The organism is Streptomyces sp. NPDC046335, from assembly GCF_055587985.1.
In genome coordinates this window covers 228159-284061 of record NZ_JBVJFF010000012.1, presented here as the reverse complement: position 1 = coordinate 284061, position 55903 = coordinate 228159, and the positions used below count along the sequence as shown (strand labels likewise).

The window sequence follows — 55903 nt, the reverse complement described above, 5'->3', positions numbered from 1 at the left end:
GCGCGAGGAGCGAGACATAGGGGGAGCCGAGCGCGGCGGCCGCGGCGCCCGCGTCCAGGACGTACGAGCCGAGCCGTACTCCGACCCTGCGCTGGTCGTCCCGCTCCCCGGCCAGGGAGAACACGCCGTAGGGAAGGTTGTGCGGCCCGAAGGGGTCGCCCTCGGGCAGGCCGAAGGGGTCTCCCTCGGGCAGGTCGGAGGAGTCGCCTGGGAGGGAGCCGGAGGAGTTGCCGGCGGCCGGGTCGAGCGGGGTCTGCTCGGACATGCGTACCTGCCTCACTTTCGTTAAGGGGTGTGCCACACGTTACGTGTGAGGCCCCCTGTTTCGGCAGTGCCTAAAGAGTTCGTAATGTCCGAATAGGTCTTGTCGGACTGTTCAATTCCGGGACTACCGTCCTGTGGGGGACGCGGGCAGCGTGGTCCGGGTCGGTCGCGGCATACGCGTGGGGGGACTCGTGGCCAGGATGAGCAGCAGTGTGCCGTTCACGCCGGACCGGAACGTTCCGGGTCTTGTGGTCAAGTTCGGTGACTACCCCCTGCACCACGGCGGAGTGGGCGCGATCCGCACCCTGGGGCGGCTCGGCGTACCGATGTACGCGATCACGGAGGACCGCTGGACGCCCGCCGCCGCCTCCCGGCATCTGACGCGCGCCTTCCCCTGGCCGACCACGGGCACTGAAGAGCCGGAACGCCTCGTGGCGGGGCTGCTGCGGGTCGGGCGGCGGATCGGCGTGCCGACCGTCCTCATCCCCACCGACGAGGAAGCCGCCGTCCTCATCGCCGAGCACCAGGACGAGCTCTCCGGGGAGCGGACCGGGTTCGGCGGTTTCCTCTTCCCGCGCGGGCAAGCGGAACTGCCCCGGCGGCTCGCCAGCAAGCAGGGTCTGCACGAGCTGTGCGTGCGGCACGGCGTCGCCTCGCCCGGCGCGGCCTTCCCCGAGAACGCGGCGGACATAACGGAGTTCGCGGCCACGGCGTGCTTCCCCGTGGTGGCCAAAAACCGCGAGGCGTTCACTCGGCGGAGGAGCCCGGCGGTGCATGGCACCACGCGCATAGAGACGCCCCGGGAGCTGCTCGCGCTCGCCGCGGGGTGGGGTGAGCGGCCGGGCGTGATCCTCCAGGAGTACCTGCCCCGGGAGCAGGCCGAGGACTGGATCGTGCACGCGTACTTCGGCCCGGACTCCTCGCCACGCGCGCTGTTCACCGGCGTCAAGGTCCGCTCCTGGCCGCCGCACGCGGGCATGACGGCGAACGCGTACGTCGTCGACAACCCGGAACTCGCGGACGTCGTCGCACGTTTTATCCAGCAGATCGGCTACACCGGAATCATCGACCTCGACCTGCGCTTCGACCGGCGCGACGGTCAGTACAAACTGCTCGACTTCAACCCCCGGATGGGCGCCCAGTTCCGCCTCTTCGAGAGTGAGGCGGGGGTCGACGTCGTCCGCGCGATGCACCTCGATCTGACAGGGCGCGCCGTCCCTGCCGGAGAACAGCGCGCGGGTCACCGCTATGTCGTGGAGAACATCGACCTGCCCGCTCTCCTCGCCTACCGCCGCAGCGGGTACACGACGCCGCACGTCCCCGCCCGCGCGAGCGGCACGGAACTGGCGTGGCTCGCGAGGGACGACCTGAAGCCGTTCCTCACGATGCTCGCGTGGTTCGTGCGGCCAGGGATGAGGCATCTGTACCAGCTCTGGCGCGGCCGGCGGCACGGCAGCGCCAGAGGCATCACCAGCACCACCGCGAAGTAGGCCCGTGGCCTCGCACAGGAGAGGGCATGGCGTGACGTCCTGGGGAGGGACTTCGTGATCGAACCAGTAGCAGTCATCGGAGCCGGGCCTTACGGCCTGTCCACCGCCGCCCATCTGCGGGCGCGCGGCATCCCGGTGCGGGTGTTCGGCGAGCCGATGGTGAGCTGGCGCAGGCACATGCCCCAGGGGATGCTGCTGAAATCGACCCCCGTGGCGTCGAACATCGACGCGCCGCAGCCCGGTCACGACCTCGTCGACTACTGCGACGCGGCGGGCATACGACGACTGGTCACGGACGAGGACATCGTCCCCATCGAGACGTTCGTCGCGTACGGGGACTGGTTCCGGAGGCGGCTCGTGCCGGACGTGGAGCAGGTGCGCGTCGTCTCCGTCGAGCGGCGCGGGCAGGGTGGCGCGGCCGGCTTCGACCTGAAGCTGGACTCCGGGGAGCAGCTCGCGGCCCGCGCGGTCGTCGTCGCCACCGGCCTGTCCGGCCTCTCGCGGCTGCCCCGCGAGCTGGCCGAAGCGGTCCCTGAAGGGGCCGACCCCTCGGCCGCGGTGTCGCACAGCTCACAGCACCACGACCTGTCCCGCTTCGCCGGGCGCGACGTCATCGTGGTGGGCGCCGGGCAGTCCGCTCTGGAGACGGCCGTGCTCGCCGCGGAGGCCGGGGCGCGGGTGCGGGTGGTGGCGCGCGGCAAGGGCTCGGTGGCCTTCGGCGAACCGCCGTGGCGGCAGCCGAAGTTCCGCCCGGCGTCACCGTTCGGCCGGGCCTGGTCCCTTTACGCGATCACCTACCAAGCCGATCCGTACCGCCATCTGCCGCCCCTCGCGCGGCACTTCCTGGTCCGGCGCGTCCTCGGTCCGCTCGGCGCGTGGTGGCTCCGGGAGCGATACGAGGGCGTGGTCACGACGCGTGAGGTGACCCGCGTCATGCGCTCCCGGGTGCGCGAGGGGCAGCCCGTCCTGACGGTCGAGACGCTGGGCGGCCGCGTGGAGGAGCTCGCCGCCGACCACGTCATCGCCGCCACGGGCTACCGCGTCGACCTCGCCGCGATGGACTTCCTCGGCCACGGCCTCCGTGCCCACTTCGCCGCGAGCCGCGGCACCCCGAAGCTGGGCACCGGTTATGCGTCGTCCATACCCGGCCTGTACTTCACCGGCATGCTGGGCGGGTCGTCGTACGGGCCGGTGATGCGGTTCGTGTGCGGCACGGAGTTCGCGTCGCCGCGGCTGGCGGGGCACTTGGCGGCGGCGTACGGGTGAGGTGCTGAACTCCGGGGCGGCGCGGGGGTGGTGAGCGGTTCGGGGCGCCCGCGCCGCGGGTTGGTGGCCGAGCGCGCGACCGGTGTACGCCTCGTGCGGGGACTGGGAAGTGGCCTGGCGTACGCCCTTGCGGGGACTGGGAAGTGGCCCGGTGTATGCCCCGTGCGGGGACTGGAAAGTGGCTCTGTGTGCGCCCCGTGCACGGAGCACGGTGCTCCACGTTCTGGTGAACCGCTGCCGGCCCCGTCGCACCCCACTCCGTACCGGCCTTGTCAAGCCGCTTCCGGTGTGGCTCAGGATCCGTATTCTCTGGATCATGTCCGCTGCCCTCGCATATGCACTCATCGCCACTGACCTGGACGGGACGCTGCTGCGCGGCGACGACACGGTCTCGGAACGGTCGCGGCGGGCGTTGGCCGCCGTGGGCGGGGCGGGTGCGCGGCATCTCGTCGTGACGGGGCGGCCCGCGCCCAGAGTGCGGCCTCTCTTCGACGACCTGGGGTATGACGGCCTCGCCGTCTGCGGGCAGGGGGCGCAGCTCTACGACGCCGGGGCGCACCGCATGGAGTGGTCGGTGACCCTCGACCGCGGGCTCGCCGAGGTCGCGCTCGGCAAGATCGAGGCGGAGGTCGGGCAGGTCGCCGCGGCCGTGGACCAGGACGGCGTGGACGGCCTCACGCTCATCGAGCCGGGGTACGAGATGCCGCACCCCACGCTCCCCGCGGTGCGCGTGCCCTGCCGTGACGTGCTCTGGGAGGCGCCCATCAGCAAGGTGCTGCTGCGCCATCCCCGCCTTGCCGACGACGAGTTGGCGGCGGTGGCGCGGGACGCGGTGGAATCACTCGCGACGGTGACGATGTCCGGGCCCGGCACGGTGGAGCTCCAGCCGTGCGGGGTGACCAAGGCGACCGGTCTCGCGCTGGCCGCCGAACGGCTCGGCCTGACGGCAGCGGACACGATCGCCTTCGGCGACATGCCCAACGACATCCCCATGTTCCTGTGGGCGGCGCACGGCGTCGCCATGGCCAACGCCCACGCGGAACTCCAGGCGGTGGCAGACGAGTTGGCCCCGTCCAATGAGGACGACGGGATCGCGGTGGTCCTGGAGCGGCTGCTGGCCAGGCCCTGACCTCGGACCTGGCCAGGCCCTGACCCCGCCCTGACCTCGCCCGGAACCACCACCCCCTACCCCGCGGTGCGCGCGATCCGTCGCTCCCATGTCCGGTGGAAGACGACCTCCGCGCCCTCCCGGCAGATCACCTCGTTCCACGTGAGGAAGTCCGACGCCTCGCACCTGATCTCCGAGTGCGTCTCGATCGTCGTGTCCCAGGCGAGTTCGGGGCGGTGCAGGCGGATCGTCCAGTCCGAGCGGGTGCGGGCCGTGAGGGGGTCCGACTCGTTGATCGTGTACGACTCCTGTGCCTCCTCGGTGAATTCGAGGCCGTCGGGGTACACGCGCGTGCCGCCGTAGCGCGGGTCGACGGAGAGGTTCCACTCGCCCTTGGCGACATCGCGTACGACCAGGCGTTCGGGGCGCTCCTCGTCGAGCGTGGCGGGGGAGACCACGCCGAGCGGTTCCGACTGCTCAGGGGCCTCGAAGGTGATCGACGGGTCCAGGTCGCCGGTGCGGACCGGGAGTTCGAGGGAGCTGCCCGCCGGGTCGAGCGTGAAGCCCGCCGCGGAGTCCGGCTGCGGCCAGATCCAGGGCCAGTACGCGGAGGAGACCGCCAGGCGGATGCGGTGGCCGGGCGGGAAGGTGTGGCCGATGCCGTTGAGTTCGAAGGTCACGTCCTCCGTGGCGCCGGGCGGCCAGGGCTCCGCGCGGTCCCTGCCGTGGCGGGCGGAGAGGTTCAGCACACCCCGGGTGACCAGCGTGGACGAGCCGTCGGGCGCGACGTCGCAGAGGCGGGCGACCGCCTGCCCCGACGGCACGTCCATCCGCAGCCGCAGCGTCACCCTGGGCCGCCCGAGGACTCGTACCTCCGCGGGGACCTCGAACTCGAAGCACGCCGACTTCGCGTCCTCGTCGCGCTGGTCCGGCGGCAGGTCGGCGTCATTGCCGAAGGGGAAGAAACGCCCCGCGTCCAGGCCCGTGTGCTGGGGCGAGGCGACGATCTGCGGGGCGCCCTGGAGTGCGTACGCGGTGGGGATGACGTTCGGGGAAGGCCAGGCGGGGTCGCCGGCCCAGCCGCCGGGCAGCTCCGGGTAGACCGTCGCCGGGGGGTGGGATCCGCTGATCCAGGAGCGGAGCTTCGGCTCGGCCATGACGCCGGTGTCCTGGCCCTTCAGGTGGTGGTCCCACCAGCGCAGGGTCTCCTGGAGGAAGCCGATCGCCGGGCCCGGCGGCAGGCCGCGGTCCGGGTACTGGTGCGACCACGGGCCGATGAGCCCGCGCACCTGGTCGTCGGGGAGGTGCTCGACGAGCCGCAGGACCGTGTCCCGGTAAGGGTCGTGCCAGCCGCCGACGGCGAGGACCGCGGCGCCGATGGCGGAGTAGTCCTCGCAGACGCTGCCGTGGCGCCAGTAGTCGTCGCGGGTCTGGTGGTCGAGCCAGGTGTGGATGAAGGGCTCCACGGCCTCCAGCCGCGTCAGCCACATGTCGCGCCAGGCGTCGCCCACGTAGTGGGGGTCCGGCGGGCGCGAGACGAAGGCGAGCATCGTCGCCGCCCATGCGTGCATGTCCACCGCGAGGACGGAACCACCCATGTAGTGCACGTCGTTGTCATAGCGGTCGTCCGCGGAGCAGACCGTGACGATCGCCTTGAGCGGCTCGGGGGCCAGGGCCGCGATCTGGAGGGAGTTGAAGCCGCCCCAGGAGATGCCGAACATGCCGACCTTGCCCGTCGACCAGTCCTGCGCGGCCAGCCAGTTCACCACCTCGACGCCGTCGGCGAGTTCCTGCGCGGAGTACTCGTCGGTGGGCAGGCCCTCGCTGTTGCCGTGGCCGCGGACGTCGACGCGTACGGAGGCGTAGCCGTGGCCCGCGTACCAGGGGTGGCGCTGCCAGTCGCGCGGCGCCGTCCAGTCGCTGAGCCGGTAGGGGAGGTATTCGAGGAGCACGGGGACGGGCTCGTCGGTGACCGGGCGCCACACGCGCGCGTAGAGCTTGGTCCCGTCGGCGAGGGGTACGCGGATGTCCTGGTGGGTCGTCTCGTAGGGGAACTCGGAGCGGATGTTCAGGTGCGTCATGGGAGGAACCTCGGTGGACGGGACGTCCTGGACGGACGGGGTGGGGGGAGCGTCCTCAGCGGACGGAGACAGCCGACGGAACAGGGGGCCGGACAAGGCCGGACAGAGGGCCGGACCGGGGGCCGGACCGGGGGCCGGAAAAGGGAGGGGCCGCTAGTGGACGGGACGCATCGTGCGGCGCAGCCACGGCGCGAGCGCGATCACGGCTATGCCCGCGGCCACGGCTATGCCGCCGTTCACGCCGAAGTAGGCGGGGTCGGAGACCTTTCCGTACACCTTCACGACCTGCGCCTGGATGCCGTTGGCGAGCGCGAGGGAGAGGAACCACAGGGCCATCGTCTGGCTGGCGAACGCCTTCGGCGCGAGCTTCGTGGTCGCGGACATGCCCGACGTCTCCAGGAGGACGTCACCGAGCCCGAGCAGCAGGTACGAGCCGACGATCCACCAGGCGGCCATCTTGTACGAGTCGCCGCCGTGCCCCGCGGTCGGCAGGACCATCAGCAGGAACGAGAGGCCGCCGAGGATCACACCGAAGGCGATCTTGTTGGAGGCGTGCGGCTGGCGCGTGCCCATCCGCGCCCAGACGGTGGCGACCACCGGGGCGAGCGCCACCTCGAAGGCGCCGAGCGCGGAGGCGTACCAGCTCGCGGGGAAGTGATAGCCGAGGATCTCGGTCCTCGCGTTGGTCGAGGCGAGCAGCATCATCGTCGAGTACGCCTGGAAGAGGATGAAGTTGAAGACGACCGACGCGAGGAAGAGCACGACGTACGGGCGCAGGCGGCGCCGCTCCTCGCCGGTGACCCGCGGGCTGCGGAACATGACCGCGAAGTAGACGACCGGGGCGATCACCGAGATGAGGGTGAGCAGGTCGACGAAGCCGTCCATGGTCAGCCGGCCGGTGGCGGCGAGGAACCCGGCGAGGGCCGCGACGGCGACGACGCCGGCGGCGATCAGCAGGATCGCCCGCCGCATCGCGGCCGGTTCGAGGGCGTACTCCGCCGAGGCCTTGCGCCCCGCGAGATGGCGCCGGCCGAGCACGTACTGGATCAGGCCGAACGTCATGCCGACCGCCGCCGCGGAGAAGCCCCAGTGCCAGCCCCTGTGGTCGCCGAGCCAGCCGGTGATCAGCGGGCCCGCGAAGGCGCCCACGTTGATCGCCATGTAGTAGAGCGCGAAGCCGGCGTCACGCCGCTCGTCCTCGGTGCGGTAGAGCTTGCCGACCATCGAAGCCACGTTCGGCTTCAGGAGCCCGGTGCCCGCGCTGATCAGGCCGAGGCCCGCCCATGTCATGCCCGCGGCCGGCACGGCCATCGCGTAGTGGCCGCAGGCGATGAGCACGCCGCCCCACAGCACCGCGCGGTACGAGCCGAGGATGCGGTCGGCGAGCCAGCCGCCCGCCACGGAGACGAGATAGACGAGCGTTCCGTACGCCGCCGAGACCGACGCGGCGGTGGCGGGGGCCATGCCCATGCCGTCGTGGGCGACGGAGTCGGCGAAGTAGAGCACCAGGATGGCCTGCATGCCGAGGAACGAGAAGCGCTCCCAGACCTCGAGGCCGGAGAGGGTGAGCAGGCCGCGCGGCTGCCCGAAGAAGGCACGGTCGTCGCCCGGCGGCGGCTCCGCCGTCGGCTCCGCGGGCGGTTCGTGCTCGGCCGTGGTACGGGACAAAGCGGATGCTCCCGGTCGTTGTACACCTATGGGTGCGGGTTGGTCCTGTCGGTCGTATGGGCTGATCAGCAACATACCGGTGCCGATCGGGGGGCGCCCGGCCCGGTTCACCGTAAGGCGGAGAGGGCCTGTGCGGGCTCAAGGGACCAGGTTGTGGGCAGGGTGGTGACGGACGACGAGCGGGCAGGTGCTCGCCGTGATCGAAACGCGACCGGATACGCTGACTTGAGTGATGGCAGCGACACATCGACAAACCGTGTCATCGACCGAGTTTTAATGATCGACCGAGTTCGCCATGTGATCGTCAGCAGACAGGAGAACCTCTCGTGACCGTCGTCGGGCCTTTCGGGCTGAGCGTGCGGGACCAGGCTCTCGAAGCCGATGTCCAGGCAGGGTTGGCGGCTGTCGAGGAGGGCCTCCTGGAGGCCACCAAGAGCGAGGTCCCTTTCATCACCGAGGCTGCCCAGCACCTCGTGCGCGCGGGGGGCAAGCGTTTCCGCCCCCTGCTCGTGATGCTGGCCTCGCAGTTCGGCGACCCCTACGCACCGGGCCTCGTGCCGTCCGCCGTGGTCGTGGAGCTGACGCACCTCGCGACGCTCTACCACGACGACGTGATGGACGAGGCGGACGTGCGCCGCGGCGTCGACAGCGCCAACCAGCGCTGGAACAACTCCGTGGCCGTGCTGACCGGCGACTTCCTCTTCGCCCGCGCCTCGTACATCCTGGCCGACCTCGGCCCGGAGGCCGTCCGCATCCAGGCGGAGGCGTTCGAACGGCTCGTCACCGGCCAGATCCTGGAGACGGCCGGCCCGCCCGAGGGCCGCGACCCGGTCGACCACTACCTCGACGTGCTCGGCGGCAAGACCGGCTCGCTGGTCGCGGTGGCCTGCCGGTTCGGCGCGATGATGTCCGGTGCCGACGAGACCGTCGTGGACGTCCTGACGCAGTACGGCGAGCGGCTCGGCGTGGCCTTCCAGCTCGCCGACGACGTGCTCGACATCGCCTCCGACTCCCACGAGTCCGGCAAGACCCCGGGCACGGACCTGCGCGAGGGCATCCCGACGCTGCCGGTCCTGCGGCTGCGCGAGCGCGTCGAGCGGCTCGGCCTGCCCGAGGACATCGCCCTGAGCGAGCTGCTCGCCTCCGACCTCACCGACGACGCCCGCCATGCCGAGGCCCTCATCAGACTGCGGGAGCACCCCGCTCTTGAGCAGGCCCGCAGGGACACGGTGCGCTACGCGGAGGAGGCGCGGGCCGCGCTGGCACCGCTGCCCGCCTGCGACGCCAAGACCTCCCTGGTGGAGCTCTGCGACCTGGTCGTGCACCGGGCCGGCTGAGGCCCGACCCCGAGAGTGACCTGAGAGCGGCGGCGTCAACCCCTACGGGACGGGTGAGGCGCCGCCGCTGTGTGTCATACCAGAGCAGTACGTGGAGTTGGCCCCGGGGTCTGACGCTTCTGCTCGGCCGATTTGGTCGACTGGACTGCGACAAGGACCACCACTCCTGACCAATTCGGGTGAGAATGGCGGCGCGGGGTGGACGAAGGCACGTACGCACGTACAGGGAAGGCCGCCGCCGACCACGGAGGTAGGGCACACAATGGCACCGTACGAATCGGCACAGGACACCAGTGAGACCGGGGAACTGCGCGCCGGCCGCCGCAAGGCGGCTCGGTACGTGGTCCCGGTCGCGGTGGCGGGGGTGGCGGCGGCGACCATCGGGCTCGTCCCGGCGCTCGCCACCTCGGGCGACCCGGATCTGCCCGACATCACCGCTCAGGAACTCATCGAGAAGGTGGCGGCCTCGGAGACGCAGCAGCTCTCCGGCAACGTGAAGATCAGCACAGATCTGGGCCTGCCGTCGCTGGGCGGCATGGCGGGCGGCTTCGCCGGTGGCGGCGGAGGCGCGGACCGGGGCGAGGACGGCGAGGGCTCGGCCGCCGACCCCAAGGGCAAGCTGATGGAGCTCGCGTCCGGTACGCACACGCTGCGCGTGGCGGCCGACGGCCCCGACAAGCAGAAGGTGTCCGTCCTCGGCGACGCCGCCGAGTACAGCCTGATCCACAACGGCGACGAGATGTGGGCGTACGACAGCGCGTCGAACGAGGCGTATCACGCGAAGGGCTCCCAGGCCCGGGACGGCAAGGCGCACAAGGGCGAGGGGAAGCGGGACGGAAAGGCCCCTGAGGGTCTTCCCTCGACCCCCAAGGAGTTCGCCGACCAGGCGCTGAAGGCCGTCGACGACACCACGTCCGTCAAGGTCGACGGCACCGCGCAGGTCGCGGGCCGCGACGCGTACCGACTGGTCATCAAGCCGAAGCAGTCGGGGTCGACGGTCGGTCAGATCACGGTCGCGGTGGACGCCAAGACGGGTACGCCGCTCAAGTTCACCCTGACCCCGGCCTCCGGTGGCGCGGCCGTCGTCGACGCGGGCTTCACGAAGGTCGACTTCGGCAAGCCGTCCGCTTCCACGTTCGACTTCACGCCGCCCAAGGGCGCGAAGGTCACCGAGGCCGACGACGAGGCGAAGAGCCGCGAAGCCAAGGACGGGGCCAAGGGCGGCGAGGAGTTCAAGGAGCAGGACCTCAACGACCTGAAGGTCATCGGCGAGGGCTGGAGCTCCATAGCCGAGCTGAAGCTGCCGGGCGGCCAGGGCATGCCGACGGCCGGGTCGGGCGATGTCCCGCCGGACGCGCAGAAGCTGCTCGACTCCCTCGGCGACCGGGTCGACGGCAAGTTCGGCTCCGGCACGGTCTTCTCGACCCGGCTGATCAACGCCCTCGTCACCGACGAAGGCAAGGTCTATGTGGGTGCGGTCACGAAGGACGCGCTGGTCAAGGCGGCGAACCGCTAGGGACGCAGCCTGAGCGGCGGGTCAGCGGTGCCGGTCCTCCCGGCGCACACGGCCCGCCGCTCGGGCGGCCACGCGTACGGATGCGGTCCGGACGGCCCGGGGGCCCGGGCGACAGGAGGAAGCGGTGCCAGGCACCATCGGGGGACCCGCGACGCCGCGGGACGCGGAAGCGGACCATGGCGGCGGCGGAGCCCCCGCGGGCTCCGGCCGCCTCGTGATCGAGACGCACGCCCTCACCAAGCGCTACGGCAGGCATCCGGCCGTCGACCGGCTCGACCTCAGCGTCCCCGAGGGCAGCGTCTTCGGCTTCCTCGGCCCCAACGGCTCGGGCAAGACCACCACCATCCGCATGCTGATGGGCCTGATCGCCCCGACCTCCGGCACCGCCCGGGTCCTCGGAAGCCCCATGCCGCGCGCCACGCGGACCGTGCTCCCGCACGTCGGTGCGTTGATCGAGGGCCCTGCCCTGTACGGCTTCCTGTCGGGCCGCGACAACCTCCTGCGGTACGACTCCGCCGATCCGGCAGCCGATCCCCGTACCCGCCGAAGGCGCGCCGAGGCCGCTCTCGACCGGGTGGGTCTGACCGCCGCCGCCGGCAAGAAGGCGAAGGCGTACTCGCTCGGGATGAAGCAGCGGCTCGGCCTCGCGGCGGCGCTGCTCCAGCCCCGGCGGCTCCTCGTCCTCGACGAGCCGACGAACGGCCTCGACCCCCAGGGCATGCGGGAGATCCGCACGCTGGTGCGGGAACTGGCGGCGGAGGGCACGACCGTCTTCCTCTCCTCGCACCTCCTCGATGAGATCGAGCAGGTCTGCACGCACGTGGCCGTGATGACGCGGGGCCGCCTCATCACGCAGGGCCCCGTGGCCGACCTCGCGGCGGGCGCGCGCGGCAGGCTGGTCGTGACGACACCGGACGCGGGCGAGGCGGCGCGCGTCCTGAAGGAGCGGGGCGTGGCGGATCTCGTCGTGACGGAGGAGCGCGTGAGCGGCGAACCGCCGGGCAAGGACCCGGCGGGCGAGGACACGGACCTGGCCGACCTGAACGCCGCGCTGGTCGAAGCGGGGGTGCGCGTCCGGGGCTTCGGCCTTGAACGTGCCTCCCTGGAGGACGCGTTCGTGGCGCTGACGGGGGAGGGGTTCGATGTCGCGGGATGAGCCGGCGGGCATGCCCGAGCAAATGAGGGCGGACGACGGCCCTGGTCAGCCGGGGGCTGTGGCGGCGGGTGCTTCCGGGCGGGCGGGGGCTGCGTCGGCGGGCGGCCCGGGGCTGTCGGGAGCTGCGTCGGCGGGTGTCTCCGGGCTGTCGGGGGCTGCGTCGGCGGATGGCCCCGGGGAGTCGGGGGCTGTGGCGGCGGGTGCCTCGGGGCAGCCGGGGGCTGTGTCGCCGGGTGGCCCCGGGCGGGCGGGGGCCGTGGTTGTGGGGGGTGCGCGGGGGGTGCGTGCGCTCTGGACGCTCGGGCTGTTCCGCAGCGAGCTGACGATCACCTTCCGCCGCTGGCGGACGCTCGCGCTGCTCGGCGTGCTGGCCGCCGTGCCGATCCTGGTCGGCGTCGCCGTGAAGATCGAGACGAGCGACGGCTCGACGATCGGCGGGGGCGGCGAAGGGGGCGGCCCCGCCTTCATCGCGCAGATCACCAACAACGGCCTGTTCCTGGTCTTCACCGCGCTCGCGGCGACGCTGCCGATCTTCCTGCCCATGGCCGTCGGGGTGGTCGCGGGCGACGCCATCGCGGGCGAGGCGAACGCGGGGACGCTGCGCTACCTCCTCGTCGCGCCCGCGGGCCGCACCCGGCTGCTGTTCGCCAAGTATGCGACCACGCTGACGTTCTGCCTGGTCGCGACGCTGGTCGTCGCCGTGTCCGCGCTGGCGACCGGCGCGATCCTCTTCCCGCTCGGTGAGGTCACCACGATCTCCGGCACGCGCATGAGCTTCGGCGATGGGCTGCTGCGGGCCCTGCTCATCGCGCTCGTCGTCGCCGCGTCACTGGTCGGCGTCGCGGCGCTCGGCCTGTTCGTGTCGACGCTGACCAGCAGCGGGATCGCGGCGATGGCGACGACCGTGGGGCTGCTGATCACGGTTCAGATCCTCGACCAGATACCGCAGCTGCACGGCCTGCACCCGTACTTCTTCTCGCACTACTGGCTGTCCTTCGCGGACCTGATGCGCGAGCCGGTCTACTGGGACGACCTCGTCAAGAACCTGCAGATGCAGGGGCTGTACGCGGCCGTCTTCGGCTCGGCGGCGTGGGCGCGGTTCGGCGCGAAGGACATCATGGCCTGACGCCGGCCGCCGTCGGCTCAGTCCTTGTCGTACGGGAAGCGCGCCACCTGCGGCTCCTGGGCGAAGAACGTCTTGGCGCGGAGCAGAGCCTGCTCGTCGGCGAGTACGTTGCCGGGCTGGCTGCCGTTGCCGAGCAGGACGCCGCCGAAGCGCATCGGGAAGAACGCGGCGGTGTTCCGCAGCGTGCCGATGAGCGGCTCGGCGACCTCCTCCTCGCGGTGCGCGAGCGCGGTGACGCCCCACAGGGTGCGGCCCTTGAGGCTCTCCTTGAAGTCGACCTCCGGAACCTCCAGCCAGGCGTCCCAGAAGTCGAGGTAGCGCTTGGTGGTGGCGGAGACGGAGTACCAGTACAGCGGCGAGGCGATGACGATGTCGGTGGCTTCGAGGGTGGCGTCGAGCAGCAGCGCCTCGTTGCCGCTGGTGGGCCGGGGGCGTGCGCGGGGCCCGATGCCGTCGTGCCGCAGGTCCTCGAAGTCGGGCAGCGGCAGGTCGGCCAGGTGCAGCCAGCGCTGCTCCACGTCGGCGGGAAGCTGTTCGGCGGCCTTGCGGGCCAGGGTCTCGGTGTTGCCCCCGGTGCGGGCGCTGCCGAGGACGAAGAGGAACGTGCGGCTCATGGAAAATCCCCCTGGATATGGCTCTACGGCTCTATGGCTCTGCGGCTCTGCTCCATCAGTTCCTTGCATGCGCACTATATGCACGTGCAAGGAATTGCGTCCAGGGGTGCGGGCTTCAGGGGCGTACGTGGATGACCCAGCCGGGGGCGTACGTGGCGGGCACCGTGTGGCGGGGCCAGTCGTGGGCCCAGCGCGGGGGCGCCGCGCCGCGCAGGACGAGGGCGGCGGGGTGGCGCGGGTCGGCCAGGCCGCCGGGCGCGCAGCCGGCGGTGTGGGCGACGGGGATGACGGACGTGTTGCCGGCCAGCACGCAGGGCTCGGTCACGCCGCCGACGCCGTGCTGGTGCAGGGCCTCGGCGATGCGCTGCCAGTCGCCGCGGGCGCCGGCCTGGATGCGGGCGTTGCCGTGGGCGAGGGCGGCCTGTACGGCGAGGTGCCCGGCAAGGGCGAGCGCGAGCCCGGCGGCGGCAACCCTCCGAAGCCGTGCCCCGCGAACGAGGTCGACCACGGCGAGCAGCCCGAGGGCGGCGGCGGGAGCGAGCAGGGCGTGGGTGGGGAGAAGGAAGCGGGGCGCAGCGTAGGGAACGAGCAGAAGATAGGGCAGCGCGACGACGAGACCACCGACCACGCCAAGCCAACAACCGGCCAACTCCCACCCGCGCCGATCACCCGGCGGCGCGTCCCCTTGGCGGTGGCCGGCACTCGGTGGCGGTGCATCCTCCCGGCTGTGCCGAAGGCGTGACAGTGGTGCATCCCCCTGGTGGTGGCGAGCACCCGGCGTTGGCGTGGCCCCCCGGCCGTGGCCGAGCCTTGGCGTGCGGGGGGTGCTGCGGTGGAGGTTCCATAGGCCTATCCCGACCAGGAGCGGCAGCAGGAGCCACCACTCCGCTGCTACGAGTCGGATGCCGTCGTTGTTGCACGGGCGGCAGAGCAGTGGCCCGTCCATCACGGTGAAGTGGTGCGCGGCGGACAGCAGCGGACGCAGGTCCCCCTGCACCTCGCTGGCCTCGGCGAGCCGTTCACGGACGCCGCCGAAGCGTACGTACGCCTCGATGGCCCAGGGCAGCGTGCCCCCCGCGAGCCCGCCGAGCACGGCCAGGACGCGCCCCCGCCCCCGCCAGGCGGGCACGATCAGCGCGGCGAGCAGAAGCGGCAGGCCGAGGGCGAAGCCGTCGTTGGGGCGCATGAGCGTGGCGAGCGCGAGCCAGCCCGCGACCCCGGCGTACGTGACGGACGACTGCCGCCGCCACAGGAAAAGACCGACCGCCCCGACGCCCCCCATGGCGGTGTAGTGGTTGGGCATGGCGCCGTTCGCGTAGAACGACGTGATCCACAGCCCGCCGTACAGCGCGGCGGCGACGCCGACGGCCGAGCCTCGCCGCAACACCCGTAGCCACGGCAGGAACGCCAGGTAGAGGGCGGCACTGGAGAGCAGGAGCAGCCACACCCGGAGCAGCACGACGGAGTCGCTCCAGGAAGCCACGGGCGCGACCAGCAAGGGCACACCACGGGTACGGGGCGCGCTGAAGTCCGTGCCCGGCCCGTACGGGGAGAACCGGCTGACGTAGACGAGCTCGTCCCACCCGAGAGGCAGGGTGAGCGGCACGAGGGCGAGGGACAGCAGGGCGTAGAGGGCGCAGGCGGCGAGGAGGAGGTGGTGCGGGCGGGGCATTCGGCGGGGGCCGGACGCCGCCTCGTGTAAGCGCTCCTCGGCCACGGGCCTGCCGGTCACGGCCATGCGGGGGCCTCCTACGCGACGGAACGGGCGTCAACGGCGTACGCCCCAGCTTGCCACCGCATGCCCCGCGCCCCCAGTGGAGAGCCTGCTACCCCCAGCGGAGAGCCGGCTAGTGGACGCAGAACTCGTTCCCCTCCGGGTCCGTCATGATCACCCATTCGCCGCCCTGCTCCTTGACGTGCCGCGCCACGGTGGCGCCCAGGAGTTCGATGCGGGTCACCTCGTCGTCGCGCCGCCCCGGCGCCGAGTGGACGTCCAGGTGGAGGCGGTTCTTGCCGGACTTGGGCTCGGGGACGCGCTGGAAGAGGATGCGGCGGCCCAGGCCGGTGCCGCTCTCCGGCTCGTGCGGGTCCTCAGGGTGCCGCACCGCGGCGAGGTCGCGCCACGCGCGGCGGTCGCCGAGCCGGACGGTGACCGCCTCCGGCACCGCGCCGAAGCCGAGGAGGCGGTCGACCAGGGCGCTGTGGTCCTCCATCTCGTAGCCCAACACCTCGCCCCAGAACGCGGCTTGGGCGTGCGGATCGGTGGCGTCGATGACGAGCTTCCAGTGCAGAGTGGTCATGTAACCAGTTATAGCGGTTACCTCATGGCAGGGATAGGTGCAAAACGCTGGGCGTCTCTGCACGACTCGGCCCCCGCGGAGCTGAGCTGCGCCCTCAGGCCGCGGGCTCCGGCTCGCCCTTCGTGGGGGCTGCCGGCTCGGCGGCAGCGGCCTTCCGGGCGGCGGCCAGACGGGTGGCGTTGCGCCGCGCCGTCCGCAGCGCGTCCCACGTGAGCAGGGAGAGCGCCAGCCATACGAGCCCGAAGCCCGCCCAGCGCTCGGGCGGCATGGCCTCGTGGAAGTAGAGGATGCCGAGGAGGAACTGGAAGACCGGGGCGAGGTACTGAAGCAGCCCCAGCGTCGAGAGCGGCACCCGTATCGCCGCGGCCCCGAAGCAGACCATCGGGGCGGCGGTCACCACACCCGTGGCCGCGAGCAGCGCCCCGTGCCCGAGGCCCTCCGTGCCGAACGTGGCGTCGCCCTGCGCGCCGAGCCACACCAGATAGCCGAGCGCGGGCAGGAACTGCACGGCGGTCTCGGCGGCGAGCGACTCCAGGCCCCCGAGGTTGACCTTCTTCTTGACCAGGCCGTACGTGGCGAAGGAGAAGGCGAGGCAGAGCGAGATCCACGGCGGCTGCCCGTAGCCGAAGGCGAGCACGAGGACCGCCGCGAGGCCGACGGCGACCGCCGTCCACTGCACGGGGCGCAGCCGTTCGCCGAGGAGCAGGACGCCCATGGCGATGGTGACCAGGGGGTTGATGAAGTAGCCGAGCGAGGCCTCGACGACGTGGCCGGAGTTCACGGCCCAGATGTAGACGCCCCAGTTGACGGTGATGACCGCCGCGGCGATCGTCACCAGGCCCAGCCTGCGCGGCTGCCGCACGAGTTCGCGGGCCCAGCCCCATCGCCGTACGAAGAGCAGCGCGACGCCCACCAGGACGAGCGACCACGCCATGCGGTGCGCGAGGATCTCCCCGGCCCCGGCGGGCTTGAGGAGCGGCCAGAAGAGGGGGACCAGGCCCCACATCCCATAGGCCGCGAAGCCGTTCAGGAGCCCTGCGCGCTGCTCGCGCCTCGACGCTTCGGCTGCTCCGCTGTCCACGGCCCCTCCTCGCTGCACGACAGCCCCACGCTGCCGGTACGAAGGTAGCGCCGAGGGGCCCCGCCTGTCATGTCCGTATGAGGGAGACGCTCATGACATCACCCCGGCCCGAAACCCCTGGCCCCTAGCCCCTGGCCTTAGCCGCGCAGGGCCGCGGCCACCGCGTCCGCGATGGGGGTGGTGGGCCGGCCGATCAGCCGGGAGAGGTCACCGCTCGTCCCCGCGAGGCGCCCCCGCCCTATGGCCGCGTCGACGTCGACGAGTATCGCGGCCAGCGGCTCCGGCAGCCCGGCCCCGGTGAGCACCGCGAGGTGCTCATCGGCGGAGACGTCCGCGTACGAGATCTCCTTGCCGCTGAGCCGCGCGACCTCCGCGGCGTACTCCCGCAGGCTCCACGCGACGTCGCCGCTCAGCTCGTAGGCCTTGCCCTCGTGGCCCTCGCCGGTCAGGACGGTGACGGCCGCCGCGGCGTAGTCGGCGCGCGAGGCGGAGGCGATGCGGCCCTCGCCGGCGGAGCCGACGACGGCGCCGTGCGCGAGGACGGGCGCGAGGTTCTCGGTGTAGTTCTCGTGGTACCAGCCGTTCCGCAGGAACGTGTACGGCAGCCCCGACTCCAGGATCAGCTCCTCGGTCGCCTTGTGCTCGGCCGCCAGGTCGAAGTCGGCGTCGGGGCCGCCGAGGATCCCCGTGTAGGCGAGCAGCGCCACGCCGGCGTCGCGCGCGGCGCCGATCACCGCGCGGTGCTGCGGCACCCGCTGCCCGACCTCGCTGCCGGAGATCAGCAGGACCCGGTCGCCCGCCGCGAAGACGCCGCTCAGCGTCTCGGGGGCGTTGTAGTCGGCGATCCGCAGCTCGACGCCGCGCTCGGCGAGGCCGGCGGCCCTGTCCTTGTCGCGGACGGCGGCGACGACCTCCGCCGCGGGCACGCCGGCGGCGAGGAGGCCCTCGATGACGAGGCGGCCGAGGTGTCCGGTGGCTCCGGTGACGACGATGCTCATGTCTGAATGCTCCTGTTACGCGGTTGAAGTTCCGTATGACACTCACCCTAGGCTTGGCACTAACTATTGGAAAGTACCCACTTTGAAGTAAGGTACTGGCATGGCAGTAAGTGAAGGGGTAGTAAGCACCTCGAATCCGCAGGCGATGAAACTTCAGGCGATGCGCGACGGCGAGGCCATGTGTCCGCACCGGCTCGTCCTGGAGCACGTCACGAGCCGCTGGGGCGTGCTCGCGCTCATCGCCCTGGAGGAGCGCTCGTACCGCTTCAGCGAGCTGCGCCGCGCCATCGGCCGCGTCAGCGAGAAGATGCTGACCCAGACGTTGCAGACCCTGGAGCGCGACGGCCTGGTGCACCGCGACGCCAAGCCGGTCATCCCGCCCCGCGTCGACTACTCCCTCACGGAGCTGGGCCGCGAGGCCGCCGAGCAGGTCAGGGCCCTCGCGGCCTGGACGGAGCGGCGCATGGCCGACGTACAGAAGGCACGCACGGCATACGACGAGGCCCGGTCCTGAGAGATCAGGAACGGGCCTCGGCCGCGGGACGAACGGCGCCGGGCTAGCCGACGACCGTCCATGTGTCGCCGCCCGCGAGCAGCGCGGCGAGGTCGCCCTTGCCGTTCTGCTCGATGGCGGTGTCGAGCTGGTCGGCCATGAGCGTGTCGTAGACCGGGCGTTCGGTGTTGCGGAAGACGCCGATCGGGGTGTGGTGCAGGGTGTCCGGGTCGGCCAGGCGGGAGAGGGCGAACGCGGTCGTCGGCGACGTGGAGTGCGCGTCGTGGACGAGGATGTCGCGCTCGTTCTCCGGTGTGACCGCGACGACCTTCAGGTCGCCGGTGGCCGGATCGCGTACGACACCCTTGGAGGCGTCGGTGCCGAAGCGGATGGGCTGTCCGTGCTCCAGGCGGATGACCGCTTCCTCGGCCTGCTGCTTGTCCTTCAGGACCTCGAAGGCGCCGTCGTTGAAGATGTTGCAGTTCTGGTAGATCTCCACCAGGGCCGTGCCGGGGTGCTCGGCGGCCTCCCGCAGCACGCTGGTGAGGTGCTTGCGGTCGGAGTCGACCGTGCGCGCCACGAAGGAGGCCTCCGCGCCGATGGCGAGGGATACGGGGTTGAAGGGGGCGTCCAGGGAGCCCATCGGGGTCGACTTGGTGATCTTGCCGACCTCGGAGGTGGGGCTGTACTGGCCCTTGGTGAGGCCGTAGATCCGGTTGTTGAACAGCAGGATCTTCAGGTTCACGTTGCGGCGCAGGGCGTGGATGAGGTGGTTGCCGCCGATGGACAGCGCGTCGCCGTCCCCGGTGACCACCCACACGGACAGGTCGCGACGCGAGGAGGCCAGGCCGGTGGCGATGGCCGGGGCGCGGCCGTGGATGGAGTGCATCCCGTAGGTGTTCATGTAGTACGGGAAGCGGGAGGAGCAGCCGATGCCCGAGACGAAGACGATGTTCTCCTTCGCCAGGCCGAGTTCGGGCATGAAGCCCTGCACGGCCGCCAGCACGGCGTAGTCACCGCAGCCGGGGCACCAACGCACCTCCTGGTCGGACTTGAAGTCCTTCATGGACTGCTTGGCCTCGGCCTTGGGCACCAGGGAAAGCGCTTCGATCGTGCTCCCGGTGCCTTCCGACTCGGCCGTCTTCGTGTCAGCCATCGATGGCCTCCTTCAAAGCGGTGGCGAGCTGCTCGGCCTTGAACGGCATTCCGTTGACCTGGTTGTACGAGACCGCGTCCACCAGGTATTTCGCCCTGATGAGGGTGGCGAGCTGGCCGAGGTTCATCTCGGGGACCACCACCTTGTCGTAGCCCTTCAGGACCTCGCCGAGATTGGCGGGGAAGGGGTTGAGGTGGCGCAGATGGGCCTGGGCGATGGGCTGCCCGGCCGCGCGCAGCCTGCGCACCGCCGCCGTGATCGGTCCGTACGTGGAGCCCCAGCCCAGGACCAGGGTGGTGGCTTTGCCGTCCATGTCGTCGACTTCGAGGTCGGGTACCCGGATGCCGTCGACCTTGGCCTGGCGGGTGCGGACCATGAAGTCGTGGTTGGCCGGGTCGTAGGAGATGTTGCCCGTGCCGTTCTGCTTCTCGATGCCGCCGATGCGGTGTTCCAGGCCCGGCGTGCCCGGGATCGCCCAGGGGCGGGCCAGGGTCTGCGGATCACGCTTGTAGGGCCAGAAGACCTCGGTGCCGTCGTCCTCGGTGTGGTTGGTGCCGGAGGCGAACTGCACCCGCAGGTCGGGCAGTTCGTCGACCTCGGGGATGCGCCAGGGCTCGGAGCCGTTGGCCAGGTAGCCGTCGGAGAGCAGGAAGACCGGGGTGCGGTAGGTGACCGCGATGCGGGCCGCCTCCAGCGCCGCGTCGAAGCAGTCCGCCGGGGTCCTGGGCGCCACGATCGGCACCGGCGCCTCGCCGTTGCGCCCGTACATCGCCTGGAGCAGGTCGGCCTGCTCGGTCTTGGTCGGCAGGCCGGTGGAGGGGCCGCCGCGCTGGATGTCCACGACCAGCAGCGGCAGTTCCAGGGAGACCGCGAGGCCGATGGTCTCCGACTTCAGCGCCACACCAGGACCGGACGTCGTCGTCACCGCCAGCGAGCCGCCGAAGGCCGCGCCCAGCGCCGCGCCGATCCCGGCGATCTCGTCCTCGGCCTGGAAGGTGCGCACGCCGAAGTTCTTGTGCTTGGACAGCTCGTGCAGGATGTCCGAGGCCGGCGTGATCGGATACGAGCCCAGATACAGCGGCAGATCCGCCTGCCGGCCCGCCGCGATCAGCCCGTAGGACAGCGCCAGGTTCCCGGAGATGTTGCGGTAGGTGCCGGTGGGGAAGGCCGCCGTGGCCGGGGCGACCTCGTAGGAGACCGCGAAGTCCTCGGTGGTCTCGCCGAAGTTCCAGCCCGCGTGGAAGGCGGCGATGTTCGCCTCGGCGATCGCCGGCTTCTTGGCGAACTTGGTCCGCAGGAAGCGTTCCGTGCCCTCGGTCGGCCGGTGGTACATCCACGACAGCAGGCCGAGGGCGAACATGTTCTTGGACCGGCCCGCGTCCTTGCGCGGGAGGTCGAAGTCCTTCAGCGCCTCCACCGTCAGCGTGGTCAGCGGCACCGGGTGCACGCTGTAGCCGTCCAGGGAGCCGTCCTCCAGCGGCGAGGTGTCATAGCCGACCTTCTGCATCGCCCGCTTGGAGAACTCGTCCGTGTTCACGATGATCTCCGCGCCGCGCGGCACGTCGCCGATGTTCGCCTTCAGCGCCGCCGGGTTCATCGCCACCAGCACGTTCGGCGCGTCGCCCGGCGTGAGGATGTCGTGGTCGGCGAAGTGCAGCTGGAAGGAGGACACGCCCGGCAGGGTTCCGGCGGGCGCCCTGATCTCGGCCGGGAAGTTGGGCAGCGTCGACAGGTCGTTTCCGAACGACGCCGTCTCCGAAGTGAACCGGTCGCCCGTGAGCTGCATGCCGTCACCGGAGTCACCCGCGAAACGGATGATCACCCGGTCCAGACGCCGCACATCTTTCTCGGGCGACTTGCGTTGCCCCCCGACGACTGCCGCGTCGGCCTGCTCCGCTTGGCTACTGACCTGGCTGGTCACTGAACTGGACCTCCCTCGAGGCGGCTGAACGAGAGCGCCGGGACGCCCGGCGTTCCCAGGGCCCACCCTACGTCGGTAAGGGGGGCCTTCCTCGGGTAGCTCGCATGATGGACGCCTTTTTGAGACGCCTTCTCGCGCTGATTTGCCATGTTCTGCCTCGCCCCCCGGCCCTTCATAGATGACGCTCCCCGCTCATCCTCTGGTTCTAGGACTGACTGTGGCTCGTACGGCTGATCGGTGCTCCGTGTGATCGTGCGGTGGTTCTGAGTGATGCTTCTGGGTCAGTAGTTACCCGCCAGATTGTCCGCCGTCACGAGTTGAGGTAGGTGAGAACGGCGAGCACGCGTCGGTGATCCCCGTCACTCTGGGACAGGCCGAGCTTCAGGAAGATGTTGCTGACGTGCTTCTCCACGGCTCCGTCGCTCACCACGAGCTGCCGGGCGACCGCGGAGTTCGTCCGTCCCTCGGCCATCAGCCCGAGTACCTCGCGCTCACGCGGTGTGAGCCCCGCGAGAACGTCCTGCTTCCGGCTGCGGCCGAGGAGCTGCGCCACGACCTCGGGGTCGAGCGCCGTGCCGCCCTCGGCCACCCGCACCACCGCGTCGACGAACTCCCGCACCTCCGCGACGCGGTCCTTGAGCAGATAGCCCACGCCCCGGCTCGACCCGGCGAGCAGTTCGGTGGCGTACTGCTCCTCGACGTACTGCGAGAGGACAAGCACCCCGAGGTCGGGATGCACGGAACGCAGATACACCGCGGCCCGCACCCCTTCGTCGGTGTGCGTCGGCGGCATCCTCACGTCGGCCACGACCACGTCCGGCAGGGCGTTCCGCGCCGCGAGGTCGGTGATCGTCTTGATCAGGGCCTCCGCGTCACCCACGCCGGCGACCACGTCGTGCCCGCGGTCGGTCAGCAACCGGGTCAGGCCCTCCCTGAGCAGCACTGAATCCTCGGCGATGACCACCCGCACTGTGTCCTCCACTGTTCTCGGCCCCCCGACCGCTCGGCTGCCGGGGCCCCGTCCGACGTCCGTCACGTCGGTCCGTACACCCGGCCACCCCAGTATCGCGCGATCCGCGGCTGCTCACCGGCTCTGTCACCAGACTGGGCACGTCCATGGCACACCGCGCCGCCCCGGTCCGGGGGCGGAACGGGGCGGTGCGGGGCCGAAGACGGGGCTGCCGGGCAACTTGTGCCGGGCGCTTGTGAGTTGTGGCGTGGCGTCCGGCGGCTGAAGCGTGGCGCCCGGCGGCTCAGGCGTGGCGCCAGGGGAGTTCGGCCGTGACCGAGGTCGGGCCGCCCTGCGGTGAGTCCACCACGAGGATTCCGTCGACCGCGTCGAGCCGCTCCGCGAGCCCCGCGAGCCCGGAGCCCGCCGAGACGTCGGCGCCGCCCGCGCCGTTGTCGATGACCTGGAGCATCAGCCGGTCGTCCGACCGCCACACGTCGACCGAACCCTGCGTCGCCCGGCTGTGCTTGCTGACGTTCTGGAGCAGCTCGGAGACCGTGAAGTACGCGATGCCCTCGATGGCGGCCGCAGGGCGCGTCGCCAGGTCGACCTCCACCTGGACCGGCACCGTGCAGCGGGCGGCGAGCGCGGACAGCGCCGCGTCGAGGCCGCGGTCGGTGAGGACGGCGGGGTGGATGCCGCGGGCCAGGTCGCGCAGCTCCTGGAGGGCGACCTTCACTTCGCCGTGCGCCTCGTCCACCATGCGGGCGGCGGCTTCCGGGTCCTCGGTCAGCTTCTCCTTGGCGAGGCCCAGGTCCATGGCGAGGGCGACCAGGCGGGCCTGCGCGCCGTCGTGCAGATCGCGCTCGATGCGGCGCAGGTCGGCCGCCGCGGTGTCCACGACGACGCCGCGGTCCGACTCCAGTTCGACGACGCGGGTCGCGAGGCGCGAGGGGCCGAGCAGCCCGACGACCGCCACGCGGTCCACGGTCGTCAGGGCCCGCAGGATCCAGGGGGTGGCCAGCGTGACGAGCAGGCCGGTCGCCGCGGTGACGCCGATCTCGAAGGGGTTGTCGAGGTAGATGCTGTGGTTGTCGTCACCGTAGAGCTGGATGCCGCCCTGACCCCCGTACAGCGGGAAGAGCCAGAACCACAGCGGATACGTGAGCATCATCCAGCCGTAGCTCCAGAAGACCGCCGCCACGACGAACGAGAAGATCGACCACGGCATGAGCAGCAGCGAGTAGAGCACGTGCCGCCAGGACGCGCCGCTCTTGAGGACGGCCCCGATGACCGAGAACGCGCCGCGCGTCCGGGGGCGCAGCGGCTCCGGCGCCGCGATGTCCAGGTCGAGCAGCGCCCTCGCCCTCGTCCGCTCCAGAGCGCCGATCCCGCGGCATCCCGCCAGCGCGGCGGCGAGCACCGGGATGCCGATGAAGGTGATCAGCAGGCCGGCGCCCAGGGAGAGCATCGTGACCGCGAAGACGAAGGCCGTGATGCCGATCGGCAGGCTCAGCAGGGTGTAGCCGAACTCCTTCCAGGCGCGGGCCTCGATCGGCGCGCGCAGCCCGGCGGGCAGGCGGTGCCTCTTCGCGACGCCGCCTCCGTGGAAGCCGGACCGCTCCATGTCGGACCGCTCCGTGCCGGGCCGCTCCATGTACGTGTACCCCTGTCCGTGGTCCATGGCCATCGCTGCCATCCGTTTCTGCTAGAGCTGCCCGTTGCCGTTGCCGTTGCCGTTGCCGTTGCCGTTGCCGTTGCCGTTGCCGTCGCCGTTGCGGTGCATTTGCCGTGCTTACAGAGTCGCTTGGCGCGGCGGACGCGACCATGGAGTGCGTCGGCGTCTTGGAGCGGGGGTTTTCCCTACCCCGTGGCACCCGGCCGGGACCATCACGGGAACCGTCACGGGCTTCGCTTCAGGTCACGCGAGGCGTACGCCCGTAGCCGTGTTCGTGGCGCGGTCCCGCCACGGCAGTTCCGCGGTGATCGTCGTGGGACCGCCCGGCGGCGAGTCGATGATGAAGAGCCCGTCGACGGCGCCGAGCCGGTCTGCGAGCCCCGCCATGCCCGAGCCGCCGTCGAGCCGCGCGCCCCCCTTGCCGTCGTCCCACACCTGGATCAGCAGGCGGTCCTCGGCACGCCACACCTCGACGCTCGCCTGCCGCGCCCCGCTGTGCTTGCTGACGTTCTGGAGCAGCTCGGAGACCGTGAAGTACGCGCTGCCCTCGATGGCCGCCGCCGGGCGCGCCGGCAGGTCGGCGGTGACCCTCACCGGCACCGTGCAGCGGGCGGCGAGGGAGGAGAGCGCGGCGTTCAGACCGCGGTCGGTGAGGACGGCGGGGTGGATGCCGCGGGCCAGGTCGCGCAGTTCCTGGAGGGCGACCTTCACCTCGCCGTGCGCCTCGTCCACCATGCGGGCGGCGGCTTCCGGGTCCTCGGTCAGCTTCTCCTTGGCGAGGCCGAGCCCCATGGCGAGGGCGACCAGGCGGGCCTGCGCGCCGTCGTGCAGATCGCGCTCGATGCGGCGCAGGTCGGCCGCCGCGGTGTCCACGACGACGCCCCGGTCGGACTCCAGTTCGGCGATGCGCCGTTCCAACTCGTCGGAGGGGCAGAGGAGTGCGCGCACCAGCACCCGGTCCACGTTGGTCAGGCCGCGCACCACGAAGGGCAGCACCGGCCAGAGCACGAAGAGGCCGATGACCGTGACGACGAAGGTGAAGATGCCCCAGGGCAGCCGGAGGAACGCGTACAGCATGGCGCGCCAGCCCACCGGGTCCTTCAGGCTCGACCACAGCCAGCCGGGGAAGCCGCTCCTGCCGATGCCCGGCATCGGGCTCGGCTCCTCCACCCGTACCCCGAGCAGCTTCCTGGCCCGCGCCCGCTCGAACATGCCGAAGCGGCGCGCGCCGAGCAGCCCGAGCGCGAGCAGCGGCAGGCCGACGACCGTCACCGTCAGGCCCGCGCCCAGCGCGACGACGGGCACCGCGTAGGCGAAGCCGACGATTCCCACCGGCAGGTTCGTCAGGAGCTGGGAGATCTCCTTCCAGGTGTGCCGGTCGTACGCGAGCCGCGCGGGGGGCGGTCGGTCGTCGTGCGTGGGCGTGGCGCGTGCGGTCATAAGCGCCAGAGTGCACGGCCCGCCGCCGTAATGCCATGAGGTGCTCCGCCCGGACGCCCGGGGGATAACCCCACCCCCGGCCCGGCGCATACGTGCCGCCAAGTGATGACCGATGCGTGACGCTCTGCTTACGGAGCCTTTAGCAGGCCCTAGACTCCCGTGCGTACAGATCGTCGAACGGGATCAGGTCAGGGCGGTCGGCGAGTGGACGCGCACGGCATCGGACAAGGGCGGTCGGCGAGTGGACGCGATCGGCATCAAGGGCGGTCAGGGAGTGAGGGGCTGACGTGCACGTGACGAACGCCGCGGCGAGCTACCACCAGACGAGCGCCGCGACGGGCTACGACAAGACGAGCGTCGCGGCGGGCTACGACCCGATGAACGTCGCGACGGGCTATGACCCGATGAACGTCTCGGCGGCCTACGACCGGACGAGCGTCGCGGCGGCCTACGACCAGATCAACGTCTCGGCGAGCTACTACCAGTCGTACTCCGTCGTCGGGCTGCTCGCCCTCGTGGGCGTGCTGTTCGTCGCCGTCGCCTTCGGCGCGGGGCGGCTGCTCCGCCCGGTGGTACCGACCCCGGAGAAGCTCCTGACGTACGAGTGCGGCGTCGACCCCGTCGGCGAGGGCTGGGCCCACACCCAGGTCCGCTACTACGTCTACGCCTTCCTCTACGTGATCTTCGCCGTCGACTCGATCTTCCTCTTCCCCTGGGCGACGGTCTTCGCCGCGCCCGGCTACGGCGCGACGACGCTCGTGGAAATGTTCATCTTCCTCGGCTTCCTCGCCGTGGGCCTGCTGTACGCATACAAGAAGGGCGTCCTGACGTGGACGTGACCCCTGATCCCTCCGCACCTGTGGACCTTCCGGAGCCGAAGCGGCTGGGGGTGCTCTCCCGCCTCGCCCCCGAGCCGATGAAGGTGGTCCTCAACTGGGGCCGCCGCTACTCCCTCTGGGTCTTCAACTTCGGCCTCGCCTGCTGCGCCATCGAGTTCATCGCCGCCTCCATGGCGCGCCACGACTTCATCCGGCTCGGCGTGATCCCGTTCGCGCCGGGGCCGCGCCAGGCCGACCTGATGGTCGTCTCCGGCACCGTCACGGACAAGATGGCGCCCGCGGTGAAGCGCCTGTACGAGCAGATGCCCGAGCCGAAGTACGTCATCTCCTTCGGCGCCTGCTCCAACTGCGGCGGCCCCTACTGGGACTCCTACTCCGTCACCAAGGGCGTCGACCAGATCATCCCGGTCGACGTCTACGTCCCCGGCTGCCCGCCCCGCCCCGAAGCGCTGCTCCAGGGCATCCTCAAGCTCCAGGAGAAGATCGCGAACGAGTCGCTCGGGGAGCGGTACGGGAACGGTGGCCGCCCTTCCGCGGCGGCACTGCGGAGCGGCCTGGTCCAGGGACCACCGGCTCCGGCTCCGGCCCCGGCGGCTCCGGGCGCGGCTTCCGGCCCGGCGGCGGCTTCCGGCTCGGCGGCTCCGGCGGCCGAGGTCTCCCCGGCTCCGAAGACGGGGGAGGGCGACCGGTGACCGGCTGGCTGCCGAGCCCCGTCGAGGAGCTCTTCGGTACGGAGGCCACGGCCGAGGAGTCGTACGACGTCCTGACCGTCGACGTGCCCCCGGCACAGTGGCTCACCGCCCTCGATACCGCCCGCACCACGCTGGCCTGCACGTACTTCGACTGGCTGAGCGCGGTCGACGAGCCGGGCGCGGGCTTTCGGATCTGCGCCCACGTCGTGGCGCTCTCTCCGGTACGACGTCTCCTGCTCCGTACGACGGTCGCGCACGAGGCCCCGCTGCTCCCCTCCGCGGTCGACGTCTACGCGGGCGCCGCGTGGCACGAGCGGGAGACCCACGAGATGTTCGGCGTGACGTTCGAGGGCCACCCGGGTCTGACCCCGCTGCTGCTCCCGGAGAGCTTTGAGGGCCACCCGCTGCGCAAGGACTTCGTACTCGCCGCACGCGTGGCCAAGGCCTGGCCGGGCGCCAAGGAGCCGGGCGAGTCCGAACACGGCGGCCCCAAGCGCCGCCAGATGCTGCCCCCCGGCGTACCCGACCCCAACGAGTGGGGCCCCCTCAAGGGCCAGCTCCCACCGGCTCCGGCGCGTCCGGCGCGGGGGGCGGGGCGCGCGGGCGCGGCGGGGCGTGCGGGCACGGCTGCCGGTGGCGAACGTCCCGTGCGGCGGAGCCGAAGCGTGAGCCAGGGCTCTGCCAGCCAGGCCGCGCCGACGCCACCGGCCGATGACGCCGCAGTGACCCCCGGCGAGCCGGAGGCCCCGACCCGCCCCCCGAGGCGTTCACGCAGCGTGAGCCAGGGCTCGGCTTCCCAACGGCCACAGGCCGGAGGCCCGACTCCGGGCGAGGCCGCGGCTTCGCCGGAGGCTGCGGCTGGGGCTTCGCCGGAACCGGTGGCTTCGCCGGAGGCGGCTGCTCCGGCTGAGGCTGTGGCTCCACCCGAGGCTGCGGCTTCGCCGGAAGCCGTGGCTCCGGCTGAGGCGAAGCCCGCCGCCCCGCGCAGCTCCGACGCCCCCTGGCACCACGCCCGCCCGGCGTTCGACGCCTCGGAGCAGCCGAAGCCGGAACGGCCCGAAGCCACCGGCGAGCCCCAAGCCACCGACCCGCCCCAAGCCACCGACCCGCCCGAAGCCGCCGCGGAGCCCGAGCCCACGACGGAGCCCGAGTCGACGACGGAGCCCGAGCCCGCCCCGAAGCCCGAGCCCACGACGAACCCCGCAGACGCCCGAAACGCCCGAGACACCCGGGACACCCGAGACGCCGGAGGCACCGAGTGAACGACGCCCTCGACGTCGCCCTGCGCCTCGTCATCGTCTTCGCGGTGTTCCTCGTCCTGCCCCTCGTCGTCGGCCAGACCGAGCACAAGGTGATGGCCCATATGCAGGGCCGCCTCGGACCCATGCACGCGGGCGGCTTCCACGGCTGGGCCCAACTCGTCGCGGACGGAGTCAAGTTCGCCCAGAAGGAAGACGTCGTCCCGGCGGCGGCGGACCGCCGCATCTTCCAGCTGGCCCCCGCGATCGCCCTCCTGCCCTACCTCCTCGTACTGATCGCGATCCCGATCGGCCCCGGCGAGGGCGCGGTCGGCGAAGTCGTCGACGCGGGGATCTTCTTCGTGCTCGCGGTCATGGGCATCGGCGTACTCGGCTCGCTCATGGCGGGCTGGGCCAGCGCCAACAAGTTCTCCCTCCTCGGCGGCCTCCGCACCGCCGCTCAGCTCCTCGCCTACGAACTCCCGATGCTGCTCGCCGCCGCCTCGGTCGCGATGGCGGCGGGCACGGTCTCCCTGCCCGGCATCGTCGACGCCTTCGAGTGGTGGTGGCTGCCCTGGCAGATCGTCGGCGCCCTCGTCTTCTTCGTCGCGGGCCTCGCCGAACTCCAGCGCCCGCCCTTCGACATGCCGGTCGCCGACTCCGAGATCATCTTCGGTGCCTACACCGAGTACACCGGGCTCCGCTTCGCCCTCTTCCTCCTCGCCGAGTACGCCGGGATCGTCGTCCTGTGCGGTCTGACCACCGTCCTGTTCCTGGGCGGCTGGCACGGCCCGTGGGGTGACGAAGGGCTCGGCTGGGTCTGGACCCTGCTCAAGACGGCCGTCCTCGCCTTCGTCGTGATCTGGCTGCGCGTGTCCTACCCCCGTCTCCGCGAGGACCAGCTCCAGAAGCTCGCCTGGACCATGCTCATTCCCCTCGCCCTCGCGCAGATCGCGCTCACCGGCATCGTGAAGGTGGCGATCAACTGATGCCCCCGATCCCAGGGTCAGGCCTCGCCAAGGGCCTCGCCGTCACCCTCCGCACGATGACGAAGAAGACCGTCACCGAGCAGTACCCCGAGGCCCAGCCCGAACTCCCGCCCCGCACCCGTGGCGTCATCGGCCTCTTCGAGGAGAACTGCACGGTCTGCATGCTGTGCGCCCGCGAATGCCCCGACTGGTGCATCTACATCGACTCCCACAAGGAGACGGTGCCGCCCGCCGCCCCCGGCGGACGCGAGCGCAGCCGCAACGTCCTCGACCGCTTCGCCATCGACTTCGCCCTCTGCATGTACTGCGGCATCTGCATCGAGGTCTGCCCCTTCGACGCCCTCTTCTGGTCGCCGGAGTTCGAGTACGCCGAGACCGACATCCACGAACTCACCCACGAGCGCGACAAGCTCCGCGAGTGGATGTGGACGGTCCCTGAGCCGCCGGCCCTCGACCCCGGCGCCGAGGACCCGAAGGAACTCGCCGCCGCCCGCAAGACCGCCGAAAAGCTGGCAGCCACCGAGACAGCACCGCAGCCCGAGACGGCACCGCAGCCCGAGCCCAAGCCGCAGCCCGAGCCCAAGCCCCAGTCCGAGCCGCAGGAAGGGGAGTCGTGAGCTCCGCAGCAGCCACCGTGGCGACAGCCGCCGCGACCTCGGAGAGCCACGGTTTCCTCTCCCCGACCGGCGTAGAGATCGCCTTCCTCCTCGTCGGCCTCGTCACCCTCGGCGCGGCGGTCATCACCGTCACCACCCGCCAGCTCGTGCACGCCGCGCTGTGGCTCGTGGTGGCGCTCGGCGGTCTCGCCGTCGAGTACCTCCTGCTCACCGCGGAGTTCATCGCCTGGGTGCAGGTCCTCATCTACGTGGGTTCCGTCGTCGTTCTCCTCCTCTTCGGGCTGATGCTCACCAGGGCGCCCATCGGCCGCTCCCCGGACGCCGACTCACGCAACCGGCCGATCGCGTTCGCCGTCGCCCTCGTCGCAGCCGCCGCCCTTGTCTGGGTCGTGGTGGACGCGTTCCGCACCACGGTGATCGACCTGGACGGCGCCGCCCAGGGCTCCACCGACGTGACAGGCTCGGTCCTCTTCCGGCACTGGGTGCTCCCCTTCGAGGCGCTCTCGGTACTCCTCCTCGCGGCCCTGATCGGCGCCATCGTCCTCTCCCGCAAGAAGCCCGCCGAGGACACCACCGCGAAGCCCGCAGCCAACCCCGCCGCGACCCCCGCCGAGGACCCGTCGACCCCGGAGGGTGACCGCTGATGCACCTCCACCTCGCCTATCCCGCCGTCCTGGCCGTCCTCCTCTTCTGCGTCGGCGTCTACGGCGTCCTCGCCCGCCGCAACGCGATCCTGGTCCTGATGTCCGTCGAGCTGATGCTCAACGCCGTCAATCTCAACCTCGTCGCCTTCGACGTCTGGCTCCGCGACTCCCTCCACGCCGGCCAGGCCCTGACCCTGTTCACCATCGCCATCGCTGCCGCCGAGATCGGCATCGGCCTGGCGATCGTCCTCGCCGTCTACCGCAACCGCGGCAGCTCCGCCGTCGACGAACTCCGCGACACCGCCGAGTCCACCGAGTCCACCGAGGACCAGGAGCCGCAGGAGCGGCAGGAGTCACAGGAGCCGCAGCAGTCACAGCAGACGCAGAAGGCTGAGGCCACCGCGTGACCACGACCACCCTCGCCGTCCTCGTTCCGCTCCTCCCGTTCCTCGGCGCGGCGGCCGGCCTGCTGCTCGGCCGCCGGGTCCCCGGACTCGTACGCCCCCTCGCGGTCCTGCCCACGCTGACGGCTCTGCTGCTCGCCGTGCTCGTGGCCGTCCGTCAGGGCGGTGGCCGGTCCGTCGACGCCGCCACCGAGCTCACCCCGACCGGCTCGGTCCCCGTCGAACTCGCCCTGCACATCGACGGCTTCGCCGCCCTCGTCGCCGTACTGGTCGGCGTCGTCGCCTCCTGCGTGCAGATCTACTCGACGGGCTACCTGCGCGAGGACCCGCGCTACCCCTCGTACGCCGCTCTCGTCTCCCTCTTCACCTCCGCGATGCTGCTCGTCGTCTACTCCGGCGACCTGATGGTGCTCCTGGTCGGCTGGGAGATCATGGGCATCTGCTCGTACTTCCTCGTCGGCCACTACTGGGAGACTCCCGAGGCGCGCGCCGCCTCCCTGAAGGCCTTCCTGGTCACCAAGCTCGGCGACGTCCCCTTCCTGATCGGCCTGTTCGCCCTGGCCGCGGACACCGGCTCCTTCCGCGTCACGACGATCCTCGCGAGGGTCGCGGACGGTGGCCTCGACCACCCCACGCTGATCGCCCTGCTGCTGCTCGCGGGCGTGGCGGGCAAGTCCGCGCAGTTCCCGCTGCACACCTGGCTGCCCGACGCGATGGCGGGCCCCACGCCCGTCTCCGCGCTGATCCACGCCGCGACGATGGTCGCCGCGGGTGTCTACTTCGTGGCCCGGCTCCTCCCCGTCTTCGCCACCTCCGGCGCGGCCCTGGTCGTCCTCGCCGTCATGGCCGCCGTCACCATGGCCGGTTCGGCCCTCGCCGCGCTCGCCCAGGACGACATCAAGCGCGTCCTCGCCTACTCGACGATCGGCCAGCTCGGCTACATGACCGGTGCCCTCGCTGTCGGCGACCGCGGTGCCGCCGTCTTCCACCTCCTGTCCCACGGCGCCTTCAAGGCGCTGCTGTTCCTCGCCGCGGGCGTGATCATCCACGCCGCCGGCACCAACTCGCTGGCCGCCATGTCCCGCATGAAGGGCCTGCGCGACCGCGTCCCCGACGCCTACTGGACGATGACCGTGGCGCTCCTCGCGCTCGCCGCGATCCCGCCTTTCAGCGGCTTCTTCTCCAAGGAGGCGGTGCTCGGCGCCGCCGAGCACACGGCCACGGGCCACGCCGCCGTGCCCACCGCCGCGGGCTGGATCGTGCTCGTCGCCGGCCTGCTGGCCGCCCTCCTCACCGCCGCGTACGCGACGCGCCTGTGGCTGCTCGCCTTCCACGGCAGGGGAACCGAAGCCCCCGACCACGGCAGGCAGCCCGTCGCGATGACGGCCGTGCTCTGGGTCCTCGCCGTGCCCTCCCTCGCGTTCGGTCTCACCGTCGGTGTCCTGCCGGACTGGTTCGACGGCCACTCACTCACGCCGACACTGACGACCTCCGTCCTCGGCACGGGCCTCGCGCTCGTCGGGGCCCTCGTCACCTATGGCGCCTGGCGGCACACCACCGCGCTCGCCGCGCGCGTCCCGATGGGCGCGGTGGCCGCGAGCCCGGGCGGTGACGGCGGAGTGGTCGAGGCGGAGGCCATCGCCACCCACCGTCCCGCCTACGGAGACGTGGCCTCGGCCGAAGACCCGGCCGACCCCGGCCGGCTGCTGCTCGGCCCCCTGCACCGCCACGCCGCCGCGGGCTTCCGGCTCGACGCCGTCTACACCGCCCTGTTCGTCCGCCCCGTCCAGGCCGCCGCACGCCTCGTGCGCTTCCTCGACCGCGAGGTCGTCGACACGTACGTGCGCGGCGCGGGCACCGCACCCCGCTGGCTGGGCGCGGCCGTCCGTCGCGCGCAGACCGGCAACGTGCAGACCTATCTGAGCGCGCTGCTCGCAGGCACGGTCGTCCTGGCCGTCGCCGCCGTCCTCGTCGCCACCGCCGGAGCGTGAGCAGCCGTGATCGGTATCAGTGAGTCCGTGATGCAGTTTCTTCTGGCGTTGATCGTCGTCGGCCCGCTCATCGGCGCGGTGGCCGCTCTCCTCCCGGCCCCGCCCGGACTGAAGGGGAAGTCACCCGACCAGTCCGTGCTGCGCCACGGAGTGACCGTGACCGGCGTGATCCTGCTCGCCGCGATCGTCCTCGCGCTCGGCTTCCACCACGACCATCCGTCGAAGATGCAGGCCACGACCGACATCAGCTGGATTCCCGCACTCGACGTGCGCATCCACCTCGGCATCGACGGCATCTCGCTCCCCCTTCTGGTCCTGACCGCGCTGCTGACCTTCCTCTGCGCGCTCTACTCCTACTTCAAGCCGCCCGCGGGCCCGTCCCCCAAGGCGTTCGTCGCACTGATCCTCGTGCTCGAGTCCGGCACCCTCGCGACCTTCGCCGTCCTCGACCTGCTGCTGTTCTTCCTGGCGTTCGAGATGGTGCTCATCCCGATGTACTTCCTCATCGCCCGCTGGGGCGGCGAGCAACGGACCCGGGCGGCTTGGAAGTTCATCCTCTACACGCTGCTCGGCTCCGTCGTCATGCTGCTGGGCCTGCTCCTCATCGGGCTCAGGTCCGGCACTTTCGACATGGTGGCACTCGCCACTGACAACGGCCGGGGACTGAGCACATCCGTGCAGGTCATCGCCGTTCTGGCGATCGGGATCGGGCTCGCGGTCAAGACGCCGATGTGGCCGCTGCACAGCTGGCTGCCGGACGCACACACCGCCGCGCCGACGGTCGGCTCGGTCCTGCTGGCCGGCGTGATGCTGAAGATGGGTACGTACGGGTTCGTCCGGATCGTTCTCCCCATCGCCCCTGACGGCATGCGGGAGTTCGCGCCGTACCTCGCGGCCCTCGCGGTCGTCGGGATCATCTACGGATCCCTCGCCTGCCTCGCCCTCGCCAGGCAGGGCGCGAAGGGCGACCTCAAGCGCCTCATCGCCTACTCGTCCGTGGGCCACATGGGCTTCGTCCTGCTCGGCATCGCGACGATGAGCCCGACCGGCGTGAACGGCGCGCTGTTCGCCAACATCGCCCACGGCCTCATCACCGGCCTGCTCTTCTTCCTCGTCGGCGCGTTGAAGGACCGCACCGGCACCACCGACCTCGACGCCCTCGCGAAGGAGTCGGGCGCCGCCCTCTACGGCAAGGCGCCCCGCTTCGGCGGTCTGCTCGCCTTCGGCGCCGTCGCCTCCCTCGGCCTGCCGGGCCTCGCCGGGTTCTGGGGCGAGATGCTGGCGCTGTTCGGCGCGTTCGAGCCCGCCGACGACCTGAGCCGCCCGGCCTTCCTCACATTCATGGCGATCGCCGCCATCGGCACGCTGCTCACCGCCGCGTACATGCTCATCGTCGTACGCCGTGTCTGCATGGGCCCGATGCCGCAGGCCACCGCCGAGCCCGAGCCCGAGCCCAAGGCGCTCGCCGACGTCCACGGCTACGAGTACGCCGCCTGGACCCCGCTCGTCGCCCTCACTGTCCTCGCCGGACTCTGGCCCGCGGCACTCCTCGGCCTGACCGACCCGGCCGTGCAGAAGCTCCTCACTGGAGGCAAGTCGTGACCGTGGCCGCCGAAAGCGCCGCAAGCCTCGTCCAGTCCGTCGACTGGCTCGCGATCGCGCCGCCCACCATCGCGGCGGTCGTCGGCCTCGTCGTGCTCGTCGCCGACCTCTTCTTGGCCGACGCCAAGAAGGCGCTGCTCGGCTGGGTCTCCGTGGCCGGGCTCGCCGCGGCGGCGCTCGCCCTGCTGCCCCTCCTGAACGACGACCGCTCGACCTTCTGCCTGACCGGCGGCGGCACGCACGCGTGCAGCTACACCGCCGACCGCTTCACCCTCGTCATCCAGCTCCTCGTCCTCGGCGGCGCCCTCCTGGCCGCGCTGCTCTCCATGAGCACCCTCAAGGACTCCGGGAAGGAACTGCCCGCGGGGGAGTACTGGTTCCTGCTGCTCTCCTCCGCGGCGGGCGCCGCCCTGCTGCCCGCGTCCAGGGACCTCGCGACGCTCATCGTCGCCCTGGAGGTCGCCTCCCTGCCCGCCTTCGCCCTCGTGGGCCTCAAGTACGGCGACAAGCGCTCCTCCGAAGCGGCCCTGAAGTTCTTCCTCTCCTCGGTCACCGCGACCGCCGTGAGCCTGCTGGGCGTCAGCTTCGTGTACGCGGCGACCGGCACCCTGCACCTTACGAAGATCGCCGTCGAGCTGGAGAACGTCGACGGGCAACTGCACACGCTCGCCCAGACCGGCGTCGCCCTGACCCTGGTCGGCTTCGCCTTCAAGGTGGCCGCCGTCCCCTTCCACTTCTGGGTACCCGACACCTATGTAGGCGCGCCTTTGCCGGTCGCCGCGTACCTCTCCGTCGTGGGCAAGGCCGTCGGCTTCACCGGGCTCATCCTCATCACCGTCGTCGCCTTCCCCTCGTACGCGGACGTCTGGGGCCCCGCGCTCGCCGTCCTCGCCGCGCTCACCATGACCGCGGGCAACGTCGCGGCCCTGCGCCAGCGGATCACGCGCGCGTACAGCGCGGTCCGCCTCCTCGCCTGGTCCTCCGTGGGCCAGGCCGGCTACCTCCTGGTGCCGATCGCCGCCGCCGGATACGCCGACGAACCCGCCGACGCCGAGCGGGCGATCGGCTCCACCGTGGCGTACGCCCTGATGTACGCGGCGGTGAACCTCGGGGCCTTCGCCGTGGCCGCGCTCGTCGGCCGCACCCAGCGGATGAACCGCGTCAGCGACTACCGCGGTCTGTACGCGCGCAGCCCGCTCGCCGCCCTCGTCCTCGGCTTCTTCCTGCTCTGCCTCGCCGGCCTGCCGCCCGGCATCATCGGCCTCTTCGCGAAGGTCACGGTCTTCTCGGCCGCGGTCGACGCGGGTCTCGGCTGGCTCGCCGTGGTGATGGCGGTGAACGTGGTGATCGCGCTCTTCTACTACCTCCAGTGGACAGCGCTGCTCTTCCGCGCCCCCGAGGGCGAGCCGGTGAAGCACCGCGTCCCCGCACCCCTCACGGCGGCCATCGCCGTGACCGCGGTCCTCGGTGTCGCGCTCTCCGGGGCGCCGCAGCTCGTCCTGAGGTTCTCGGACACGGGTCTGTTCTGACGCGGCCCCGCGCGGCCGTCACCCGCGCGGCCCACGGCGCTCCTGCGCGCACAAGGGAACTAGTGCTCCCCGCCTGGCGTTGACCAGTACGGGAGGGTCCACTGAACAGTGGAAGCACCAGTCAGCAGAGGGTTCCCCCACGCACCACCAGGAGGGCGTACCGTGCACCGCCGGCACAACGGGTTGAAGACCGCCGTACTCCTCGGGGGACTGTCCGCGCTCATCCTCGTCATCGGCAGTTTCTTCGGGCGTACGGGACTGCTCGTCGCGCTCTTCGTGGCGCTCGGCACCAACGCGTACGCCTACTGGAACAGCGACAAGCTGGCCCTGCGCGCGATGCGCGCCCGCCCGGTCAGCGAATTCGAGGCCCCCGAGCTGTACCGCATGGTCCGCGAGCTCTCCACCCAGGCCCGTCAGCCCATGCCCCGCCTGTACATCTCGCCCACCGAGGCCCCGAACGCCTTCGCGACCGGCCGCAATCCGCGCAACGCCGCCGTGTGCTGCACGGACGGCATCCTCCGCCTCCTGGACGAGCGCGAGCTGCGCGGCGTCATCGGCCACGAGCTCAGCCATGTCTACAACCGCGACATCCTGATCTCCTCGGTCGCGGGCGCCCTCGCCTCCGTGATCATGTTCTTGGTCAACTTCGCCTGGCTGATCCCGGTAGGCCGCTCGAACGACAACGACGGCCCCGGTATCTTCGGCATGCTCCTGATCATGCTGCTCGGCCCGCTGGCGGCCTCCATCATCCAGCTCGCGATCAGCCGTTCCAGGGAGTACGAGGCCGATACGTCCGGGGCGCAGCTGACCGGCGACCCGCTGGCCCTCGCCAGCGCCCTGCGGAAACTCGACGCGGGGACGAAGCAGCTGCCGCTGCCGCCGGAGCCGCGTCTCGAGACGGCGAGTCACATGATGATCGCCAACCCCTTCCGCCCGGGACAGGGCATGTCCAAAATGTTCTCGACGCACCCCCCCATGGCGGAGCGCATCGCCCGACTCGAGCAGATGGCAGGTCGCAACCAGTGAAGACAATCCTCAACGTCATATGGCTCGTCCTGTGCGGCTTCTGGATGTTCCTGGCCTACCTCCTCGCGGGCGCCCTGCTCTGCGTCACGATCATCGGCATCCCCTTCGGCGTGGCGAGCTTCCGCATCGGGCGCTATGCCCTGTGGCCCTTCGGCTACACGACGGTCGAGCGTCGCGACGCGGGCGCGCCCTCCTGCGTGGGCAACGTCCTGTGGCTGGTCCTCGCGGGCTGGTGGCTCGCGATCGGCCACATCGTCACCGGCGCGCTGCTCTGCGTCACGATCATCGGCATCCCCCTGGGCATCGCCAACTTCAAGCTGATCCCGGTCTCGCTGCTGCCGCTCGGCCGCGACATCGTCCGCACGGACCAGCCGTTCGCCGCGCGCCACTAGGCACGACCGCCACTGGGCGCGCCAGCCACCAGGCACGACGCCCAGAAACGCACCAGAACAGCCGGAGCCCCGAGCGCACCCCGCCGGAGCCCGGCTGACGTGTGTCCTGCACCTCACGGATCACCGCAACCGCGTTCGTACGTACTGACGTCCTACAGGACAACAGCGCACAAAAGCTCATCGCGCGGGAAAGGCAGGTCACCGTATGGGCATCGTCAGTTGGATCGTTCTGGGGCTGCTCGCAGGCGCCGCCGCCAAACTGCTGCTGCCCGGACGTGACCCGGGCGGGTTCATCGGCACCACCGTCATCGGCATCGCGGGCGCCTTCATCGGCGGCTGGCTCTCCGCCCGCTACCTCGACCGCCCGATCGAGAGCCACTTCTACGACGGCGCGACGTGGGCGGCGGCCATCGGCGGCTCGCTCGTACTGCTGGTCGGCTACCGCATCCTCTTCGGCCACTCACGCCGCTGAGCAAGGATTTTCCCCGACTGCGGCCAGCAGCAAGGGCGGGTACCCGATCCGGGTGCCCGCCCTCCGTCATCGTACGACTGGCTTACTGGTGGCCCGTTGACTACCGGTAGTTGACGTACTGCAGGGCGAAGTCGAAGTCCTGCCCCTTGAGGAGCGCCTGTACGGCCTGAAGGTCGTCGCGGCTCTTCGAGCTGACCCGCAGCTCGTCGCCCTGGACCTGCGCCTTGACGCCCTTCGGGCCCTCATCGCGGATGATCTTGGCGACCTTCTTGGCGTTCTCCTGGGAGATGCCCTCTTCGATCGACGCGAAGATCTTGTACTCCTTGCCGGACAGCTGCGGCTCGCCCGCGTCCAGCGACTTCAGCGAGATGCCGCGCTTGATCAGCTTGGACTGGAAGATGTCGAGGATCGCCTTGACCCGCTCCTCGCCGTTCGCCTCCATCAGGATCTTCTCCCCGGACCACGAGATCGAGGCACCGGTGCCCTTGAAGTCGTAGCGCTGCGAGATTTCCTTGGCGGCCTGGTTGAGGGCGTTGTCGACCTCCTGCCGCTCGACCTTCGAGACGATGTCGAAACTGGAGTCGGCCATGTCCTGTGGCTCCTTGTATCGGGGTCTGCGTACTCAGCGGATATACGGCCGCCTGACGCTGGCCGCATCCGCAAAGCCTAGTCACAGCCCCCGCGCGGGGCGCTGATCAATCGGGTGGCGAAGCACCCCTGTCCATCAGGTATCGTTTACGTCGTTGCCACGGAGCCCCGCGAAAGCGGAGCAAGGCAGCAAACCCGGCGGTGTGCCCGAGCGGCCAAAGGGAGCAGACTGTAAATCTGCCGGCTCAGCCTTCCCAGGTTCGAATCCTGGCGCCGCCACATGAAGGTAATCCCCCTCCGAACTGCGGAAACGCAGGGCGGAGGGGGTTTCTTCATACCCACTTGGCAAGGGTGGCCGCTTTACGTGCAATGCCCCACTGTGTCTCACCCTGATTCGCGTGCTGACCAGCGTTTGTGGGGCAGTCGTGGGGCAGCCCCACGGCTACCGGTGGTCGTTCAGCGTGGCCTCGATCCGTGCGTTCGCCGTGGCCGCCGCGCCATCCAGGCATTTCGCGTAGACGCGGAACAGCACGGCCACGCTGTGCCCGGCTCGCTGCGCCACAACCTGCGGCTCCACTCCCGAACTGAGCCACGTGGACACCGCAGCGTGACGAAGGTCATACGGGCGCTTGGCCAGCGGCGAGGCGTACTGCCTCGGAGCCAGCGCACGCCGACGGGCCTCGGCCCAGACCTCCCCGTAACCGGTGTCCTGCACGATGCCGCCACGCAGGGTGCGGAACAGGCGGCCGTCGGGTGCCACCCCGTACGCCGTGACGTGCCACCGGAGCAGTGCAACCAGATCCGCAACGGCGTCCGTTTCTCGCCCCGGAAGGAGACGAGACGCGAGGCGATGCTCGACGCGAGGCGGGCTCCGATCGCGGCGGGATGCGCGCATGCGATGAGCCCCGGGCGCTCCTCCGCAGGCACACTGATCACATGTCGTCCCGTCGCAGGAACTGCCCGGAGTGCCGCCGTCAGATCGCCGTGGTCGGCGGGCGGTTCGCCCGTCATGATCCGGCGGGGCCGCGCGCCTCGGGCGAGCTGATCTCCTGCCCGGGCTCCCGCAGGCAGGCGCCGCTGGGGGCCGCGCAGCCCGCTCTGGACGGCTACACCGTCCCGGATGCCCCGGGACAGCTCCCGCTCTTCTGAGGGCCCTCAGGGCGCCTTCTGACGCCCGCTGTGACGCGAGCCTCCCGTCCCGGAGCGCCTCAGTTGCCCGCGACCGACTTGACCGCCACCGACACCGGCACCGAACCGCTCACCAGCTCCAGCGTCAGGCCAGCCGTCGCCGACGTCTCCAGGAGCTCCGCGAGCACCGCGGCGACATCGTCCCGCGGGACGGGTCCGCGCCCGGTCGACGCCTCCAGACGCACCAGGCCCGTGCCCGCGTCGTCCGTCAGCATCCCGGGACGCAGGATCGTCCAGTCGAGACCGGCACGCGCGCGTACGTTGGCGTCCGCCTCGCCCTTGGCCCTCAGATAGGCGTCGAAGACCTCGTCGCCCTGGTGCGCCGGGTCGGCGCCCATGGACGAGACGACGACGTACCGCCGTACGCCCGCGCGTTCTGCCGCGTCCGCGAAGAGCACGGCGGCCCCGCGGTCCACGGTGTCCTTGCGGTCGACGCCGCTGCCCGGACCCGCGCCCGCCGCGAAAACGGCCGCATCGGCCCCGCGCAGCCGGTCGGCGACCTCGTCGACCGAGGCCGACTCCAGGTCGCACAGCACCGGTTCGGCGCCGGCCGCGCGGAGGTCGTCTCCCTGCCTGGCGTCGCGGATCAGCCCGGCGACCTCGTCACCGCGCGCGGCGAGCAGCCGCTCCAGCCGCAGCGCGATCTGACCGTGTCCTCCAGCGATGACAATGCGCATGCTTTCGACCGTACGGCAGGGCGGGCGGGATCGCCGTCTACGGGACGTCCGCCGCGCGCGTCCCGCTCTTCCCGAGGGTGACGAAAACCGGCCCCGCGCTTCAAGGAGACGCCTCTCCGCCCCTCGGCCTCCCCGGCTCGTTCCCCGTGCCCTGGGCGCGCCCCTGGCGCGGCAGGTCCAAGGCCACGGCCGCCGCCGAGTCGCAGTACTCCCGCACCGCGCTGGTCCGCGCCACCACGCGCCCCCGGTGCACCACGATCCGGCTGTACGCGAGCGACAGCGCCCCCGCGAGACGGTCGCCCCGCACCGCGAGCAGCTCGGCGGGGAAACCGGCCTCCACCCGTACCTCCGGCAGGCCCATGGCGGCCCGTGCCGCCCCGCTCACCGCGTCGTAGGACTCCTCGGGGCGCAGTCCGTACCGCGAGGCCAGCAGGTAGGCGGCCTCCAGCGGGTCACCGCGGCCCACGGGGTTCGACGCGTCCCGCATGGAGCCGCTGCCCGCGGCGACCCGCACCCCCGCCGCGCGCAGCAGCCGTACCGGTGCGTCGCCGTGCCGCTCGGAGTTCGCGCACCCGCCCTGCGGCAGGCAGACCACCGTCACGCCGGCCGCGGCGAGCTGCTCGGCGGTGCGTGAGGCCACCTGTCTGGGCAGCCGGCCCAGCCCGCCGCAGGGGCCGACCGTGACCCCGGCGCGCAGGCCGCCCGCCATGGCGGCGAGCCGTCCGAGCCGGGCGGGATCGGCGCCGTCCGTGTGCAGGTCGACGGGGCAGCCGTGCTCGGCGGCGAGTTCGAGGACCGCCTCCGCGTATCCCGTCGGATCGGGGTCGAGATCCGGACAACCGCCCACTACGGAGGCGCCCATTTTCACCGCGTCCCGCAGCATCGAGAGCCCGTCGGCCCCCGCGACGCCGGTCAGCAGCCGCGGCACCGCGACCGCCGTCAGGTCGACGAGGCCCCGCAGTGAACGCCGGGCCTGGAGCACGGCCTCCATCGGGCCGAGCTCCTGGACGTCGCCGATGCGCACATGCGACCGCAGGGCCGTCGCGCCGTGCCCGAGTTGGAGCAGAGCCGCCTCGGTGGCCCTGCGCTGCACGTCGGGGACGTCGTACGAGACGGGGCCCGGGGCGTCGGCGGAGAGCGCCGTGTCGCCGTGTGCGTGCGGCTCGGCGGCGGCCGGGAGCAGGAGGTAGCCGCCGAGGTCCACGCGCGAACCGTGCGCGGTCAGGCTGCCGGCCGTGCCGACCGCCTCGATGTGTCCGCCGTCGAGCCGGACGTCCACCGTGCGTCCGTCGGTGAGCCGGGCACCGCAGAGCAGCAGGGAACCGGATTCGGCCGCGGGGTCGGCACCGGACGGTCCTGAGGAGCCGGAGGAGTGGGGCTGCTGCGGCTGGCTGTCGGGCATCGCGCTCCTGGGGTTCGGGGGCGGCTGCTGTGGGGTCGGGTGGCTGCTGTGGATGCGATGGGGCGCCAAGATCACGCAGCGTGTGCCGAGCCTAGGACGGCGGCAGGTCCGCTTCGAGGAGGAGCGCAATAGTCGTACCGGTGTGGTGTGAGGGGCCGGACGCGGTACGGATGAGGCGGTCGGAGACGCCTGGGACGGCTCTCCGGATGGCCGCGTAGAACCGTCGCGAAACGGATTTGGGCGATCGGCGACCAACCGTGTAATGTCTTCATCGCTCGCCCCAATAGCTCAGTCGGTAGAGCGTCTCCATGGTAAGGAGAAGGTCTGCGGTTCGATTCCGCATTGGGGCTCTGATGTCTGGTGATCCTCGCCTTCGGGCGAGGTGATCAGGCATCGCAGCGGTGTAGCTCAGTCGGTAGAGCAAGCGGCTCATAATCGCTGTGTCACCGGTTCAAGTCCGGTCACCGCTACTACTGGTAGCCGATTGTGGGGTCGGTCCTTCGATCGGCTACTCTTGTATGCGTTCATCCGTCCATCCGTCCAAGGAGCACTCACGTGGCTGCCACCGACGTCCGCCCGAAGATCACGCTGGCCTGCGTGGAGTGCAAGGAGCGGAACTACATCACCAAGAAGAACCGGCGTAACAACCCGGACCGTCTTGAGATGAAGAAGCACTGCCCGCGTTGCAAGGCGCACACTGCGCACCGCGAAACGCGCTAAAAACAGGCTCGTACCCGAGGCCGTCCCCGATTTTGGGGGCGGCCTCGTGTCGTTCACTCAACCAACCACAGGAGGTACCGAGTCCATGGCGCTCGACCAGTCCTTCGTGGGGCGGTCCTATCCGCCCACCGATCCTTATGAGGTCGGCCGGGAGAAGATCCGCGAGTTCGCAGAGGCGGTGGGCGACGCCAATCCCGCGTACACCGACGCGAAGGCCGCCGAGGCGCTCGGTCACCCCGATGTGATCGCCCCGCCGACTTTTGTGTTCGCGATCACTTTCAAGGCCGCGGGTCAGGTTATCGAGGACCCGCAGCTCGGGCTCGATTACAGCCGTGTGGTACACGGCGACCAGAAGTTCGCCTATAGCCGCCCGGTGCGCGCGGGCGACAGGCTTTCGGTCACGTCGACGATCGAGAACATCAAGACGCTCGCGGGCAACGAGATCATCGACATTCGCGGCGAGGTCCACGACGAGACCGGCGAGCATGTGATGACCGCCTGGACCAAACTCGTCGCGCGCGCGGCGGAGCCCGCGGAAAAGGGGGCCTGAAGCCATGACGGCGAAGATTTCCTACGGTGACGTCGAGGTCGGCACCGAACTGCCGCCGCAGAGCTTCCCGGTGACACGCGCCACACTCGTGCGGTACGCGGGTGCGTCCGGGGACTTCAACCCGATCCACTGGAACGAGAAGTTCGCGGTCGAGGTCGGTCTCCCCGACGTCATCGCACACGGCATGTTCACCATGGCCGAGGCGATCCGTGTGGTGACCGACTGGGTGGGCGACCCCGGCGCGATCGAGGAGTACGGCGTGCGCTTCACCAAGCCCGTCATCGTCCCGAACGACGACCAGGGCGCCACCGTCGAGGTCAGCGCCAAGGTCGCGGAGAAGCTGGACGACAACCGCGTACGCGTCGACCTCCTCGCGAGGAGCGCGGGCCTGAAGGTCCTCGGCATGTCGCGGGCGGTCGTACGGCTGGCCTGACGGCTGACCTGACGACGGGCCTGACGGTCGGTCGCGATCAGCCGCATGGCTGTTGGTAAGGGGCGTTCTCCATGGGAGGGCGCCCCTTACTGCGTTCTCTGCGGGGCCCTCCTGGGACGCTCCCTCGTTTCACGGCTTGACTGCTTAGTGATTGGCCACTAACTTACTCGCATGGTCAGGATGAGCGCTGAAGAGCGACGCGAGAGCGTGGTCCGTGCGGCGATGGTCGAATTCGCCCGCGGTGGCTACAAGGGCACCTCCACCGAGGTCATCGCCAAGCGTGTGGGCGTCTCGCAGCCGTATCTCTTCCGGCTCTTCCCGAGCAAGCAGGCCATCTTCCTCGCCGCCTCCGAGCGGTGCTGCCGTGAGGTCAACGAGGTCTTCAGGCGGGCCGCCGAGGGGCTGGAGGCGGAGGAAGCCGTCCACGCCGCGGGGGAGGCCTACCAGGCGCTCATCGCCGACGACCCGGACATGCTGCTCATGCAGATGCAGATGTACGTCGCGGTGGCCTCCGCGGAGGCCGGCGGTGACCGGGAGTTCGGGGAGGCGCTGCGGGCCGCCTGGATGGAGATGTACGACACGGTCGTGCTCATCCAGGGCGGGGACGCCAATGAGGCGACGTCCTTCCTGGCGTACGGGATGCTGATCAACGTCCTGGTGTCGATGGGGTTCCGGCCCGATCACCGGGTGTGGCAAGGGTTCTACGACTCGGCGCAGCCGAAGGGGTGAGGTCGGCGTGTGCGTGCGTGAGGTGGCGTGCGTGCGCGTGTGAGGTGGCGCGCGCAAGAGGCGTCGTGCATGCACGCGTGAAGTGGCGTGCGCGCGATGAAGTGCGGTTTTTTATGGGCGCGAAAGTTAGTCATCAATAACTAATCTTTGAGAGGAAGCGATGTCACAGCAGTCGGCACGGCCTGGGGGAGCGGTCTGGGCCCTCGTCATCACCAGCGTCGCCGGATTCATGGCGGCGCTCGACAATCTCGTCGTCACCACCGCCCTGCCGTCCATCCACGAGGACTTCGGCGGCGGTATGCACGACCTGGAGTGGACGGTGAGCGCCTACACCCTCACCTTTGCCGTGCTGCTGATGTTCGGCGCGGCTCTGGGCGACCGCTTCGGCCGCCGCAAGCTGTTCACCGTGGGCCTCGCGATCTTCACTGTCGCGTCCGCCGCGGCGGCCCTCGCGCCCGGCCTTGAGGAGCTGATCGCCGCCCGCGCGGTGCAGGGTGTCGGCGCCGCGATCATGATGCCGCTGACGCTGACCCTGCTGACGGCGGCCGTACCGGCGGACAGGCGTGGCATGGCGTACGGGATATGGGGCGCCGTCAACGGCCTCGCGGTCGCCGGCGGGCCCCTCATCGGCGGCAGCCTCACCGAGCACATTTCCTGGCACTGGATCTTCTGGCTGAACGTTCCGATCGGCCTTGCCCTGCTGCCGCTGGCCCGCCTGCGTCTCGTCGAGTCGTACGGGCCCGGAGCGCGCCTGGACATCACCGGCACCCTGCTCGCCAGCGGCGGCCTCTTCGGCATCGTCTACGCCCTGGTGCGCGGGCCGCTCGACGGCTGGGGCAGCGTCACCGTGCTCACCGGGCTCATCGCGGGCACCGCACTGCTCGGCGGGTTCGTCCGCCACGGCATGCGCGCCAAGGCGCCGATGCTGCCGATGCGCCTCTTCCGCAGCCGCGCGTTCTCCGGGATCAACGCGGCGAGCCTGCTGATGTTCCTCGGCATGTTCGGCTCGATCTTCCTGCTCAGCCAGTACATGCAGAGGGTGCTCGGGTACTCGCCCACGGAGGCGGGGCTGCGGATGCTGCCCTGGACCGGCATGCCGATGCTCGTCGCGCCCCTGGCGGGCTACCTCTCCGACCGCATCGGCGGCCGGCCGGTCGTCGCCGCCGGGCTGTTCCTCCAGGCCGTCGGCCTGGGCTGGTACGGGGCGGTTGTCGCGTCCGACGCCACGTACGCCTCTCAGCTCCCTGCCCTGATCATCAGCGGCATCGGGATGTCCCTGTACTTCGCTCCGGCCTCCGCCCTGGTCATGTCCAGCGTCGCGGCGCACGAGCACGGCATCGCGTCCGGCGCCAACAACGCGCTCCGCGAGGTGGGCGGCGCCCTCGGCATAGCCGTCATGTCCTCCGTCTTCTCGGCACAGGGCAGCCTCGACTCGCCGCAGGGCTTCGTGGACGGCCTGGAACCCGCCCTGTGGGTCGGCGCCGTGACGGTGGCGCTGGCCTCGGTGGCCGCCCTGTGCATCCCCTCGCGTCGCGGCGGGGGCGCACCCGGGCAGGCACCGGAGGCGCCCGAGCGCCGGGAGGACGAGCTGCTGGCCGCCTGAGACCGCCACCACGGCTGCCTGAAGCCGACCAGGGCTGCTTGAGGCAGCCACGAGCGCCACCTGAGGCCGACCAGTGCCGCCTGAGGCCACCACCAGCACCACCTGAGGCCGCCACCAGTACGGCCCCGCCAGGACCGGCGGGGCCGTTCTCGTACTCTTGAGCACGTGCAGGAACTCCATGACGCCCCGCTCGCCCCGCTGACGACCTTCCGTCTCGGCGGCCCCGCGACCCGCCTGATCACCGCGACGACCGACGCCGAGGTGGTCGAAGCCGTCCGTGAAGCCGACGCGTCCGGTACGCCACTGCTGCTCATCGGCGGTGGATCGAACCTGGTCATCGGCGACAAGGGATTCGACGGCACCGCCCTGCGCATCGCCACCAAGGGCTTCGAGCTCGACGGGACGCAGCTGGAGCTCGCCGCCGGTGAGGTCTGGACGGACGCGGTCGAACGCACCGTCGAGGCGGGCCTCGCGGGCATCGAGTGCCTGGCCGGAATCCCCGGCTCGGCCGGTGCGACGCCGATCCAGAACGTGGGCGCGTACGGCCAGGAGGTCTCGTCGACGATCACCGAAGTGATCGCGTACGACCGGCGGACCCACGAGACGGTCGTGATTCCGAACGCCGATTGCGACTTCTCCTACCGGCACAGCCGCTTCAAGGCCGACGCCGACCGCTTCGTGGTCCTGCGGGTCCGCTTCGCGCTCGAGGACGCGGGCGGGATGAGCGCCCCCGTCAAGTACCCGGAGACGGCGCGCACGCTCGGCGTGGAGGCGGGCGACCGCGTGCCCGCGGCGGTGGCCAGGGAGACCGTCCTGAAGCTGCGGGCGGGCAAGGGCATGGTGCTCGACCCCGAGGACCACGACAGTTGGTCGGCCGGGTCGTTCTTCACCAACCCGATCCTCACCGAGGAGCAGTTCGCCGCCTTCCACGCGCGCGTGGCGGACCGCCTCGGCCCGGACGTCACGCCGCCCGGCTTCCCGGCGGGCGACGGCCGCGTGAAGACCTCCGCCGCCTGGCTCATCGACAAGGCGGGCTTCACCAAGGGCTACGGAGAGGGCAGGGCGCGCATCTCCACCAAGCACACCCTGGCCCTCACCAACCGCGGCGGCGCGACCACCGAGGACCTCCTGGCGCTGGCCCGCGAGGTCGTGACCGGGGTCCGGGACGCCTTCGGGATCACGCTGGTCAACGAGCCGGTGACGGTGGGCGTCAGCCTGTAGGGGTAGACGTCCTGTAGGGGCAGACGTCAGGAACCCCCGTCCCAGAAACCCTTAGTACGCAGGAACCCCTAGTACGCCACCCCCACCCCCTGCTTCACCGTCGACGGGTCGTCGATCATCGACAGCATGGCGTGCGCGACATCGGCGCGGCCGATGAAGCGTCCGCTGCGCGGGGTGCCGCCGACGGCCTTCCGGTAGACGCCGGTCAGGGGCTTGTCCTGGAGCCTCGGCGGCCGGACCGATGTCCAGTCGGTGGCGCTGCGGGCCAGCTCGGCCTCCATGCTCCGCAGGTCGTCGTAGACGCTCTTGAGGACCGCGCCGACCAGTGTGAGCATCGCCCGGTCGGCCAGCGGCTGCCGTTCCGCCGGGGGACCGACCGGGGCGGCGCTGACCACGAGGACCCTGCGCACCGCCTCGGCGTCCATCGCCGCCAGGACCGACCGCGTGAGCCCCGTGGCGACTCCGGCGTCCGCGCGCTTGCGGGCACCGAGCCCGGAGAGCACCGCGTCCCGCCCCGCCACCGCCGCCCGAAGCGCCTCGGGATCCTTGAGGTCGGCCCGGAACACCTCCAGTTCCGCGCCCTCGGCCGTGAACCGGGCGGGGTCGCGCACCACGGCCGTGACCTGGTGCCCCGCCGTGAGTGCCTGCCTGACGATCTCTCCGCCGATGCCGCCGGTCGCACCGAACACCGTGAGCTTCATGGTTCGTCCTCCCCAGGTGGGTAAGTATTCACTCACCCCTAGGGTGGGTAAGTACTCACTCACTCGTCAAGTCTGGTTGGACGGCACATGCAGCAGAAGCCCACCAGGGCCCGCATCCTGGACGCGGCACACGAACTGATGCTGACCCTCGGCCTCTCCCGCGCCACCACCAAGGAGATCGCCAAGGCGGCCGGCTGCTCCGAAGCCGCGCTCTACAAGCATTTCGCGAACAAGGAGGAGCTGTTCGTGAGCGTCCTCCAGGAGCGGCTGCCCCGGCTCGGTCCGCTGCTCCAGCGCCTCACCGAGGAGCCGGGGGAGCGCGGCGTGGAGGAGAACCTCACGGAAATCGCGTGCCTGGCCAGCGATTTCTACGCCGAGAGCTTTCCGATCGCCGCGTCCCTGTACGCCGAGACCAAGCTCAAGCGCCGCCATGAGGACTCGCTCCAGCAGATGGGCAAGGGACCCCACGTCCCCATCGAGGCCCTGGACGCCTACCTCCGTGCCGAGCGCGACGCCGGCCGGATCGCCCCCGACGCCGACACCTTCGCGGCCGCCTCGCTGCTCCTGGGCGCCTGCGCGCAGCGCGCCTTCGCCTACGACGCCGTGATCGGCAAGCGGCCACCGCAGCCCGTCGAGGAGTTCGCGGCGGCCCTCGCCCGCACCCTCCTCGCGGGTGTCAGCCGCTGAGCCACTTGTCGACCCCGGCCAGCAGCCGCTCCCGTACGTCCACGGGCGCGGCCGAGCCGCGGACCGACTGCCGGGCCAGCTCGGCGAGCTCGGCGTCGTCGAAGCCGTGGTGCTCGCGCGCCAGCTCGTACTGGGCGGCGAGGCGGGACCCGAAGAGCAGCGGGTCGTCGGCGCCGAGCGCCATCGGCACCCCGGCGTCGAAGAGGGTCCGCAGAGGCACGTCCTCGGGCTTCTCGTAGACGCCGAGGGCGACGTTGGACGACGGACAGACCTCGCACGTCACGCCGCGGTCGGCGAGCCGCTTCAGGAGCCGCGGGTCCTCGGCCGCCCGCACCCCGTGCCCGATCCGCGCCGCGTGCAGGTCGTCGAGGCAGTCCCGCACCGAAGCGGGCCCCGTCAGCTCGCCGCCGTGCGGTGCCGCGAGGAGGCCGCCGTCCCGCGCGATGGCGAAGGCCCGGTCGAAGTCGCGCGCCATGCCGCGGCGTTCGTCGTTGGAGAGCCCGAAGCCGACGATGCCGCGATCGGCGTACCGCACCGCGAGCCGTGCCAGCGTGCGGGCGTCCAGGGGGTGCTTCATGCGGTTCGCGGCGACGAGTACGCGTATACCGAGGCCGGTGTCCCGCGAGGCGCTCTCGACCGCGTCCAGGATGATCTCCAGGGCCGGGATCAGACCGCCGAGCCGCGGCGCGTACGAGGTCGGGTCGACCTGGATCTCCAGCCACCCGGAGCCGTCCCGCAGATCCTCCTCGGCGGCCTCGCGCACCAGGCGCCGGATGTCATCGGGCTCGCGCAGACAGGAGCGGGCGGCGTCGTAGAGCCGCTGGAAGCGGAACCAGCCGCGCTCGTCGGTGGCGCGCAGCTTCGGCGGCTCGGCGCCGGTCAGCGCGTCCGGGAGGCGCACCCCGTACTTGTCGGCCAGGTCCAGCAGGGTCGCGGGCCGCATCGACCCGGTGAAGTGCAGGTGCAGATGGGCCTTGGGCAGCTCTCTTACGTCTCGTACACGCTCCATTGGAGGATCTTGCCGTACGCACGGGGGGTCCCGGAAGCCGCTTCCACCTTCGTGGCCTTCCCGAACGAAGAAACGGGCCGCCCCTCCGGAGAGAGACGGCCCGCACGCGCGCGTGCAGCGCGTTTTCCCGCGAGGCGGGTCGGTCCTCAGTCGCGCGCCTCGGCCAGCAGCTTCTGGACGCGCGAGACGCCCTCGACGAGGTCCTCGTCACCGAGCGCGTACGAAAGGCGCAGGTAACCCGGCGTCCCGAAGGCCTCACCGGGAACCACCGCGACCTCGGCCTCCTCCAGGATCAGCGCGGCCAGCTCCACGGAGTCCTGCGGGCGCTTGCCGCGGATCTCCTTGCCGATCAGGCCCTTCACCGAGGGGTAGACGTAGAAGGCGCCCTCGGGCTCGGGGCAGAGCACGCCCTCGATGTCGTTGAGCATCCGCACGATGGTCCTGCGGCGCCGGTCGAAGGCCTCGCGCATCTTGTCGACGGCGACCAGGTCGCCGGAGACGGCGGCGAGGGCCGCGGCCTGGGCCACGTTGGAGACGTTCGACGTGGCGTGCGACTGGAGGTTCGTCGCGGCCTTGACGACGTCCTTCGGGCCGATGATCCAGCCGACCCGCCAGCCCGTCATCGCGTACGTCTTGGCGACGCCGTTGACCACGACGCACTTGTCGCGCAGCTCGGGGAGGAGCGCGGGGAGCGAGGTGAACTTCGCGTCTCCGTAGACGAGGTGTTCGTAGATCTCGTCGGTCATGACCCACAGGCCGTGCTCGACGGCCCAGCGGCCGATCGCCTCGGCGTCGGCCTCGCTGTAGACGGCGCCCGTGGGGTTCGACGGGGAGACGAAAAGCACCATCTTGGTGCGCTCGGTGCGGGCGGCCTCCAGCTGCTCGACCGAGACGCGGTAGCCGGTGGTCTCGTCGGCGACGACCGGGACCGGGACACCGCCGGCGAGACGGATCGACTCCGGGTACGTCGTCCAGTAGGGAGCCGGGACGATGACCTCGTCACCCGGGTCGAGGATCGCGGCGAACGCCTCGTAGATGGCCTGCTTGCCGCCGTTGGTGACCAGGATCTGCGAGGCGTCCACCTCGTACCCCGAGTCGCGCAGGGTCTTGGCGGCGATCGCGGCCTTCAGCTCGGGGAGGCCCCCGGCCGGTGTGTAGCGGTGGAACTTCGGGTTCTTGCAGGCCTCGACGGCCGCCTCGACGATGTAGTCCGGAGTGGGGAAGTCGGGCTCGCCCGCGCCGAAGCCGATCACCGGGCGCCCGGCTGCCTTGAGGGCCTTGGCCTTGGCGTCGACGGCGAGGGTCGCGGACTCGGAGATCGCGCCGATGCGCGCGGACACCCGGCGCTCGGTCGGAGAAGTTGCAGCGCTCATGACCCCATCGTTCCAGACCCGAAAAGGCCCCGGTGCGGGGGTTTCCGGAGCATCGCCATCCATTCTGTTCGACGGAGCGCCGCGGACCACGTACACTCACTGCTCGTTGGCCCTCACCGGCCGCACCCTCTCCACGCACTCCGTGCATATGGGCGGATGCGGTAGGTTGGGGGAAATCAAAGGGTCGTAGCTCAATTGGTAGAGCACTGGTCTCCAAAACCAGCGGTTGGGGGTTCAAGTCCCTCCGGCCCTGCTACACACTCCTTCGCCAGGATGTGTGCGCATGTACGTACTGCAATGCACCGCCGTGCGGCTCAACCGGGCGCGGCACGGCCACGACCCGGAATCAGGTGAGGACGAGTGACGGACGCCGTGGGCTCCATCGACAAGCCTGATGCCCAGGACGAGGCGGCGGAGTCCCAGAGGAAGGCCCGCAAGGGCGGCAAGCGCGGCAAGAAGGGCCCCTTCGGCCGTCTCGCGCTCTTCTACCGCCAGATCATCGCGGAGCTCCGCAAGGTCGTCTGGCCGACTCGCAGTCAGCTCACGACCTACACCACAGTGGTGATTGTCTTCGTCGTCATCATGATCGGTCTCGTGACCGTGATTGACTATGGCTTCAGCCACGCTGTCAAGTACATCTTCGGCTGAGCCGAGAGCGAAGGGCGCCGTTCCCGGCGCCCCTTTCGCGTGTTCCACCCCATGTATCCAGGAAGAAGCAGCCACCGTGTCTGACCCGAACCTGAACGACGCCACCGAGTCGGTCGAGTCCGCTGAGGACGAGCTCGACATCGTCGAGGCGGCGGACGCCGAGGAGCCGGATCAGGCCGAGGCAGCCGACGCCGCCGTTGGCGACGCCGCCGAAGAGGCCGCCGTCCACCTGGAGGGTGACGCGGAGGCCACTGACGAGTCCGCCGAGGACGAGGCCACCTCCGAGGAGTCCGACGAGGACGAGGGCACCGACGCGGAGACCGCCGACGCGGAGGCCACCGACGAGGAGCCCGCCGAAGAGGCGTCCGAGCCGGTCGACCCGATCGTCGCCCTGCGCGAAGAGCTCCGCGCCCTCCCCGGCGAGTGGTACGTCATCCACACGTACGCCGGTTACGAGAACCGCGTGAAGACCAACCTCGAGCAGCGCGCCGTCTCGCTCAACGTCGAGGACTTCATCTTCCAGGCCGAGGTGCCGCAGGAAGAGGTCGCCCAGATCAAGAACGGCGAGCGCAAGACCGTCCGCCAGAACAAGCTCCCCGGCTACGTGCTGGTGCGCATGGACCTGACGAACGAGTCCTGGGGCGTCGTCCGCAACACGCCCGGCGTCACCGGCTTCGTGGGCAACGCCTACGACCCGTACCCGCTGACCCTGGACGAGATCGTCAAGATGCTCGCCCCGGAGGCCGAGGAGAAGGCCGCCCGCGAGGCCGCCGAGGCCGAGGGCAAGCCGGCTCCGGCCCGCAAGCTCGAGGTCCAGGTGCTCGACTTCGAGGTCGGCGACTCGGTCACCGTCACCGACGGCCCGTTCGCGACGCTCCAGGCGACGATCAACGAGATCAACGCCGACTCGAAGAAGGTCAAGGGCCTCGTCGAGATCTTCGGCCGCGAGACCCCGGTCGAGCTCAGCTTCGACCAGATCCAGAAGAACTGATCCAAGAGGTACCGGCTACCTCTGGAACACACGCCTCCGACCAGGTCAGACGGGCTGCTGAAGCCCGTCTGACCTGCTCGGTTTTTAGCTGCACGACCATACCCGTTATCGTTGTGCGGTATGCCTCCATCCGGATGACCGGATGGCTGGCTGAAAACTCTCACTAGGACCCGGAGAGAGCAATGCCTCCCAAGAAGAAGAAGGTCACGGGGCTCATCAAGCTCCAGATCCAGGCCGGCGCGGCCAACCCGGCTCCGCCGGTCGGCCCCGCGCTGGGCCAGCACGGCGTCAACATCATGGAGTTCTGCAAGGCGTACAACGCCGCGACCGAGTCGCAGCGTGGCTGGGTGATCCCGGTGGAGATCACGGTCTACGAAGACCGCTCCTTCACCTTCATCACCAAGACGCCGCCGGCCGCCAAGATGATCCTGAAGGCCGCTGGTGTCGAGAAGGGCTCCGGCGAGCCCCACAAGACCAAGGTCGCCAAGATCACCGAGGCCCAGGTGCGTGAGATCGCCACCACCAAGATGGAGGACCTCAACGCCAACGACCTGGACGCCGCGTCGAAGATCATCGCCGGCACCGCCCGTTCCATGGGCATCACGGTCGAGGGCTGAGACCCTTCCCCGTCTGACCTCTCAGTGGTAGGGCCACGCGCCGGCCCGCACCACGACTCCGTACCTGAGCCAACACAGGAGCAGAAGTGAAGCGCAGCAAGACTCTCCGCGCTGCGGACGCCAAGATCGACCGGGAGAAGCTGTACGCCCCGCTCGAGGCCGTCCGTCTCGCCAAGGAGACCTCCTCGACCAAGTTCGACGGCACCGTCGAGGTCGCCATGCGTCTGGGTGTCGACCCGCGCAAGGCCGACCAGATGGTCCGCGGCACCGTGAACCTCCCGCACGGCACCGGCAAGACCGCCCGGGTCCTGGTCTTCGCGACCGGTGACCGTGCTGCGGCCGCGGAAGCCGCTGGAGCCGACATCGTCGGCGCCGACGAGCTCATCGACGAGGTCGCGAAGGGCCGCCTGGACTTCGACGCCGTCGTCGCCACCCCGGACCTCATGGGCAAGGTCGGCCGCCTCGGCCGCGTGCTCGGTCCGCGTGGTCTGATGCCGAACCCGAAGACCGGCACCGTGACCCCCGATGTCGTGAAGGCTGTCAACGACATCAAGGGCGGCAAGATCGAGTTCCGCGTCGACAAGCACTCGAACCTGCACTTCATCATCGGCAAGGTGTCCTTCGACGACACCAAGCTGGTGGAGAACTACGCCGCGGCCCTGGAGGAGATCCTCCGTCTGAAGCCGTCGGCCGCCAAGGGTCGTTACATCAAGAAGGCCGCCATCGCCACCACGATGGGCCCCGGCATTCCGCTGGACTCGAACCGCACCCGCAACCTCCTCGTCGAGGAGGACCCGGCCGCCGTCTGATCCTGACGGCAGCCGCGTCGCGCACGCGTTCTGTGGACGGGCCCCGCAACCTTTCGAGGTGCGGGGCCCGTCCTGTTTTCGTACGGGGCACACGCGGGTGTGCGGGCATATGGATACGTGTGTCAGTGGCTTGCGCTAGCGTGCGGGTCGTCGATCAAGTCAAGGGGTGGGACTACATGAACAGCACGACGTTGCGGCGTACGGGCCTCTCGATCGCGGTGGCCGCCGCGCTGACGGGCCTGGCAGCCTGCGGATCGGGCGACTCGGACGGTTCTTCCGACAAGGCCGGCGGTGCGGAAGACAAGGGCGGCATCAAGGTCAGCCCCATAGCCGCCCTGCGCACGGTCGAGAAGTCCACCGACAAGGCGGACACCGCCCGCGTGGACGGCACGACCAGCATGGGCTCGCAGGCCACGATGGACATGAAGGGGGTCATGGGCTGGTCCGACGGCATCACCGGCGAGGTCACGGTCTCCTTCACCGGTGGCGCCCAGGCGCAGCAGATGAAGCAGCTCGGCCAGTCCAAGCTCGACTACCGCTACCTGAAGAACGGCTTCTACGCGAACATGGGCGACACGTTCGCGGCCCAGGCGGGCGGCGGCAAGCACTGGGTCGAGTACGACTACGACACGCTGGCCGAGATGAGCGGCGCCGCGGGCGAGGCGTTCCAGGACCAGATGCAGAACAGCACGCCGAACCAGTCGGTGAAGATGCTGCTCGCCTCGGGTGACGTGAAGCGCGTGGGCGAGGAGAAGGTCCGCGGGACGAATGCCACCCACTACTCGGGCAAGGTCGACATCGCGGACTTCACCGCCAAGAACACGGACCTGGACGCGGACCAGATGTCCGAGCTGAAGAAGCAGTTCGAGCAGGTCGGCATGGAGACCGAGACCATCGACATCTGGGTCAACGACGACGACCTCCTCGTCAAGAAGATCGAGAAGGCCGACACGAAGACAGGCCCCTTCTCGCAGACCGCCTACTACAGCGACTACGGCACGCCGCTCTCCGTCGAGAAGCCCCCGGCCTCCGACACCATGAGCTTCAAGGACCTCATGGCGAAGCAGCCCGCGGCCTAGGCACCGGGCCCGCGTATCCCGGGCATATCCAGAAGCTGCCTGCCCACCCCTCGGGTACTCTCGGCTACCAGTACTTGTGTCGATGACGTGTGTTTCGATCATGCGTTCCTAGGGGTGGGGTCATGACTGCTGTTGTCGTACGTGGGAACCAGGGCCGCAAGAGGGTGGCGGGCGCCGTGCTCGCCACCGCGCTGCTCTGTACCGGCGCGGTCGCCTGTGGTGGCTCGGACGGCGAGAAGGACAAGGGCGACAAGGCCGGGGGGATCCAGTCCCAGTCGCAGGTCACCGAGGTCATCACGGCGGCCTACAAGAAGACGACGGCCGCCAAGTCGGCCAAGGTGCAGATGACCATGACCACGCCGCCCGGCAAGATGGGCAAGGCGATGGGCGGGTCGGGCGAGATGAAGATGTCCGGCGTCATGGGCTGGGACCCCACCGTCGTGGACATGACGATGTCGGGTTCCGCGCTCACCGAGGGTGACCCGGACGCGCCGGAGAAGATCCGGATGCTCATGAGCGACGACGTCATCTACGCGGACATGGGCGCCGCGGCCGCCAAGGACATGGGCGGCAAGCGCTGGATGAAGATGGACCTCGGCGCCATCGCCGAGCAGTCCGGCGACGACAAGCTCATGAAGCAGATGACCGGCAGCCTGGACAGCCTGTCCCAGGACCCGTCCAAGCAGCTCGCGATGCTCCTGGAGTCCCCGAACCTCAAGCACGCCGGTTCCGCCGAGGTCGACGGCGCGAAGACCCAGCGCTACAAGGGCCGTCTCACCGTCAAGGAGATGATGGAGACGA

54 protein-coding genes, 4 tRNA genes and 1 pseudogene (2 of these 59 only partly in view) are annotated in these 55903 nt (G+C 70.7%); 39 read left to right on the top strand and 20 right to left on the bottom strand.

All coding sequences use genetic code 11. The annotated features are described in order from the left end of the window. Positions 1 to 265: the 5' portion of a fumarylacetoacetase gene (gene fahA / locus ACZ6JY_RS29460; RefSeq protein ID WP_469200568.1), read on the bottom strand. Its footprint begins 1052 nt before the window's first position; the window shows 265 of its 1317 coding nt (coding positions 1-265); it begins with the start codon at positions 263 to 265; its stop codon lies off the left edge, out of view. 199 nt (positions 266 to 464) lie between these two features. On the opposite strand from fahA, the gene ACZ6JY_RS29455 reads away from it, so the two are divergent. From ACZ6JY_RS29455 to ACZ6JY_RS29445, 3 genes are all read left to right on the top strand, one after another. Beyond that, positions 465 to 1754, top strand: a complete 1290-nt coding sequence (locus ACZ6JY_RS29455) for a carboxylate--amine ligase (protein WP_469200566.1) — start codon at positions 465 to 467, stop codon at positions 1752 to 1754. A gap of 54 nt (positions 1755 to 1808) precedes the next feature. Continuing rightward, positions 1809 to 3020 carry an FAD-dependent oxidoreductase gene (locus tag ACZ6JY_RS29450; protein ID WP_469200564.1) on the top strand — a complete coding sequence of 404 codons (1212 nt, stop codon included), beginning with the start codon at positions 1809 to 1811 and terminating at the stop codon, positions 3018 to 3020. A 316-nt stretch (positions 3021 to 3336) separates the two neighbouring features. After that, the gene (locus tag ACZ6JY_RS29445; RefSeq protein ID WP_469200562.1) at positions 3337 to 4149 is read left to right on the top strand and encodes an HAD family hydrolase; all 813 of its coding nucleotides are present in this window, start codon (positions 3337 to 3339) and stop codon (positions 4147 to 4149) included. Between the two features lie 56 nt (positions 4150 to 4205). On the opposite strand, the gene ACZ6JY_RS29440 is transcribed toward ACZ6JY_RS29445, so the two are convergent. Together ACZ6JY_RS29440 and ACZ6JY_RS29435 are read right to left on the bottom strand one after the other, a co-directional pair. After that, positions 4206 to 6200: a CocE/NonD family hydrolase gene (locus tag ACZ6JY_RS29440; protein ID WP_469200837.1), complete on the bottom strand. Its 1995-nt coding sequence runs from the start codon at positions 6198 to 6200 to the stop codon at positions 4206 to 4208. A gap of 162 nt (positions 6201 to 6362) precedes the next feature. Then, positions 6363 to 7877 (bottom strand): peptide MFS transporter, encoded by a 1515-nt coding sequence (locus ACZ6JY_RS29435; RefSeq protein WP_469200560.1) that lies wholly within the window; start codon positions 7875 to 7877, stop codon positions 6363 to 6365. Between the two features lie 326 nt (positions 7878 to 8203). Between ACZ6JY_RS29435 and ACZ6JY_RS29430 the strand changes: the two genes are divergently transcribed. The 4 genes from ACZ6JY_RS29430 to ACZ6JY_RS29415 all read left to right on the top strand — a co-directional run bounded on the left by ACZ6JY_RS29430 (position 8204) and on the right by ACZ6JY_RS29415 (position 13012). Further along, entirely contained in the window at positions 8204 to 9214 is a 1011-nt protein-coding gene (locus ACZ6JY_RS29430) for a polyprenyl synthetase family protein (RefSeq protein WP_469200558.1), read from the top strand. A 262-nt stretch (positions 9215 to 9476) separates the two neighbouring features. Further along, the gene (locus ACZ6JY_RS29425) at positions 9477 to 10730 is read left to right on the top strand and encodes a LolA family protein (RefSeq protein WP_469200556.1); all 1254 of its coding nucleotides are present in this window, start codon (positions 9477 to 9479) and stop codon (positions 10728 to 10730) included. A gap of 124 nt (positions 10731 to 10854) precedes the next feature. Further along, positions 10855 to 11886 carry an ABC transporter ATP-binding protein gene (locus tag ACZ6JY_RS29420; protein ID WP_469200554.1) on the top strand — a complete coding sequence of 344 codons (1032 nt, stop codon included), beginning with the start codon at positions 10855 to 10857 and terminating at the stop codon, positions 11884 to 11886. A 223-nt stretch (positions 11887 to 12109) separates the two neighbouring features. Next, entirely contained in the window at positions 12110 to 13012 is a 903-nt protein-coding gene (locus tag ACZ6JY_RS29415) for an ABC transporter permease (RefSeq protein WP_469200835.1), read from the top strand. 17 nt (positions 13013 to 13029) lie between these two features. On the opposite strand, the gene ACZ6JY_RS29410 is transcribed toward ACZ6JY_RS29415, so the two are convergent. The 5 genes from ACZ6JY_RS29410 to ACZ6JY_RS29390 all read right to left on the bottom strand — a co-directional run bounded on the left by ACZ6JY_RS29410 (position 13030) and on the right by ACZ6JY_RS29390 (position 18005). Continuing rightward, positions 13030 to 13626: a flavodoxin family protein gene (locus ACZ6JY_RS29410; RefSeq protein WP_469200551.1), complete on the bottom strand. Its 597-nt coding sequence runs from the start codon at positions 13624 to 13626 to the stop codon at positions 13030 to 13032. Positions 13627 to 13741: 115 nt separating this feature from the next. Continuing rightward, on the bottom strand, positions 13742 to 15364 hold the full coding sequence (locus ACZ6JY_RS29405) for a hypothetical protein (protein ID WP_469200549.1): 1623 nt from the start codon (positions 15362 to 15364) through the stop codon (positions 13742 to 13744). Between the two features lie 109 nt (positions 15365 to 15473). After that, positions 15474 to 15926 (bottom strand): VOC family protein, encoded by a 453-nt coding sequence (locus tag ACZ6JY_RS29400; RefSeq protein ID WP_469200547.1) that lies wholly within the window; start codon positions 15924 to 15926, stop codon positions 15474 to 15476. 94 nt (positions 15927 to 16020) lie between these two features. Then, positions 16021 to 17007: an EamA family transporter RarD gene (rarD, locus tag ACZ6JY_RS29395; protein WP_469200546.1), complete on the bottom strand. Its 987-nt coding sequence runs from the start codon at positions 17005 to 17007 to the stop codon at positions 16021 to 16023. Between the two features lie 137 nt (positions 17008 to 17144). Continuing rightward, positions 17145 to 18005, bottom strand: a complete 861-nt coding sequence (locus ACZ6JY_RS29390; RefSeq protein WP_469200544.1) for an SDR family oxidoreductase — start codon at positions 18003 to 18005, stop codon at positions 17145 to 17147. Between the two features lie 145 nt (positions 18006 to 18150). On the opposite strand from ACZ6JY_RS29390, the gene ACZ6JY_RS29385 reads away from it, so the two are divergent. Continuing rightward, the gene (locus ACZ6JY_RS29385) at positions 18151 to 18519 is read left to right on the top strand and encodes a winged helix-turn-helix transcriptional regulator (RefSeq protein WP_469200833.1); all 369 of its coding nucleotides are present in this window, start codon (positions 18151 to 18153) and stop codon (positions 18517 to 18519) included. A gap of 43 nt (positions 18520 to 18562) precedes the next feature. Here ACZ6JY_RS29385 and ACZ6JY_RS29380 read toward each other — a convergent pair whose 3' ends face one another. The 5 genes from ACZ6JY_RS29380 to ACZ6JY_RS29360 form a co-directional block, all read right to left on the bottom strand. Beyond that, a complete protein-coding gene (locus tag ACZ6JY_RS29380) occupies positions 18563 to 19654 on the bottom strand; it encodes a 2-oxoacid:ferredoxin oxidoreductase subunit beta (protein ID WP_447038022.1) in 1092 nt (363 codons plus the stop codon). Then, positions 19647 to 21575 (bottom strand): 2-oxoacid:acceptor oxidoreductase subunit alpha, encoded by a 1929-nt coding sequence (locus ACZ6JY_RS29375; RefSeq protein WP_469200542.1) that lies wholly within the window; start codon positions 21573 to 21575, stop codon positions 19647 to 19649. Before ACZ6JY_RS29375 ends, ACZ6JY_RS29380 begins: the two co-directional genes overlap by 8 nt. A gap of 310 nt (positions 21576 to 21885) precedes the next feature. Beyond that, positions 21886 to 22545 carry a LuxR C-terminal-related transcriptional regulator gene (locus ACZ6JY_RS29370; protein ID WP_469200832.1) on the bottom strand — a complete coding sequence of 220 codons (660 nt, stop codon included), beginning with the start codon at positions 22543 to 22545 and terminating at the stop codon, positions 21886 to 21888. Between the two features lie 283 nt (positions 22546 to 22828). Continuing rightward, complete coding sequence (locus tag ACZ6JY_RS29365; protein WP_469200830.1) at positions 22829 to 24214, bottom strand: sensor histidine kinase; 1386 nt, start codon at positions 24212 to 24214, stop codon at positions 22829 to 22831. A gap of 231 nt (positions 24215 to 24445) precedes the next feature. Next, positions 24446 to 25642 (bottom strand): sensor histidine kinase, encoded by a 1197-nt coding sequence (locus ACZ6JY_RS29360; protein ID WP_469200540.1) that lies wholly within the window; start codon positions 25640 to 25642, stop codon positions 24446 to 24448. A 404-nt stretch (positions 25643 to 26046) separates the two neighbouring features. Here ACZ6JY_RS29360 and ACZ6JY_RS29355 point away from each other — a divergent pair, with 404 nt between their 5' ends. From ACZ6JY_RS29355 to ACZ6JY_RS29295, 13 genes are all read left to right on the top strand, one after another. Then, entirely contained in the window at positions 26047 to 26481 is a 435-nt protein-coding gene (locus ACZ6JY_RS29355; RefSeq protein WP_469200828.1) for an NADH-quinone oxidoreductase subunit A, read from the top strand. Beyond that, positions 26472 to 27173, top strand: a complete 702-nt coding sequence (locus ACZ6JY_RS29350) for an NADH-quinone oxidoreductase subunit B (protein ID WP_469200538.1) — start codon at positions 26472 to 26474, stop codon at positions 27171 to 27173. Before ACZ6JY_RS29355 ends, ACZ6JY_RS29350 begins: the two co-directional genes overlap by 10 nt. Beyond that, positions 27170 to 28435, top strand: coding sequence for an NADH-quinone oxidoreductase subunit C (locus ACZ6JY_RS29345; protein ID WP_469200536.1), 1266 nt, complete (start codon positions 27170 to 27172; stop codon positions 28433 to 28435). Before ACZ6JY_RS29350 ends, ACZ6JY_RS29345 begins: the two co-directional genes overlap by 4 nt. Then, on the top strand, positions 28432 to 29400 hold the full coding sequence (locus ACZ6JY_RS29340; RefSeq protein WP_469200534.1) for a complex I subunit 1/NuoH family protein: 969 nt from the start codon (positions 28432 to 28434) through the stop codon (positions 29398 to 29400). Before ACZ6JY_RS29345 ends, ACZ6JY_RS29340 begins: the two co-directional genes overlap by 4 nt. After that, positions 29400 to 30017, top strand: a complete 618-nt coding sequence (locus ACZ6JY_RS29335) for a NuoI/complex I 23 kDa subunit family protein (RefSeq protein ID WP_469200532.1) — start codon at positions 29400 to 29402, stop codon at positions 30015 to 30017. Before ACZ6JY_RS29340 ends, ACZ6JY_RS29335 begins: the two co-directional genes overlap by 1 nt. Next, on the top strand, positions 30014 to 30661 hold the full coding sequence (locus tag ACZ6JY_RS29330; protein ID WP_469200530.1) for an NADH-quinone oxidoreductase subunit J family protein: 648 nt from the start codon (positions 30014 to 30016) through the stop codon (positions 30659 to 30661). Before ACZ6JY_RS29335 ends, ACZ6JY_RS29330 begins: the two co-directional genes overlap by 4 nt. After that, complete coding sequence (gene nuoK / locus ACZ6JY_RS29325; protein WP_469200528.1) at positions 30661 to 31068, top strand: NADH-quinone oxidoreductase subunit NuoK; 408 nt, start codon at positions 30661 to 30663, stop codon at positions 31066 to 31068. The genes ACZ6JY_RS29330 and nuoK overlap by 1 nt, the downstream gene beginning before the upstream one ends. Next, positions 31065 to 33056: an NADH-quinone oxidoreductase subunit 5 family protein gene (locus ACZ6JY_RS29320; RefSeq protein WP_469200526.1), complete on the top strand. Its 1992-nt coding sequence runs from the start codon at positions 31065 to 31067 to the stop codon at positions 33054 to 33056. The genes nuoK and ACZ6JY_RS29320 overlap by 4 nt, the downstream gene beginning before the upstream one ends. 6 nt (positions 33057 to 33062) lie before the next feature. After that, a complete protein-coding gene (locus tag ACZ6JY_RS29315) occupies positions 33063 to 34658 on the top strand; it encodes a complex I subunit 4 family protein (protein ID WP_469200524.1) in 1596 nt (531 codons plus the stop codon). Then, entirely contained in the window at positions 34655 to 36187 is a 1533-nt protein-coding gene (locus ACZ6JY_RS29310; protein WP_469200522.1) for an NADH-quinone oxidoreductase subunit N, read from the top strand. The genes ACZ6JY_RS29315 and ACZ6JY_RS29310 overlap by 4 nt, the downstream gene beginning before the upstream one ends. A gap of 162 nt (positions 36188 to 36349) precedes the next feature. Next, complete coding sequence (htpX, locus tag ACZ6JY_RS29305) at positions 36350 to 37213, top strand: zinc metalloprotease HtpX (RefSeq protein WP_469200520.1); 864 nt, start codon at positions 36350 to 36352, stop codon at positions 37211 to 37213. After that, positions 37210 to 37605: a YccF domain-containing protein gene (locus ACZ6JY_RS29300; RefSeq protein WP_469200518.1), complete on the top strand. Its 396-nt coding sequence runs from the start codon at positions 37210 to 37212 to the stop codon at positions 37603 to 37605. The genes htpX and ACZ6JY_RS29300 overlap by 4 nt, the downstream gene beginning before the upstream one ends. 205 nt (positions 37606 to 37810) lie before the next feature. Continuing rightward, entirely contained in the window at positions 37811 to 38077 is a 267-nt protein-coding gene (locus tag ACZ6JY_RS29295; RefSeq protein WP_469200516.1) for a GlsB/YeaQ/YmgE family stress response membrane protein, read from the top strand. A gap of 100 nt (positions 38078 to 38177) precedes the next feature. Here the strand turns inward: ACZ6JY_RS29295 and ACZ6JY_RS29290 are convergent, their stop codons facing one another. Then, positions 38178 to 38666, bottom strand: coding sequence for a YajQ family cyclic di-GMP-binding protein (locus ACZ6JY_RS29290; protein ID WP_447038006.1), 489 nt, complete (start codon positions 38664 to 38666; stop codon positions 38178 to 38180). A gap of 196 nt (positions 38667 to 38862) precedes the next feature. Between ACZ6JY_RS29290 and ACZ6JY_RS29285 the strand changes: the two genes are divergently transcribed. After that, positions 38863 to 38944 (top strand) — tRNA-Tyr (locus ACZ6JY_RS29285). Between the two features lie 163 nt (positions 38945 to 39107). Here ACZ6JY_RS29285 and ACZ6JY_RS29280 read toward each other — a convergent pair. After that, positions 39108 to 39467: pseudogene (locus tag ACZ6JY_RS29280) on the bottom strand (site-specific integrase); the annotation flags it as partial. A 134-nt stretch (positions 39468 to 39601) separates the two neighbouring features. Here ACZ6JY_RS29280 and ACZ6JY_RS29275 point away from each other — a divergent pair. Continuing rightward, positions 39602 to 39814: a hypothetical protein gene (locus tag ACZ6JY_RS29275; RefSeq protein ID WP_469200514.1), complete on the top strand. Its 213-nt coding sequence runs from the start codon at positions 39602 to 39604 to the stop codon at positions 39812 to 39814. Positions 39815 to 39873: 59 nt separating this feature from the next. Here the strand turns inward: ACZ6JY_RS29275 and ACZ6JY_RS29270 are convergent, their stop codons facing one another. Beyond that, positions 39874 to 40530 carry an SDR family oxidoreductase gene (locus ACZ6JY_RS29270; RefSeq protein WP_469200512.1) on the bottom strand — a complete coding sequence of 219 codons (657 nt, stop codon included), beginning with the start codon at positions 40528 to 40530 and terminating at the stop codon, positions 39874 to 39876. A gap of 100 nt (positions 40531 to 40630) precedes the next feature. Beyond that, positions 40631 to 41932 carry an amidohydrolase family protein gene (locus ACZ6JY_RS29265; RefSeq protein ID WP_469200510.1) on the bottom strand — a complete coding sequence of 434 codons (1302 nt, stop codon included), beginning with the start codon at positions 41930 to 41932 and terminating at the stop codon, positions 40631 to 40633. A 277-nt stretch (positions 41933 to 42209) separates the two neighbouring features. Between ACZ6JY_RS29265 and ACZ6JY_RS29260 the strand changes: the two genes are divergently transcribed. From ACZ6JY_RS29260 to ACZ6JY_RS29225, 8 genes are all read left to right on the top strand, one after another. Next, a tRNA-Thr gene (locus ACZ6JY_RS29260) sits at positions 42210 to 42282 on the top strand. Between the two features lie 47 nt (positions 42283 to 42329). Beyond that, a tRNA-Met gene (locus ACZ6JY_RS29255) sits at positions 42330 to 42402 on the top strand. Positions 42403 to 42487: 85 nt separating this feature from the next. Continuing rightward, positions 42488 to 42652 carry a 50S ribosomal protein L33 gene (gene rpmG / locus ACZ6JY_RS29250; protein WP_006347275.1) on the top strand — a complete coding sequence of 55 codons (165 nt, stop codon included), beginning with the start codon at positions 42488 to 42490 and terminating at the stop codon, positions 42650 to 42652. An 85-nt stretch (positions 42653 to 42737) separates the two neighbouring features. Further along, complete coding sequence (locus ACZ6JY_RS29245) at positions 42738 to 43202, top strand: FAS1-like dehydratase domain-containing protein (RefSeq protein ID WP_469200508.1); 465 nt, start codon at positions 42738 to 42740, stop codon at positions 43200 to 43202. 4 nt (positions 43203 to 43206) lie between these two features. Beyond that, entirely contained in the window at positions 43207 to 43635 is a 429-nt protein-coding gene (locus tag ACZ6JY_RS29240; RefSeq protein WP_469200506.1) for a MaoC family dehydratase, read from the top strand. A 171-nt stretch (positions 43636 to 43806) separates the two neighbouring features. Then, entirely contained in the window at positions 43807 to 44364 is a 558-nt protein-coding gene (locus tag ACZ6JY_RS29235) for a TetR/AcrR family transcriptional regulator (RefSeq protein WP_469200504.1), read from the top strand. A gap of 160 nt (positions 44365 to 44524) precedes the next feature. Further along, positions 44525 to 45967 carry an MFS transporter gene (locus ACZ6JY_RS29230; protein WP_469200502.1) on the top strand — a complete coding sequence of 481 codons (1443 nt, stop codon included), beginning with the start codon at positions 44525 to 44527 and terminating at the stop codon, positions 45965 to 45967. Between the two features lie 102 nt (positions 45968 to 46069). Beyond that, positions 46070 to 47188, top strand: a complete 1119-nt coding sequence (locus tag ACZ6JY_RS29225) for a UDP-N-acetylmuramate dehydrogenase (RefSeq protein WP_469200826.1) — start codon at positions 46070 to 46072, stop codon at positions 47186 to 47188. A gap of 68 nt (positions 47189 to 47256) precedes the next feature. On the opposite strand, the gene ACZ6JY_RS29220 is transcribed toward ACZ6JY_RS29225, so the two are convergent. Then, complete coding sequence (locus ACZ6JY_RS29220) at positions 47257 to 47889, bottom strand: NAD(P)-dependent oxidoreductase (protein ID WP_469200499.1); 633 nt, start codon at positions 47887 to 47889, stop codon at positions 47257 to 47259. An 87-nt stretch (positions 47890 to 47976) separates the two neighbouring features. On the opposite strand from ACZ6JY_RS29220, the gene ACZ6JY_RS29215 reads away from it, so the two are divergent. Further along, positions 47977 to 48576: a TetR/AcrR family transcriptional regulator gene (locus ACZ6JY_RS29215; protein ID WP_469200497.1), complete on the top strand. Its 600-nt coding sequence runs from the start codon at positions 47977 to 47979 to the stop codon at positions 48574 to 48576. On the opposite strand, the gene ACZ6JY_RS29210 is transcribed toward ACZ6JY_RS29215, so the two are convergent. Together ACZ6JY_RS29210 and ACZ6JY_RS29205 are read right to left on the bottom strand one after the other, a co-directional pair. Then, the gene (locus ACZ6JY_RS29210) at positions 48566 to 49585 is read right to left on the bottom strand and encodes an adenosine deaminase (RefSeq protein WP_469200495.1); all 1020 of its coding nucleotides are present in this window, start codon (positions 49583 to 49585) and stop codon (positions 48566 to 48568) included. The genes ACZ6JY_RS29215 and ACZ6JY_RS29210 overlap by 11 nt on opposite strands. 146 nt (positions 49586 to 49731) lie before the next feature. Next, positions 49732 to 50958 carry a pyridoxal phosphate-dependent aminotransferase gene (locus tag ACZ6JY_RS29205; RefSeq protein ID WP_469200492.1) on the bottom strand — a complete coding sequence of 409 codons (1227 nt, stop codon included), beginning with the start codon at positions 50956 to 50958 and terminating at the stop codon, positions 49732 to 49734. Between the two features lie 180 nt (positions 50959 to 51138). Between ACZ6JY_RS29205 and ACZ6JY_RS29200 the strand changes: the two genes are divergently transcribed. From ACZ6JY_RS29200 to ACZ6JY_RS29170, 7 genes are all read left to right on the top strand, one after another. Then, positions 51139 to 51211 (top strand) — tRNA-Trp (locus ACZ6JY_RS29200). 107 nt (positions 51212 to 51318) lie between these two features. Then, complete coding sequence (gene secE / locus ACZ6JY_RS29195) at positions 51319 to 51606, top strand: preprotein translocase subunit SecE (protein WP_469200490.1); 288 nt, start codon at positions 51319 to 51321, stop codon at positions 51604 to 51606. A gap of 76 nt (positions 51607 to 51682) precedes the next feature. Then, positions 51683 to 52597 (top strand): transcription termination/antitermination protein NusG, encoded by a 915-nt coding sequence (gene nusG / locus ACZ6JY_RS29190; protein WP_469200488.1) that lies wholly within the window; start codon positions 51683 to 51685, stop codon positions 52595 to 52597. Between the two features lie 182 nt (positions 52598 to 52779). Next, positions 52780 to 53214: a 50S ribosomal protein L11 gene (gene rplK, locus ACZ6JY_RS29185; protein WP_355803871.1), complete on the top strand. Its 435-nt coding sequence runs from the start codon at positions 52780 to 52782 to the stop codon at positions 53212 to 53214. An 86-nt stretch (positions 53215 to 53300) separates the two neighbouring features. Continuing rightward, entirely contained in the window at positions 53301 to 54023 is a 723-nt protein-coding gene (gene rplA / locus ACZ6JY_RS29180; RefSeq protein ID WP_055547823.1) for a 50S ribosomal protein L1, read from the top strand. Between the two features lie 176 nt (positions 54024 to 54199). Continuing rightward, entirely contained in the window at positions 54200 to 55102 is a 903-nt protein-coding gene (locus ACZ6JY_RS29175) for an SCO4651 family lipoprotein (protein WP_469200485.1), read from the top strand. Between the two features lie 122 nt (positions 55103 to 55224). Next, positions 55225 to 55903, top strand: the 5' portion of a protein-coding gene (locus tag ACZ6JY_RS29170; RefSeq protein WP_469200483.1) for an SCO4651 family lipoprotein. It continues 323 nt past the right edge of the window; 679 of the gene's 1002 nt are visible here — the first part of the coding sequence; it begins with the start codon at positions 55225 to 55227; its stop codon lies beyond the right edge, outside the window.

Bases quoted from the DNA above. Each gene is read 5' to 3' on its own strand.
- ACZ6JY_RS29455 (WP_469200566.1), top strand. From the start codon at position 465: ATGAGCAGCAGTGTGCCGTTCACGCCGGACCGGAACGTTCCGGGTCTT.
- ACZ6JY_RS29445 (WP_469200562.1), top strand. From the start codon at position 3,337: ATGTCCGCTGCCCTCGCATATGCACTCATCGCCACTGACCTGGACGGG.
- ACZ6JY_RS29425 (WP_469200556.1), top strand. From the start codon at position 9,477: ATGGCACCGTACGAATCGGCACAGGACACCAGTGAGACCGGGGAACTG.
- ACZ6JY_RS29410 (WP_469200551.1), bottom strand. From the start codon at position 13,626: ATGAGCCGCACGTTCCTCTTCGTCCTCGGCAGCGCCCGCACCGGGGGC.
- ACZ6JY_RS29405 (WP_469200549.1), bottom strand. From the start codon at position 15,364: ATGGCCGTGACCGGCAGGCCCGTGGCCGAGGAGCGCTTACACGAGGCG.
- ACZ6JY_RS29400 (WP_469200547.1), bottom strand. From the start codon at position 15,926: ATGACCACTCTGCACTGGAAGCTCGTCATCGACGCCACCGATCCGCAC.
- ACZ6JY_RS29390 (WP_469200544.1), bottom strand. From the start codon at position 18,005: ATGAGCATCGTCGTCACCGGAGCCACCGGACACCTCGGCCGCCTCGTC.
- ACZ6JY_RS29385 (WP_469200833.1), top strand. From the start codon at position 18,151: ATGAAACTTCAGGCGATGCGCGACGGCGAGGCCATGTGTCCGCACCGG.
- ACZ6JY_RS29380 (WP_447038022.1), bottom strand. From the start codon at position 19,654: ATGGCTGACACGAAGACGGCCGAGTCGGAAGGCACCGGGAGCACGATC.
- ACZ6JY_RS29365 (WP_469200830.1), bottom strand. From the start codon at position 24,214: ATGGCCATGGACCACGGACAGGGGTACACGTACATGGAGCGGCCCGGC.
- ACZ6JY_RS29360 (WP_469200540.1), bottom strand. From the start codon at position 25,642: ATGACCGCACGCGCCACGCCCACGCACGACGACCGACCGCCCCCCGCG.
- ACZ6JY_RS29355 (WP_469200828.1), top strand. From the start codon at position 26,047: ATGAACGTCTCGGCGGCCTACGACCGGACGAGCGTCGCGGCGGCCTAC.
- ACZ6JY_RS29335 (WP_469200532.1), top strand. From the start codon at position 29,400: ATGCCCCCGATCCCAGGGTCAGGCCTCGCCAAGGGCCTCGCCGTCACC.
- nuoK (WP_469200528.1), top strand. From the start codon at position 30,661: ATGCACCTCCACCTCGCCTATCCCGCCGTCCTGGCCGTCCTCCTCTTC.
- ACZ6JY_RS29295 (WP_469200516.1), top strand. From the start codon at position 37,811: ATGGGCATCGTCAGTTGGATCGTTCTGGGGCTGCTCGCAGGCGCCGCC.
- ACZ6JY_RS29290 (WP_447038006.1), bottom strand. From the start codon at position 38,666: ATGGCCGACTCCAGTTTCGACATCGTCTCGAAGGTCGAGCGGCAGGAG.
- ACZ6JY_RS29275 (WP_469200514.1), top strand. From the start codon at position 39,602: ATGTCGTCCCGTCGCAGGAACTGCCCGGAGTGCCGCCGTCAGATCGCC.
- ACZ6JY_RS29270 (WP_469200512.1), bottom strand. From the start codon at position 40,530: ATGCGCATTGTCATCGCTGGAGGACACGGTCAGATCGCGCTGCGGCTG.
- ACZ6JY_RS29265 (WP_469200510.1), bottom strand. From the start codon at position 41,932: ATGCCCGACAGCCAGCCGCAGCAGCCCCACTCCTCCGGCTCCTCAGGA.
- ACZ6JY_RS29245 (WP_469200508.1), top strand. From the start codon at position 42,738: ATGGCGCTCGACCAGTCCTTCGTGGGGCGGTCCTATCCGCCCACCGAT.
- ACZ6JY_RS29240 (WP_469200506.1), top strand. From the start codon at position 43,207: ATGACGGCGAAGATTTCCTACGGTGACGTCGAGGTCGGCACCGAACTG.
- ACZ6JY_RS29235 (WP_469200504.1), top strand. From the start codon at position 43,807: ATGGTCAGGATGAGCGCTGAAGAGCGACGCGAGAGCGTGGTCCGTGCG.
- ACZ6JY_RS29230 (WP_469200502.1), top strand. From the start codon at position 44,525: ATGTCACAGCAGTCGGCACGGCCTGGGGGAGCGGTCTGGGCCCTCGTC.
- ACZ6JY_RS29220 (WP_469200499.1), bottom strand. From the start codon at position 47,889: ATGAAGCTCACGGTGTTCGGTGCGACCGGCGGCATCGGCGGAGAGATC.
- ACZ6JY_RS29215 (WP_469200497.1), top strand. From the start codon at position 47,977: ATGCAGCAGAAGCCCACCAGGGCCCGCATCCTGGACGCGGCACACGAA.
- ACZ6JY_RS29210 (WP_469200495.1), bottom strand. From the start codon at position 49,585: ATGGAGCGTGTACGAGACGTAAGAGAGCTGCCCAAGGCCCATCTGCAC.
- ACZ6JY_RS29205 (WP_469200492.1), bottom strand. From the start codon at position 50,958: ATGAGCGCTGCAACTTCTCCGACCGAGCGCCGGGTGTCCGCGCGCATC.
- rplK (WP_355803871.1), top strand. From the start codon at position 52,780: ATGCCTCCCAAGAAGAAGAAGGTCACGGGGCTCATCAAGCTCCAGATC.
- ACZ6JY_RS29175 (WP_469200485.1), top strand. From the start codon at position 54,200: ATGAACAGCACGACGTTGCGGCGTACGGGCCTCTCGATCGCGGTGGCC.